Below are 57,671 nucleotides of genomic sequence, written 5' to 3'. Positions count from 1 at the left end.
CATTGCAGGTGATCCCCGACATCGACCATCGCACGGGTGAGATGGATGGTCTCTTGCATATCCAGAGGCAGTACCGCCGTTGCGGTCAGGAAGGCCGAAAGTGCGACATCGGTATAGCGACCATCGACCACATCACGGACGATCGCCTGCAACTCCGTCGTTTGCAGTCGGTGGCCGTGAATTCGCGCACGCACGGCCGACAACGATTCGAGCAGCGGAGGATGCCGAACCTGCACAAGATCGCCCTCATGAATGTCCAGGGCATCCCAGGCGGCCTCGGACAGAGCGATCTGTCCGGTTTTGAGCAGATCGCTGTCGATTTGGTACAGTAGCGCTTGCACAGTGCGGTCGCCGGCAATGAGCAGTACCTGTGACCGCGGTGCCAGCCCTTCGGCACGGCAGACATGGCAATCGGTACGCATCAAGACGACGGGTTGATGCTGGGCATGCAGTCGCATGCGCAATGCTTGCAAGGCGGGTGTCTGGGGGGTGATGCGGGCACTCACAGGGCGAATTCCTGGTTTTGCATGGACACCGATGCGTGCCAATTGAGTTCGCGCTGGATACGTTCGCGCAGCGCCTCGGAGGCATCGGATTCACCGTGAACAATGAACACTCTTTCCGGTGCCTTGGTAAAGCTGCGCAGCCATCGCATCAGCTCATCGCTGTCGGCATGAGCCGACAACATCGCAAGCTCGGCGACCTCCGCCTTGATCGGCATCCAGCGCCCATGAATTTTGACTTCGCGAGCGCCCTCAAGCAGTTTGCGTCCGCGCGTACCTGCGGCCTGAAATCCAGAGAACAGCAGCGTGTTCTGATGACTGCCGCCAAACGCTTCTATGTGATGCAGCACGCGGCCACCGGTGGCCATGCCGCTGGCGGAAATAATCACCTTGGGGTAGCGATTCGCCGATAGCGCCTTGGACTCTTTAACGTCGCGCATGTATGTGACTTCTGAGAATGCCGCCTCGAAATCGTGTTGTGCGAGCTTGTGGTCGTCGGCATGGCGGTGCAGCAGCGCAGTTGCGCTGGTGGCCATCGGACTGTCCAGATAGACGGGCACGGTGCGGAGCCGACCGCGCTGTCGCAACAGCCACAAGTCGTAGATCAACGACTGCGCTCGTCCAACGGCAAAAGCGGGAATCACTACGGTGCCTCCGCGGCGAGTCGTGCGCTCGATGATGTCGCCCAGCGCTTCGACGGCATCGGAACGGTCATGACGACGATTGCCATAGGTGGACTCGATGATGATGTAGTCCGCTGCCGTGACGGGTTCAGGATCAGGCATGACCACATCGTCATAGCGCCCCAGGTCGCCGGAGAACACCAAACGCTTGCCGCCAATGTCGATCTGAACCGTCGCCGCCCCAAGAATGTGACCAGCGCTGCGCAGCAGTAGACGGGCATTGCCCGGCAATTCCGTCTCTTGATGCAGCGGCACCGGTTTGAACTGCAGGAGCGCACGTTCTGCATCCCGAACCCGATACAGCGGAAGGGCTGGCTTGTGTTTGGAAAATCCTTTTCGATTGGCGAACTCGGCGTCCTTCTCTTGCAACCAGGCACTGTCGAGCAGGATGAGTTCGGCGACATCTCGCGTGGCTGAGGTCGAGAAAATCTTCCCGCGGAACCCGTCCAGCACCAATCGGGGCAGATACCCACAATGATCCAGGTGCGCATGCGTCAGTACGACCGCATCGATGTCCTTGGGTTCAACGGCCAGGCGCTGCCAATTAAGTTCGCGCAGGTTTTTCAATCCCTGGAACAGTCCGCAGTCGATCAGAATGCGGGTATTGCCATGGGTGATAAGGTGCTTGGAGCCGGTGACGGTGCCGGCACCACCCAGGCTGGTCAATGAGAGCATGTATTTGTCTCCTCTCTTGTTGGTGGGTTGTGAAATCAGGAACCGGCGCGGTCGCCGCGGACCGCGTCAGAACCACTTGAAATTCGCGCGTCGGTCGCGGCCGCAGCAACCTGCGAACTGTTCCAGCCGGTCACTTGCGCAGCCGCATAGATGGCGTCCGCCCAGGTGCAGCGGTTGGCGATCAGCATTCCAGCCACATCGAGTGTGCCGCCGCGGTTGATGTAGCCCAAAGCCCGCGTCTTCGAGGGGCCGCTGTCAATGCGGCGCAGCACGCCCAGCATCGGCTCAGGGCGGGTATGGCTCATCAACACGCGCGGCAGGTGAGGCGGGAAGAGTGCTTGCAGGGCTTCGTCACCGACCACGAAGGTGGCCTCAAGGTCATCTCGCGGAATGCGCAGGCGGCCGGGTTCGATCACTACAGTGACGCACGACGCAAGTCCATGGCGCTCCAGGCGGGCGTGGGCTTTGAACGCTTCCTCCAACTGGTAGGCGCCAATCACCACGAACTGCAGTTGTGCTGTAGCCGGATCGCCGGCTACATGGGCTGCTCCGTGCTCAACCAGCGATTGAGCGGCGGCGGCGTTGAAGTGATTCGGCGTGTCGCGCTTGGAGACCACCACACAGGCCACTTGGCCCCGGCTGGCGTAGACCGCTCGCAGCGCGGCGGACGCCGTGTTGGCATCCACCGGGAACAACACGCGTGCGGTGTCCGACATCTCCCCCAGCAATGCTTCGCCAATGGTCGGGTCCTGGTGTGACTGCTCGTTCTTGCTGTTCTCCCAGGTGTGGGATGTGACGATCAGCGGGACGGAGATCCAGCCTGGCGGCTGGCCCAGCTCCTTCTGCCGACGCGCGAAGATGATCTCCTGGCGCATCAATCCAAGCATCTTGACCGCGAATGCCTCGTAGCTGACGATCAGGTTCAGCCCCCCTTTGTTGGCGAGGGCGGCGGCCGCAACGGCTTCTTCATTGAGTGCGGTGACCACCGAGCCATCCGTCGATTCCGGGACGCCGGGTTCGGGCACGTTGACGCGGTGCTTGAGCAGCGCTAGCGTGGTCCCCATCTTGTTGCTGGCCAGTTCATCGGGATTGCCGATCCGGATGCGCAACTGTGGATTTGCCTGCACTAGCTCCACGAACCAACGGTCCAGTGCGGACATGGCGCTGCCCGATACCTCAGTTGGCGCCCAGGCCGGCATCGGCAGATGAGGGCTCGCTGGATGGCGTAGGGCCATGGGGTGCTCGCTTTCGCGCGAGCGCTGGCTCTGGCCGTGATTCGCAAGGACGGTGAGCGCGTTTTCCAGTTCGCTCTCGGGCACGAACAGCGCCGCAGCCCCTGCGTTGAAGGCCTCGCGTGCCTGCGCATCCTCGCGCGGATTGCCGTTCAGCGGCAGGTTGTGGGCGGCATTGGTCGCCGCGCCCGGGAAGCCAAAACCTTTCTCCGTCTCGGCGATCACGTAGGGCAGCTTGACCGGATAGCGCCGATCCGAGCGTGCGGCGAAGGCGCTCAGCGTGTCTTCGGCTTCAACAATGGCCCATGCGATCGCCATCGGATCACGTCCATCAACGATGACCGGATCGAAGCCGTTGTGGCGCAGGTCCTCGGCCAGCCAGGTAGCGCCACCTTCCTGCACGATCTGGGTGCGCTGCTCGATGCGCCGTCCGTTGAGAATCATGACCGGGATGGCGAAGCCGCAGTCCTCGGCGCGCCACCAGCGCGGCGCCCAGTCCGAGCCACGTTGTTCCTCGAAAGCGCCATCACTGAGGAATGCCACCAGGCTTTCTCCCGGCAACGGCGTGTGCACATACTGCAGCCCGGCGAACCCCAGATAGCCGCCTTCGGAGATCGCGCCGGCCGTGTTCGGCCCGGCATGGCTACCCAGCGGTACCGCGGGCCGACCCTGCTTATCGATGGCATAGGAGTAGAAGTCCGCGATCAGGAGCGACAGGCCCGCCTCGCTGCGGTCGTAGCGTCCACGCTGGGCGGCGGATACATCGCCGGTCAGTGCGTTCACCGCCTCGATCGCGGCCACGCAGTGCCCCTGCCCCATGAGCCAGCCGCGTGTCGTCCCGGTCAGCGCGTTGGCCAACAGATAACCCACGAAGGCTGGCACCATGTTGAGCGAGCCGCCGGTGTGGCCTTCGGGCGTTTGTTTGAAATCATCGGAGCCCAGTGGGCAGCCGCTTCGGTCGATGCGCCGGGCATAGGTCATATGCGCCACTACGCTCATGGCCGTGCAGGCCACCCGGTCGGCTGCAGCCAGCAGCGCATGGGCCGAGGCTTCGTCTGCTATACGCCTTTGCGCGACCAGACGTTGCACTAGGGCCTGCATACGTTCGATGGTTTCAGACCTGTGCGCGATGGGCCCGTAACCAGCACGCCAATCGGTTGCGAGGTTAGCTTGAGAGGACATTTCAGGTCTCCTTGAAAATAGTTGGATCGATAAAAAGATCAGCCTCGCGGATCGGTTTTCCCGCTAGAGAGAGCGTCGGCAATCAGCGAAGCGAGACCAATCCGGTTGCTCGGATGCGGTACTGCGTCGGTGGACGTAATTCGGGCAAACAACGGTGTCAATTGGGCCCAGGCATCCTCGGCGAACAGGGCATGCACCACTACGCACTCCGGCTTGCGCATTCCTTGCTCGGCGAGCTTGCGCGCCGCGACGGCGAGCGTGCGGCCTGATGATGCGATGTCGTCCACAAGCACCGGCGTTCTGCCGCGCCAGATCGACAGGTCGGGAACATCGATGTCCACGCTGCGATCGCCATGGCGTGTCTTGCGAAGCACAGCGTGCGGTACGCCGATGCGGGACGCGATGGCGCCGGCCCACTGCTCGCTTTCCTCGTCGGGGCCCACGATCAAAGGTTCTTCGACATGATTCGCGATCCAGTCGGCCAGCAGTGGTGCGGCATGCAAGGTGATGGTGGGGATCGTGTAGACCGCTGATAGTGTCGGATAGCGGTGCAGATGCGGATCCACCGTGAGCAGCTTGTCGAAGGTCGATGAGACCAGACGTGCGAAGGACCGCGACGTCACGCTTTCTCCGTCATGGAATCGCTTGTCCTGGCGCATGTAGGCCAGATACGGTGCGATCAGGTTCACCTCTTGCGCGCCAAGTTCGCGCGCCGCGTCAGCGGCAAAAGCCAGAAGCAGGAACTGCGGATCAGGATGGGCCAGCGTGCAAATCACATCCACGATCCGATCGGCAGGTTCGCCATGCAACCGGACATAGCTCTCGCCATCGGGGAATCGGCGCGTTTCGATGCGGCCGGCTTCGCTGCCGCATGCCTGCGCGATGCCGCGGGCCAGATCTTCATTGCCGGGTAGGGCCAGGGTGAGTCGTTGCATCCATTTATCTCCTTATTTGTTGTCCTTGGTCTCTTATCGAGCGCGGGTGCCTTATCGTAGCTCGCTGTGTTCACCTTGCCAACTGGCTAATGACGACGGCATTGGCAGTACTGCGTCGACGTGGTAGCTCCACAAGCAACCAGGCTCTTGTCATGAACAGCAACAGAGTGGCTTGCATGGCGTTCAAGGAATCGATCTGCATCAGAATCGCCGTCCTACGGTGATCGTTCCGTAGACCGGGATTTCCTTTTGTCCACGAAATTCGCGGGTGCGGTGGTAGCGGGCTATCGCGATGCGCCAGTTGCCCTGAGTCATCGCGATGCCATAGCCCACATCGGCCACGAATGGCCGTTTATCAACACTATGACTGGACTTGAACGTATTGCCGTCCAACGTGATGTCGTGCAAAACCCAGCGACCGTCGAGTGCCACGAACAGGTGCCCGTTCCAGTTGCTGCCAGCGGTCTTACGCACGGGCGAGGTGTTTTCTCCAGCCGGGCGCAGCGGTGCGGTGCCTAAGTCGTCCGGCAGGCGTAGGCCATAGCGCAGTTCTCCGCCGACATTCGCGTAGGTGGCGAAATTGCCCAAGCTGCCGCCCCAGTGGCGGGTCAGATCCCAACCCCAACCGCTGACGTTTTCTTGCCTGATGACTCGTGTTCGGCGTTCGTGGAGCAACTGCAGCACGGGTTCGTCGCGCAGTTGATGTCTCCAGCCATTGAATCTGTCCACTCCGACGGTGTCATGCCACCAGTTCTGGACTTGCCTGGCCTGGGAGGAGGGCCCCACCACCCCCACGCGGAGTTGCGAAGTGCGCAGCGTATCGCCCCGCCTCGCGTTATAGCCAAGGCTCAACATCAAGGCGCCCGCGAAAGGACGATCATCCTTGATGAGATCGCTGCGCGTTTTGTCGTTCGGGGTGTACATCATCTGCCCGAAGCCGATGGTCATGTTCTGTTCGTCGAAGCCTTGGGGTTGGAGCATCGTGAGAAAGCGATTCAGCCCACGGACGAGACGCGGTAGACAAGGGTCATCGCTATAGTCCACGAGGTTGGGGGAAACCCAACTGGCGAGAAACCCGTTGGAGTACCCTTGATCCTGTCCCATGCCGCCGAACATGTCGTTGTCGATCCGCAGATTGAGCGTTCCGGTCGAGCGCAGCGGATTGTCACGGTGGCAGGACTGTGCCTGCGCGCAGGCACTCAGCGACAGCAGCAGCAAGGTAGCTGCGACTCTGAGCCTCCATTCAGCGAGGTCAGTGGGCTGAACTTTCGTCACGCTGGCATGCCACCGTGCCCAGGGGTTGCAGTAGCAATGACAGAATGGGGCTGGCGTACCAGCATCACGGGAACCGGTGCGATCCGAGCGAGCTGCTCGGCATCGCTTCCCAGCAGCAGCCTGTCCACGCCCCGACGTCCGTGGGTGCCCAGCACCACCAGCTCGCATCCGGTAGCCAGTGCCTGCTGCGCGATAAGTACCGAGACGCGCTCGCCCTTGCTCTCCAGAAGGACGGTCTCTACCGTCAAGCCTTCCTGTCTCAGCCGCAGCGCCGCCTCGTCGAGCAGCTTCTGCCCGGCCGCCAGGAAGCCTGGCCTTACTTCTTCAAGGTAAATTCTCGGCCTCTCGAAGCCGTTGCTGTGCTTCATTTCCTCGATAATGTGCAGCAAGATGATGGTTGCACCGCTTAGGCGTGCCAGCACCGCGGCGTGGTGGAGGGCCAAATTGGCGGTAGAACTTCCGTCGAGCGGAACCAGCAGTCTTGAGTACATGAATGTCTCCAGTTATCAAAGTAGGTGGGGTGTCGAATAGATATTGCGCATAGCGTGTCGCAATAGCGGACGCGGTATGCGCGTATTCAGCTGCGTACATATTTCCCCGGGGCGTCGCAAATAGTGGGATATCCACGGGATTCGGCCCCCATGAGCGGAGGCGCAACACCTTCACCAGAGCGCTCTCGAAGCCATGCTGACCATGCCGGCCACCACGAATCTAGATGCGTCTGTGCAGTGGCTTGCCACTCGTCCGGCGCCATGTACCCCTCATTCACGGCGCGCGTATGGATTTGATACTGGCGCTTGCCTCGGCCAGGCTCGCTCACGATGCCGCCGTTGTGCCCTCCGGTGGTCAATACAAAAGTCAGTTCGGCTGAAGACAGGAGATGCAGCTTGTAAACGGAGCGCCACGGCGCAATATGATCGGAGGCAGTGCCGACGCAAAACATCGGTACGGTGATGTTTCCCACTGAAACCGGACGACCCAGGACGGGATAGCGCCCTGCGCTGAGATCATTATTCAGGTAAAGGCGTCGGAGATATTGCGAATGCATCTTCGCCGGCAGGCGAGTCCCATCGGCATTCCAAGCCATCAGGTCGGTCATTGGCCGACGATCGCCCAACACGTACTCGTCGATCATGCGAGACCATACAAGATCGTAGGCGCGCAGTAGCTGGAAAGCGCCACTCATCTGGCTTGAACTCAAGTAGCCTGTTTGAGCCATACTGGCCTCCAATAGCGCCACCTGGCTCTGGTTGATGAGAAGGCCAAGCTCGCCTGGCTCGCTGAAGTCCGTCTGCGCAGCCAGCAGGCTTACGGACGCCAGCCGCGTATCGCCATCGCGCGCCATGGCCGAGGCCCCAATAGACAGCAATGTCCCGCCCAGGCAATAGCCAGCCGCGTGGATTCCCTGCTCGGGGACGATGGATGTCACGGCGTCCAGCGCCGCACGCAAGCCGAACTCAAGATACTCATCCATGCCCAAGTCTCGATCACTAGCATCCGGATTTTTCCAGGAGATGCAAAAAACCGTATGGCCTTGTGCAACGAGATACCGTATCAGCGAGTTATGGGGAGATAGATCGAGTACGTAGTACTTCATGATCCAGGCAGGAATGATCAGTATTGGCTCAGGATGGACTTTCGCGGTAGTGGGCGTGTATTGAATCAACTCGATTAATTGATTCCTCAGTACGACTTTTCCTTCCGTCACCGCCACGTCGCGCCCAACGACGAAGTTCTCGGTTCCCGCAGGAGGCTCACCGGATAGTTGTCGGCGCAGGTCATCGAGAAAGTTGGACATGCCACGCGCCAGGTTGGCGCCTTGTTCTTCTATCGTTTTTTTCAGGACAACGGGGTTAAAAAGCGCAGAATTGGTCGGCGATACCATTTCCAGCCATTGCTTTGCGCCAAACGCCAATAGGCGTTCGTGTTGTGGATCAACACCCCATACACCTTGCGTGGCTTGCTCCCACCATTTGGATTGAATAAGAAAGGAACTGCGGAAAAGGTTGTAGGGCCATTGATCCCATGCCGGATCGTTGAAACGACGGTCATTGGTAGGTGACGGTTCAGGAGATGCAACTTCCTGGTCCGGACTGACCAAGCTCTTTTTCAGCAGAGACATCCATTGCTCAGACAAGGAGCCTGCAAAAGCCAAAAGCTCCGATTGCTTTCCGGGGCTGTTCGCTAAATGGCTTGCCCAATCAGTCCAAGCCAACAGCGACGATTCAGGTGAAATTGAGGACCAAGCCTGGGCCCAAGCCATATGCGCTTGCATATCCAGTGCCGGAACGATTGTCGATGAAGTATTACCTTTCTTATTTTTTGTCAAAACGCATTACCTCAATTGCTATTCAAATAGATGGAGCGCCCTCGTTTGAACACGGGGGTAGTTGTGCTCGCTTGTGTTCATGCACACCGGCACTCATGTCATCAGCGCTTTAGCGATGACACCGTGCCAGCGTGCTAGAGATGTCTCCGCCTGCCGGTGCATTCCGTTAATTCTTTCGTCTTAACCGGCCATCAGGCTGATCACCAGCGCGTTCGCAATGTCGATGACGAACCCGCACACCAGGGGCACCACAATGAACGCCTCGCGCGCAGCGCCATGCTCCCGAGTGACCGCCGTCATGTTGGCGATGGCGGTGGCGGTAGATCCCAGCGCGATTCCGCCGAAACCGGCGCACATCACTGCGGCTTGGTAATCCCTGCCCATTGCCCGAAAAACGATCAGAAGCACGAATGCGATGACCAGGATGATCTGCACCAGCATTGCCACGGTGATGAAGGCAAGTACAGGCTGCAGCTCCCAGAGTCTGAGGCCCATCAGCGCCATGGTCAGAAACAGGCCCAATGACATGTCGGAGATCAAAGCGATGCCCGGCTGCATGCTCGGCCAGTTCCATAGACGCCCGCGCCCATTCGGCCTCATCCAGTCGCCGATCATGCGCAGCAGGATTCCCGCCAGCAGGCAGCCAACAAATGCAGGCAGCGTGACGGGAGTGCGCGCAACGACGGCATTGATTCCGGAGCCCAACATCAAGGCGAAGTTGAGCCAGAGCAATGCCAGCAGTACACCGTAGTAATCCAAGCGAGACTGCTGCTCATCGCTATGCAGCGTGCCAATCTCCAGTGTGCTGTCCCCGGAGGCTCGAAGTTGATATCTGCGCATGAGTAGGCTTGCGATCGGGCCACCGATGGTGCACGCCGCAATCAAGCCGATCATGTTCGCCGCCAACCCCAGTTCCTGCGCCTGAGCAATGCCGAGGGTTTGAACGAAGTAATCGGACCAGGCCAAGGTAGTGCCCACCCCGCCGGTCAGGGAAATGGACCCGACCATGAGTCCGGCGCGCGGATCCAGGCCGAATGCGCGTGCCGTCTCCATCCCAACGAGGTTCTGCAGCACCATGAAGCCGATGGCCAATCCCGACAGGATCAGCAAAGGCCGTCCACCATGGCGCAGCGTGCGAGCGTCGGTACTTAGGCCAATGGCGGCAAAAAAGTACAGCAGAAGCGCGTCTCGTGCTTCCAGATCGAAACTGACCGTGACCCCTATCCCGTAGTACAGGACGAAGACAACCAAGGCGCAGGCCAAGCCGCCCACCAAGGATTCCGGAATGCTGTAACGACGCAGAGTGCCCGAACGCGCCACCAAGCCCTTGCCCACAAACAACAGCAGAATGGCGAGCGTGAAGCCATGGAAGGCATCGATCTTCATCGCACCTTCTCCCTGTCCAGGCAGGACAGCGCATGGCTGGCGGCGATCCACTCTTCATTGGTGGGTTCGATCGCCACGATGACCTGGCTGTGGTCGCTGGAAATCGTCGCCGCGTGGCTGGCATTGGCGTCGGTATCCAGGGCAATGTTCAGAAAACCCAGTGCCGCACCGATGCGCTCGCGAATGAACGCATTGTGTTCACCGACACCTGCCGTGAACACCAGCATGTCCAGACCGCCCAGAACAGCAACCAAGGCACCGATCTCGCGCACGATGCGACGCACGTAGAGGTCCAGCGCCAAGCGCGCTCGCTCACCCGTTTCACCTTCATCGTTCTCGTGCCCGACAATGACGCGCGGCTCGGCCGAGATGCCCGAAACGCCGAGCAGACCGGACTCGTGATAGAGGACACGCCCCACTTGTTCCAGTGAAAGCTTTTCGATCTCCATCAGGTAGAGCACGGCGCCTGGATCGAGCGCGCCGGTGCGGGTACCCATCATCAGGCCGTCAAGTGCGGAGAAACCCATGGTGGTGGCGACGCTCTGGAGCCCCTGCATGGCGCACAGGCTGGCGCCACTGCCCAGGTGGGCAACGATGGTGCGCCTGCGCGCCGCGTCGCCATGGCGTTCGGGCAAAGCCTCAGCCATGTACTCATACGACAGGCCGTGGAATCCGTACCGACGCAGGCCGCGTTGCCAGGCGTCGTAGGGCAGCGGCAATACCTGTTCGACCTGAGGCAGGGTGTGGTGGAAGGCTGTGTCGAAGCAGGCCATCTGCGGCAACTCGGGCTGCTCCCGCAGCAGGATCTCCACGGCTTCGAGCGCGAATGGCTGGTGCAGCGGGGCCAGAGGAATGTAGCCCTTGAGGTCGGCCAGGACATTTGCGTCCAGGCGCACGGGCATGGAGTATTTGCTGCCGCCGTGGACGATACGGTGGGCGACAGTACCTACGTGGCGGCCGTCGAGCCGCTGACTGACGCGATCGCGGATGAGGCGCAGTGCGGCGCGATACGGATGTGCCGTGTCCAGTTCGATCGGGAACGGCGCAACTCCGGTCTCTCCGAAATCCGGGTTGGCGCCGCCGATTCCCTGCACCTTGCCATTCCACAATGCCTGACGCGGCAGTGGCGCGGCCGAGGAATCGAACACCGCAAACTTGATGCTGGATGAACCGCAGTTCAGCACAAGGATCAGTCCGTGTTCGCGGCGCCCGGAGCGGGCCATGGTGACGTCCATCAGGTCGTCCTCTCTGCGCGCCGTCCGCGCGACTTCGCCGAGGTGTGCGGGGGTGTCTGCTGTCTCATCGTCTTCAGACTCAGCGCGCCGTGTAGCCGCCATCGGCGATGAGCTGGGTGCCCACAAGGAAGCTGCTTCCTTCCGACAGCAAAAACGCCACGGCATGGGCGATTTCGTCCGATGTACCCAGACGACCGATCGGATGCAGGTCAACGGCCTTCTGGAGGGCCGATTCATCCAGGAAATCCAGGATGGGCGTACGCACGTAACCGGGATGAATCGAATTGATCCGGATTCCCTTGGACGCATAGGCCAGTCCTGCCGAGCGGGTCAGCCCGGTCACGCCATGTTTGGCTGCGACGTACGCAGGGTTCGCTGCGTCGCCCACCACCCCCAGGATGGAGGAGACGTTGACGATGGCGCCGCCTCCCGAGCGCAGGATGGCGGGAATCTGATGGCGCAGGCCATAGAACACGCCGTTCAGGTTGACATCGATCACCCGGCGCCAGGCGGCAGGGTCCAGTTCTCCCGCCGGGCTCTGGTCGCCACCGATACCGGCGTTGTTGACGGCAAAATGAAGGTCGCCGAACGTATCGACCGCGCAGGCCACGGCAGCCTGGACCTCATCGATGCATGCCACGTCGGCCACGTTGGCCACGGCGTGGCCGCCCTCGGCGTTGATGAGGCTGGTGACGCGCTGCGCATTGTCGGCGCTGACATCGGAGACGACGACATTCAGGCCGTTGCTTGCAAGCAGCCGGGCAATGGCCTCGCCAATGCCAGACCCTGCACCGGTGACCAGGGCTACGCGGCCAGAGAATGAGTACTGCATGGTGTTTCCTCCAAAGGGGTGGATTAAAAAGAGGGGGTTAATAAGTTGCCGATAAGTCGGCTCAAGGGGGTGACAGCCGATAGTGGTGGGCCAGCATCAGTGCGATCGCGCATGAGGCGATGCGTGTATCACGCGAGTCGGCGCGGCTGGTCAGAATGACTGGCACCTTGGCTCCAAGAACGATCCCGGCGCTGGCTGCGCCGCCCATGAAGATCAACTGCTTGGCAAGCATGTTGCCGCTCTCCAGGTCAGGCACGACAAGGATGTCGGCCTGCCCGGCGACCTCGGAGACGATCCCCTTGGTGCGCGCAGCGGCGATGGAGACGGCGTTGTCGAAGGCCAACGGCCCGTCGAGCAGGCCGCCAGTGATCTGGCCGCGATCGGCCATCTTGCACAGCGCCGCCGCGTCGAGCGTGGCCGTCATCGTCGGGCTGACCGTCTCGACTGCGGCCAGGATTGCGACCTTGGGTTCGCGCACGCCGATCACCTGCGCCAGCTCGATGGCGTTGCGGATGATGTCTGCCTTCTGTTCCAGAGTCGGGGCGATATTGATCGCTGCATCGGTGACGATGAACGGGCGCGGATAGGCCGGTGTCTGCAACAGGAAGCAATGGCTGACCCGGCGCTTGGTTCGCAACCCCGCTGCTGCCGAAACCAGCGCGGACATCAGCTCGTCGGTGTGCAGGCTCCCTTTCATCAGGGCTTCGACTTCACCTGCGGCTGCCAAGGCGACGGCTTGCTGCGCAGCGGCGTGGCTGTGCGGGACGTCCACAATGGCGACGTCGGCCAGATCCAGCCCGGCCTCGGTGGCGACTGCTTCGAGCCGCCCTCGTGGCCCGACCAGCACCGGCTCGATCAACCCCGCGTGGCGCGCTTCAAGCGCAGCGGACAGGCTGGGGACATCGCACGGATGGACGACGGCTACCCGAATCGGTTGCAAGTGCGCGACATGCGCCAGCAGGTGCTGCAGGCCTGTGCGGCCCTGCGCATCCGGATGGATTTCCGGCAACGCCGTGCGCGTTCTTTCAATGCGCTCAGTGGGCGCTACGACCTCTACCTGGCCTTGGAAAATCGCCACCCCCTCCTGGCTGGTGCAGGTGCAGTCCAGCGTGACGTGATGGGTGGCCGTGTCCTTGCTGCTCACCTGCATCTGCACGGTCAGCCTGTCGCCGGGCCGAACGGCTCCGAGCAAGCGCAGGTTCTGGCTGACATATTGGGTTCCAGGCCCCGGCAGGCGTGTTCCCAGCACAGCCGAGATCAGGACGTTTGCACAAATGGCCTCCGTGGTGTCCCGCGAGGGCGAAGACACCGAAGATTCCGGATCCACATCGCCCGATTGCAGCGCGAACATGTGGATGTCTTGCGGCGAAAACGTGCGTTCGAGGCTGGCGCTGTCGCCGATGGCGATCTCGTCGAAGGTGCGGTTGCGCAGAACCTGCAATGCGTCGGCGGCGCCATCGACCGGTGCGGAGGACGTCGTCATTTGCCTTTCCCTCGCCGTGTTTGACTTGTCCGCGGGGCGGCTGGCGTCTTGGACACAGTTTTCTGCGCAGCAGTTTTCTTCTGAGGCGCCTTAGGCTTTGGAGAGGATGTCTTGGAGGTCGTGTTTATGGCCGGAGCGGAGGTGTCACTGGCGGAGCTCGGCATGGCTGGCGCCGCATTCGCATCCTCGACCGCAGCGGATGTGCCACTGGCAGAGCGTGGCATGGCGGTTGTCGACTTCGCGTCCACGACCGTAGCGGAGGTATCAGTGGCGGGACTTGTCACGGCGGGCGCCGAAGCCGCCTGCGCTTGGCGCTCGGCCTGCTCGAACAAGGTAGAAACCTGTTCCAGCCTGGCTTGTTCTTGTGCGGGCAGCGTGGCCAGTTCCTGCCAGTTCTCCGCCTTAAGCAGGCTTTCGATTTCCGCGCCGGACTCGGCAATGCCGTCTTTGCCTGCGCGCGTGGCGTTCTCCAACCATTGCTGGCTGTTTTCCTGCATCAAACGCTGGAGGCGCAGCTGCAGTTCTAGGTTCGCCTTGAACAGGTTGAGAGGGATGGTTTCATTGCTCATGGTCAAACTCCTTACTGGGTTGAGTGCCCACTCGGGCGGTCAAACGATCAGGCCATCTGGCCGATCGTTTTGCGAAAGCGTGCCAACGACAGGAAAAACAGCACCGTGCCGATCAGGGCCAGCGCCAGGAACGGCTGCCATACCGTCTCCAGGCCCGCGTCCCGGTAAAGGATGGCCTGGCTCAGTTCCACGAAATGGGTGGTGGGTGCGATCAGCATGATGTTCTGCACGATCTCGGGCATGCTTTCGCGGGGCGTGTCGCCGCCGGATAGCATCTGGAGCGGCATGATGGTCAGCATCATCAGCATGCCGAACTGCGGCATGTTGCGCGCCAGCGTGGCGATGAATATGCCCATGGAGGTGGTGGCGAACAGGCTGAGGGCCGCGCCGGCGAAGAACAACACAATGGAGCCCTCGATGGGCACGCCCAGGATGCCGCGCACCATGAGGTTGAGGGACAGGAAGGAGGCGATCAGCACGACCAGGGCCATCGACCAGACCTTGGAGAGCATGATCTGCGCGGGTGTAACCGGCATCACCAGCAGGTGCTCGATGGTGCCGTGCTCGCGCTCCCGGATCAGCGCTGCGCCGGTCAGGATGATGGACAACAGCGTGATGTGGTTGATGATCTGCACCACCGAGCCGAACCAGGCCTTGTCCAGTGCCGGGTTGAAGCGTGCGCGCAATGCCAGATCCACGGGTGGCGCGTCGGTGCCGCGGTAACGCTTGACGAACTCATTGACTTCGCCGGTGAAGATCTGCTGGATATAGCCACTGCCGGTGAAGGCCTGGCTCATGCGGGTGGCGTCGACATTGAGCTGCACGGCGGGTGATCGCCCCGCCAGCACGTCGCGCTGGAAGTTGGGCGGAATGACCAGAGCGAAGGTGTACAGCCCCGCGTCCATGCCCGGGTCCACGTCCCCATAGTCGATCATGGCCGGTGGCGTGAACTGCGGGGGGTAGAAGGCCGAGGCAACCCGCTGGGACAGCGCCGAATTATCCTCGTCGACGATGGCGATGGGCGCGTTGTGCAGCGTCTCCGGCATGGACGTGGCCTTGGTGTAGACCGACGCGGTGAACACATAGACGATGAGCACAAGCATCATCGGATCGCGCCAAAGACTCCACAGCTCCTTGACACCAAGGTCGTAGATGTTGGCCAGGTTTCTTCTGCGCATCTCAACGCTCCTGCTTCTTGAGTAGCAAAACAGCCACGCCGAGAATGACCGGAACCGAAATGAGCATCGACCACAGCGGCCCCGTCAGGTCGGCCAGGCCGAGTGATTTGTTGAACACGCCACGGCTGATGGAGATCATGTGCGTGGCGGGGTAGATCTCGCCGATGAACTTGCTGGAGCCTTCAAGCGAGGACACGGGATCCCTCAGGCCGGCGAACTGGGTGGCCGGAATGATGGTGCCGATCATGGCAAAGAACATGGCGGCGATCTGGCTGCGCGTGACGGCCGAGGCCAGCAGCCCCATGCCTGTCGCGGCGAAGGAGAAGATCAGCGCGGCCAGCGACAGGGTGAAGAAGCTGCCCGTGACCGGCACACCGAAGACGGTGACCGCGAGCAGGCTCATCAGCAGGAAGTTCACCATGGCCAGACCGACATAGGGCAGTTGCTTGCCAAGCAGGAACTCGATGCGCGTGACCGGCGTCACGTAGAGATTGGTGATCGAGCCCGTCTCCTTCTCGCGCACCACCGCCAGCGCGGTCAGCATCGCAGGCAGCATGAGCAGCAACAGCGGAATCACCGCCGGCACCATGGCCGGCAGGCTCTTGACATCGGGGTTGTAGCGAAAGCGCGTCTCGACGCTGGCATTGCCGGCTGCGCTGGCGCCGCCACGCTCGCTGGCCTGTGCCAGCAGCCAGTGCTGGTGCATGCCCTGAACGTAGCCCTGGACGGTTTCCGCGCGTTGCGGCATGGCGCCGTCGATCCAGGCACCTATCTGCACGTTCTGGCCTCGCAACACATCGCGAGAGAAGCCAGGGGGGATCTCAATGGCCAGCGACAGTTCGCCGTTGCGCATGCGTCGATCAAGGTCCTCGTAGTCGATGATCGGCGCGTGCTCGGTGAAGTAGCGCGATCCGGCCAAGTTCAGCGTGTAGTTCTGGCTAAGCGTGGTCTGGTCGCGATCGAGCACCGCATAGCTCAGGTCCTCGACGTCCATGGTGATGCCGAAGCCGATCACGAACATCAGCAGCAGCGAACCGCCCAGCGCCAGCGTGGCGCGTACCGGGTCCCGCTGCAATTCCAGCGTCTCGCGCCACAGATAGCTGAACATTCGCTGCAGACTGAAACCGCCAGAGCCGTGCCCGCCGTGTTCAGCGGGTACCGCGGATGGCTGCTCCTCGTGATTGTCGGCCTCAGGCTGGCTGGGCGGGGCGGCTGTGCCTCCCTCGGCTTCGAGGAGGTAGCCGATGAAGGCCTCTTCAAGGGTTTTGGCGCCGCGTTTCTCGACCAGCCTGGCGGGCACGTCGCTGTCGAGCACCTTGCCGGCATGCATCATCGACATGCGGTCGCAGCGTTCGGCCTCGTTCATAAAGTGAGTGGAAATGAAGACCGTCACCCGGTCGCGCCGCGACAATTCAATAAGCAGCCGCCAGAACGCATCACGCGCCACCGGGTCGACGCCCGAAGTCGGTTCGTCCAGAATCAGCAGTTCTGGCTTGTGCACCATGGCGACCGCCAGCGACAGGCGTTGGCGTATGCCCAGAGGCAGACTGGCCGGCAGGCTGTCGATGACGTCCACCAGCCCGAAGCGCTCCACCATCTCATCGACGCGAGCAGGAATGTCCTCCGGGGACACACTGAAGAGCTTGGCGTGCAACTCCAGGTTCTGGCGTACCGTGATTTCGCTGTAGAGCGAGAACGCTTGGGACATGTAGCCGACGCGGCGGCGGGTGTCCAGATCATGCGGGTTCACTTCATGGCCGAACAGCCAGGCCCGACCCTCGCTCGCCGGCAACAGGCCGGTAAGCATCTTCATCGTCGTGGACTTGCCGCACCCGTTGGAGCCGAGGAAGCCGAAGATCTCACCGCGCCGGATGCGGAAGGAGACACTGTCGACGGCAACGAAGTCGCCAAAGCGCATGGTCAGCCCCTCGGCCTCGATGGCGATATCGTCTGCGCCGCTCTCCGGCAAAGGGGGAATGACTACCGCTTGGTGTCCGCGCTTTTTCTCTTCCGGGAGCAGGCGGATGAATGCCTCTTCCAGGTTCGGGCTGCTTGTTTTTTCCAGCAATTCCTTCGGCGTGCCGGTGGCGAGGACCTTGCCGTCGTCGATGGCGGCGAGCCAGTCGAAGCGCTGTGCCTCATCCATGTAGGCGGTAGCCACGATCACGCTCATGCCGGGGCGATCGGCGCGGATGCGCTCGATCAGATCCCAGAACTGCGCGCGCGCCAGCGGATCCACGCCGGTCGTTGGCTCATCGAGAATCAGGAAATCCGGGTCGTGAATCAGCGCGCAGCACAGGCCGAGTTTCTGCTTCATGCCCCCGGATAGCTTGCCTGCCGGGCGCTCAAGGAATTTGAACAGGCCAGTGGCCTGAGTGAGCTCATCGATACGCTGGCGGCGTTCCGCAGAGCCATGACCGAACAGGCGCGCGAAGAACTGCAGATTCTCCTCGACCGAGAGCGTCGGGTACAGGTTCTTGCCCAGTCCCTGCGGCATGTAGGCGATGCGCGGGCAAACCTGCTTGCGATGGGCTTTGCTGGCCATATCGCCACCCAGCACCTCGACCGTGCCCTCCTGGATGATACGTACGCCAGCCAGCAATGAGAGCAGACTCGACTTGCCTACGCCGTCGGGGCCAATCAGGCCGACCATCCGCCCGGCGGGAATGTCCAGGTCAATGCCATCCAGGGCCATGACGTTGCCGTAACGCAAGCGCACCTGTCTGACGCTTGCAACGGTCATGGGTTGCGCACTGTGGCTCATACTTACTCCGGCACGCGAAGGGACAAGTTCTCGGGCCACTCGGCATTGGCGTCGAGCTTGACCCAGGCCACGCCGGGCAGCCCGGTCTTGACCTGATCCAGGTGTTCACGCAGCAGATCCTGGGAAATCTGCCCGCGCACGCGGAACATCAGTTTCTGCCGCTCGCTCGCGGTTTCTACCGTCTTGGGAGTAAATTGCGCCACACTGGCGACGAAGGAAACGCTCGCTGGAATAACAAACTCCGGCGCGGCATCCAGAATGATGCGTACCTCGGTGCCCAGCGCGACGCGGCCGGCCACGGTCTCGGGCAGGAAGAAGGTGATGTACACGTCCGACAGGTCGATCAGGTTCAGGACACGTCCGCCGGCTCCGAGCACCTCGCCGGGTTGCGCCACGCGCACCTGAACCCGTCCGTCGCGCGGGGCACGCAGTTCGCTGTCGCGGATGTCCGCTTCGATGCGATTGATGCTGGCCGTGGCAGCGGACACGCTGGACCTTGCGCCGACCAACTGCGCTTTGGCGGCCTCGACCGCGGCGCGGGCAGCGGCGGTCTGTGCTTTGCTGGCCGCGAGCGTCGCCTGTGCGCCCCGCACGCGCGCCCGGTCATCGTCCAATTCTTGTATCGAGGCGGCGCCTTCTTGGGACAATGTCTGCGAACGTTTCAGCCGCCGTTGCGCGGCATCGAGCTCCGACTCGCGCTGACCGACGAGTGCCTGCGCCGCAACCACGTCGGCTTCACGCAGCGCCACCTGGGCCTGTGCTGCGGTCACAGAATGCTCGGCCTGTTCACGCATGGCGAAGGCTTCGTCGCGCTGCGCCTCAAGCGTTTCCAGTTGCATCCTGGCCAGTGGCTGGCCCGCTGCGACGAAATCGCCTTCACGTACGAGGATGTCTTCGATACGTCCGGGAAGCTTGGTGGCGATGTCGATCTCGGTGGCTTCGATGCGGCCATTGCCGTTAACGAAGCCTTCGCCGGGCCCACTGTCGGCAAGCTCTGTCCAGCCCCACCAGGCCAGCGCGATAACAACCGCTGCAGCGGCAACAATCAGAAGTTTTTTCTTGAGAGAGAATGAAGCAGTCATAGGTTTCGCGTGCCTTAACGGGTTGATGGGGTGGAAGTGGGCGCCGAGGTCGCACCCTGCGCCTGACCGGTTGCGGCGAGGGTTCCGCCGCCGAGTGCGGCATACAGCGCCACCTGGCTGGACAGCAGCGCACGGCGCGCCTGTACCAGCTGTTGTCCGGCATCCAGCAGATCGCGTTGGGCGTCCAGCACCTCCAGGAAAGCGGCCGAACCGTTGTCGTAGCGCAACTGGGCCAGCCGGGCGCGTTCGCTTTGTGCTTCCAGATTGGCCCGCTGGATCGTCAATTGCTCAGCCAGCCAGTACTTGGCGCTCAGTGCATCAGCCACCTCGCGGAAGGCCGTTTGAATGGTTTTCTCGTATCCGGCGACGGCGATGTCGCGGCGCACCTCGCTCAGTTCCAAGTTTGCGCGCCGCCGCCCGCCATCGAAGATGGGCAGCGACAAGGTAGGCATGAAGGTCCAGGCGCGGCTGCCGGAATCGAACAGGCCGTCAAGATCGGAACTGGCCGTGCCGAAGCTGCCGGTCAGCGCAATGCGCGGCAAGAACGCCGCACGGGCCGCGCCGATGTTGGCATCGCCGGCACGCAATTGGTGTTCGGCGGAAATGATGTCCGGGCGACTGACCAGCAGCTCCGAGGGCAGGCCGGCCCGGAGTTCGGCCAGCACCGTTGTTTCATCGAAGGGTGCCTTGGTGGGCAGCGGGCCAGGATCGGCACCTACCAGCAGTGCCAGCGCGTGCAGTTGCGTGGCGCGTGCTTGCTCAAGCTGGGTTAGCAGCGCCTGAGCCTGGTTCAGCAAAGTTTGGACTTGAGTGAGGTCCAGCTTCGAGGTCGAGCCGACTTCAACGCGGCGCCGGAAAATGCGATAGGACTCCTCGCGGGTCGCGACGGTTTGACGGGCGATAGCCACGCGTTCGTCTATCTCGCGCAAGCCAAGATAACCGTCGGCCACCTGGGCGATTAGCGCCAGGTGGACGGCCTGGCGGGCCGCGTCGGAAGCCAGCCAGCTTTGCAGGGCGGCGTCTTCCAGGTTGCGGACCCGGCCCCACAGATCCAGCTCCCAGGTGCTCAAACCCACCTCGGCCCGATATTCGCCGCCCACCTGCGACCGGCCCGACATGTTCAGATCGCCAGGGACGCGGGCGCGTCCACCCTGGGCACCCACGCCCACGGCAGGAAATCGATCCGAGCGCTGAATGCGGAATGCGGCGCTGGCTTCCTCGACACGCAGCGCGGCCAGGCGCAGATCGCGGTTGTTCTCCAGCGCGGTCTCGATGAGGCGTTGCAGCAAAGGGTCCGTGAAGTAGGCCTGCCAGGCAAGTTCTCCCGCGTGGGCACCCTCGGTGCTCGATTCAAGATGACCAGGCCAAACCTCGGGTACCGGCAGCGGCGGGGTATCAGGAGCAGGAGCGAGCGACATGCAGCCGGCTAATACGACGGCGCTCAACGCCAGCGAGAAAGTGCGCAGCCTGAACTCAGGAAATAAGGGAAGAGCTGGGGGCATAGTCACATTCCGTAGGGGGGGGCTAGCTGAATGGAGCCTGGCTGTATAGGAGTAGCCACCCACGTACAGCGTTGCGTCGGCACGTCAATCATCAACAAACGCTGTAATCGAGCGCGACCTTGATGGTCGTTTACGTCACGTATGGCCTTTCTCGAAAGAGTTATCAATCTCACGCCACTTCCTTATTAAGGTCTGCACCGATGCCTCTAGCGGCCGATCGCTGGAGGCTCTTACTGCTTCATTTTTCAGGGTTTCGGGTTCGTATACATCCCTGCAAATCGTACATGCTTCAAAACAAACGACCGGGTGGTTGTTTTTTATTTTACACGGTACAATCCCATAAACGCAACTAGCAGTTCGCCAGGCGCTACATACCCGTAAGTTGGAATTGATTAGCCTGGGCTGATCAGGCTTTCATGGTGGAACCGGTGACCAGCCCATGGCACAATCCAACAGATTTCTGAACAGGGAACTTTTGAATGCCAACCAAGAAAAATAATGACGTACCAGAAAAGCGCCGCTACCTATCCTCTGCGGCCAGGAAAGGGGAAATACTGGACGCGGCCCTGATCGAGTTTGCGGATCGGACATACAACGCCGTGTCGATGGAGCGTCTGGCGGAATGTGCGGGATTGTCCAAGGCAGGCATCTACGCCCACTTCAACAGTAAGGAAGAAATTTTTCACGCCATGCTCGAACGTACGACAAAGCAGATTTGCGATTTCCAGGGCTGGCTCCCGGATGAAGTTCTGACGTTGCCAGAACTGGTAGAAGTCTACCTAGATCGCCTGTATGCGACTTTTAGCTCCCCTGCCACGATGTCGATCTACCGGTTGCTTCTGGCCGAAAGTTCCAGAACGCCAGACTTGGTAAGGAGTTGGCATGAGGAGGTTGCGTGCGGATTACGGGAGCGGGCACAGCTTATTATCCAACGTTACATAGAGCTTGGAGTCATTCGCCCAAGCGTCTTGACCGAGCACTTTTTCCCACTCGCACTCGCTCCCGCACTGCTGTGGCTGAACTCCTTAATGATATCCAGTGGCACCCCTTCCATATCGCTCACGCAAACACGGGATGCGCATCGGCAACTGCTGTTTGAGCTTTTGCAACCTAGATGAGCAGGGAAAGGCAAAAGACCAGATGCCCCCTTATGCGATTGGTGACCGGCTTTGCGGTGCTGATGCTGACTGCGTGGGGGTTACTGGCTCTATGGCATCAGATGCTGCAGCCGGCTTTCCGCATGATCACCCTTGTGCTCTGGGCGGCAGCCGGGTTATCGATGGTGGTGGCGTCGACGGGCCTGCCCAGCCGGAAGTCACGCAATCTCACGGCAATGGCGTTCGCAAGTGCCGTAGCTCTCCTGGCGGTGTGGTGGAACACTCTTAAGCCCTCGCACCACCGTCTATGGGCTGACGATGTCACCCAATTGCTGGAGGCCAGGGTCGACGGCGACTATGTTCAACTGAAAAATGTACGCAACTTCGAATGGCGCAGTGAAACCGACTACACGCCTCGTTGGGAGAGCCGCACGTACGATCTGGCCCGCCTGCGTAGCGCCGACTTGCTACTTTCTTACTGGATGGGGCCGCATATCGCTCACGCACTGGTGTCGTTCGGCTTCGATGATGGTGAGCAGGTAGTGTTCTCACTGGAAATACGCAAGGAGCGCCACGAGTCCTTCTCCGCAGTCGGTGGATTCTTCCGTCAGTTCGAGCAGATCCTGGTAGCCGCCGATGAGGGTGACATTGTGCGTACACGCAGCAATGCGCGAGGCGAGCAGGTGTATCTCTATCGGTTGCAGATGAGTCAGGTGAAAGTCCGCGCATTGTTTCTGGAGTATGTGGATGTGGCCAATGAACTGCGGCGGTCTCCCCGCTTTTACAACACCTTGACCAGTAACTGCACGACCATCGTGTTCGAGCTAGCTCGGCTCATATCGCCAGCGTTGCCGGTAGACTATCGCTTGATGCTGTCGGGATACTTTGCGGAATACGTCTACGACCTGCACGGATTGGTACCTGATTATAGCTACGCAGAACTGCAGGCACTGGGGTACATCAACGAACGCGCCCTTGCTTCCGACACATCGGCGGCCAATTTCTCGACTTCAATTCGGCAGGGTGTGCCTGGCGTGCCGGCCAACGAGGTGTATCCATGAGGTTCCTGCGGCCCTGCTTCCTTGTGGCATGGATGGCCATAGCCCCGCTGTTGCTGGGAGGCTGTTCGATTCTGAGCGAATTCGGCCCAGTGGTGCAAATTCATACGCTGACGGCCGAGGAGGCCATCGAACTCAAGCGCAGCGACATCCTGACACGCGGCAAGCTCAGCGATGCGACGACCCAGACCATCAGGGTGGCGGCCCTAGATGCGCAAGCTTGTGCAAAACCAGTCTCAGCGAATTGCGTTGAAGCCCTAGTCGAGGTGAAGGGGGTGGCCACGGATCGACGCTTGGCTGCGCTGTCCGAACTGTGGCTGGCGCAGGCGCAAGCCATGAAGCCCGGATCCGAGCAGCAAGCCGCCTGGTTTGAAACCATCCGTTACGCCTATGCCTACCTCTTTCTCGGCGACCATACCCCAGGAGAGCGAGCCTTCGAGGATCGCCAGACACAAGTACGGGACTGGTATAACTATGCTGTCGAACGTGCCGCCACCGCGATGTTTGAATTTGGGCAACAAACGGCTACGCAGTTGCCACCGCAGCCCCAACGAAACATCGCAGGTTGGGAATTGCACGTGGATATGCGCAGCGCGCGTTTGCCGGGCAGTACGGCGGTGCCAGCCGAACTTTTGCCAGCCTCGTCGTTGTCTTTCCGCGGACTGCGCAGCCTCTACCGCCGCGACGGTTTTGGAGCCGAGTTGGTGGCAGTCATGCCGGACGAACCCTTGACTACTGCCGCCACTCGGGATGGCCGTCCAGCTGTCAAACGCAATCAGCAGCCTCTACCCTGGAGCGAGATGCCCGCGCCGTCCATGACGGTTCTGTTGCACCCGGATGGAGACGACCTGGACAGCGTGTTGCAAACCCGTACGGTCCGTTTGACGGTGCATGACCCCTATGTGGAGTCGGCCATCATGATGCGCGGTCAGCGCGTACCCCTGGCGGCTAATTTCACCGCCGGTTACGGCGTATGGTTGGCTCGTGCCAAATTCAAACGGCAGTCGCTCCGCAGCCTGCTTGGACGTGAAGGTGGCATTGACCGCCCTCACGTCTACCTGATGCAGCCCTATGATCCGAACAGACGTGTCATCGTCATGCTCCACGGACTGGCCAGCAGCCCGGAAGCCTGGGTGGAACTCGCCAACGAAATCCTGGGAGATGAGTTGCTGCGCCAGCACTACCAGCTCTGGCAGGTCTACTACCCGACCAATATGCCGATCGCATTGAACCACGCAATGATTCGCAGAACGCTAAAGGATACGCTGGCGCATTTCGATCCTTCCGGCCAGTCACCTGCCTCGTCCGACCTCGTACTGGTAGGGCATAGCATGGGCGGTGTCATTGCGCGTTTGATGGTATCGTCAACCGACCAGTCGCTGGTGCAGCTGGCCAGAGACCGCGGACGGCTAACACTGAAGCAGATAGAACGCATAGCTCCGATGTTGAGTTTCGAGCCCTTCCCGCATGTCAGCCGTGCCATCTTCATCGCAGCACCGCACCGGGGCACATCAGTCGCGGGTGGGTGCCTCGGGCGCTGGATGGCGGGATTCATTCACTTTCCCGTTACGGTGCTCGAAGAACTTGCCCACACACTGGTGCCCAATGCGGCGGCCAGTAGCCACCAAAGCCTGGGGTATATCCCCAATAGCGTCGACAACCTCGACGAGAACGATCCTTTCTTGCGCGCGGCTGCGGGCTTTCCCATCTCTACCCAGGTGCGTTATCACTCGATCGTGGCCCAAGCTAATCCCGATGTGGCCCTCGTTGATTCCGATGATGGTCTCGTGCCTTACCGCAGCGCTCATCTTCCCGGGGCGCAGTCCGAAAAAGTCATCATTTCAGGTCATAGCGTGCAGCAAAACGCGGCCGCGATACTGGAGATTCAACGCATTCTGGGAGAGGACATGGCTCTGCGGGAAGAGCGCTAGCGCGCCACGCAGTGATGGACAGCTGCCATCCGCTGAAGAGCCCCGCCTGACTATTTGCCCGGGCGACGCGTCCGCAGGTTCGGAACCATCCTCACGAGAACGCCGTCCTTCCTGACATAGTGGTGATAGAGCGCGGCTGCGGCGTGGATGAGAATCAGCGCCCATATGACGAAGGCGCCTGCAGTCTGGTGGAACCAGTCGATGGGCGCTTCCCATTGTTCCCAGGTCAGCCCGAGGCGCTCGGTCACCAGCCAGGCATAGAGCGCGGTGTCGTCGAACTTCGGGATATCGATCCAGCCCAGCGGCGCGCGCAGGCCCAGGTAGCCGGTGATCGGCATGACGATCATGAAGAAATAGAGCACCCAGTGCATCGCCGTGGCGGCAAGGTGTTCGACCCGCTGCCCGTGCGGAAACCCGGGCGGCGGCGCGACCCTGCGCCAGATCAGCCGCAGGATCACGATCAGTCCGATCGCCACGCCGGTGATGGTGTGGATGCGCATGGCCACGAGGTTGGTCGGTTCGCCGCGCTCGGTGAACCAGATGCGGTAGTAGACAGCGATGTACGTGGCAAGAAACAGCGCCACCGTCGTCCAGTGGAACAGGATCGCCAGCGTGTTGTAGCGCAGGATGGCGGCTTTGGGATCGGCAGGACTCATGGGGCTTTTCCCTTCTTCGGCGTCGCCACCGTGGTTGCCAGCGACGTGTTCTTCATCAGCCATTCGCAAGCGCCTCGGCCACGGCGTCCGCGAGCGGCGTGGTCGGACGGCCGATCAGGCGGGAAAGCTCGCGTCCGTCATCGAACAATGCGCCGGTCGAGGCATCCACGTCGAACTGGGCGATGGCCTCGGCATAGGCATCCGAGATGCCCGCTTCTCGGAGCAGGGCGGCATACTCGGCGGGCGGCAGGTTCCTGTACGGAATCTCTCTGCCAACCTGCCTGGACAGCTCGGCCGCCAACTCGGACAGCGTGTAGGGCGCATCGCCGGCAAGCTCGTACATCTTGCCGTCATGACCTTCGCCGGCGAGCACGGCCACGGCGGCGTCGGCAAAATCGGCACGGGTCGCCGCCGAAATCCTTCCATCGCCCGCGCTCCCCGCGAAGAATCCTGCCTGGAGGGCGGCAGGGATCGACGCGGTGTGGTTCTCCGAATAGGGTTCTACCCCGTTTCTACGGACGGTTTAAAAACGGTTGAAAACGTCATATCGCTTCTTGCGACTCGTCTTCTCATGCGAGGATTATGGAATCGTTCAATATAGTCAAATAAATCCGCTTTGGCTGAATCCAATGTCGGGTAACGCATCCGGTTTGTACGTTCCCGTTTGAGCACCCCGAAAAATCCCTCACACGCGGCATTATCGCCACAATGACCAACTGCACTCATGGAGCATTCCAATCCATGTTGGCTTAATAGTCGCTGGTAATCGCCGCTTCGAAACTGACTGCCACGATCGGAGTGCAAAACAACAGGCCCATCGCCCTGGCGTTGCCAAACAGCCATCTCCACCGCACGAAGCACCATCTGACGGTCCTGCCGGTGATGCATTGACCAGCCAATGACGAGCTTGCTGAACAGGTCAATGACAACACACAAATACAGCTTACCTTCGCCGGTTTTGACCTCAGTAATATCCGTGACCCACTTGGTATCGGGCTCGAGTGCGGTAAAGTTTCGTTCCAACACATTCCGAACATCTGGCGGGGGTAATAACGGTGGCTTTTTCTGACCACGTTTCTTCTTTCTTGGCCAGCCCTGAAGTCCGGCTGCCGCCATTAAACGGGCAATACGATTTTTACTGGCTGTCTGACCTTCAATCGTCAGATCTTCATGCATACGCGGCACACCAATGATGCCGCCGCTATCCTGGTGGATCTCACGAATACGCGTCAGCAATCGCCTATTATCAACTGCTCGGGCGCTCGGTGAGCGTGCTTCCCAATCGTAATAACCACTTGGGGAGACCTTTAGACAACGGCACATCATACGTACAGGAAATTCGCTGCGACAACGTTGGATCGCCTGATATTTCAGGACGACTCCCTGGCAAAGAACGTTGCCGCTTCGCGTAAAAAATCCCGTTCCTTCTTCACCCGGGCCAGTTCGCGTTTGAGGCGGGCAACTTCTTCATCTCGAGGACTGCCAGTACCACTGAAGGCCTTCTGGCCAGCAGAATCAGCCTCACGCCGCCAACGAGTCAGCAGACTGGGGGCAATACCCAGTTCATGTGCAATCTGGGCACAGCTAACACCGGACTGCCGGGTTTGTTCAACAGCACCATGTTTGAACTCAGTACTGTACTTTCTTCTCTTCGACATAAACACTCCTTTTGCCCATTATCAGGCTTCTTTGAAGTGTCCGCAAAATCGGGGTAGAACCCACTGAAGCTACGATTGATAAGCCTGGCGCCACGCTCCATAGCTTCTTTTTGGTCAAGTGTAATTGGCACACCTTCAATAACAGGCAATGATTCAACCAGACCGTCACCAGCACCTTTGTCTACTGCGGACTCTGCTTGATCTTCTGTATCTTGAGTATGCTCAGACATAACTAACCTATTAATTTTCCCTAATTCACAATATAAACAAGATTATTTGACCCCGCTAATACGGATGCTAGCGTATATCTGGGGTCAAAACAATGCGGACTGACCCCACATTTACGAATCGCATCATTAACGAAGGCCCAAGCAGAGCTAATTGACCCCAGCTTTACGACCACTAGGGGCTATTGAGCATTCTGACAACTGAATTGACGCCAGATTTACGTCAAATCCTGCAAAACGATCAATTCTCAACCTTATTTGACCCCAAAAATACGCCTAAGAACGTATAAAAGGGGTTAAACAAGGTCTAATGACGCCACAATTACGTCACGAATCGTAAATCTAGGGTTAAACGCAGCCAATTGACACCATCAATACGTTACATAACGTAAAGTCGGGGTTAATTATTGCTGACCAACACACAATGGCCATCATAGTGAGAAGAGAAATAAAGTAAATAAATAACCGGATATTGGTCGCTGCCGGTTATATCAAGTGCGCCATACACCTGCATTGTTTATGCGATATGTTCATGTATTTATGGAAAAAAACGAGTCTAAAGAGAGGAGACCAGTCGTGATTAATTTTGATTCCTTCCAGTTAAAGGCCATAAAGTTCGAGTTCGTAAAGTAGGGGACAAATAGAGATACTTATCCACGTAATATAGGGGTCAGATAATATGAACCATAACGTAATAGTGGGGTTAAACCGTCAGAATGGCGTAATATTGGGGTTATTAGATCGCGTAAGCTACTGATATACCTATAGAGATGTTACCTGCTAATAATCTTATATATTCTTCATTGTATGTAATACTTAAGATTATTATGACTATTCTTCTTATCAAAGAACCTTTAAAACAATACTATTGATACGCAAGCTACTGTTTTAAAATGAAATATCGCATAGTATCTATACTAAAGATGCTCCACCGCAACAACTGAACGTAAAGGTGGGGTTAAAAAGGAAGACATATCCACGTAATTCTGGGGACAGAAGAGTGCAACTAGACGTAAAACCGGGGTCGAATGGCATTTTATGCGTATTTTTGGGGTCAGACAATTACCCAACATGCTGATTTATTTGGTTATTTCGATACTGGTAATAGTCTTATATAACCTTAGCATATGTAGCCTTAAGTAAGAATATTAGAGAAAACTGAGTAACATTATTTTCCTAATCATTGATACATGATAAATACTTCTAAACCAGTTTACAGAATAGTGTTCAAAAATATGAACACTCTTAACTCTACTACTCGATAACCGGCAGGGACCAATATCCGGTTATTCATGGTTTTCGTTGTCCTGAATCTCTATTGTTTCAGTCCTTACAATAGGAGATATATATGCGACAAGCTATAGCACAGGATATACGAACTGACGTAGGGCGAGAGCTTGGGTTTGATATGTACCGTTTTAATATACCCATTTCTGAAATGATGACCTATGTAAGCGTAGAGGAGGGGTATAAAATTGCCCAAACGCAGAATGTTAGCAAGGTGCACAAGCAATCCATGTATACCAGAAAGCTGCTTTACATTCGTATGCGCGCATATCGTAAAGAAATTGTCGTTTCAATAACCGAGAAAGACATAGAAGCCGCACTTAATGACTGCAATGGAAAGTGTCCCGTCACTGGTATCTCGCTGACATCATCAACTTTAACTGACTCTGATTGGTCTGTGGATAGGCTGGACAATGATCGCGGTTATGAGCCGAACAACATTGTTGTGATGAGCAGTGCTGCCAACAAAATCAAAGATGATATTCCACTAATTGAGCTAATTAAGTACGGTCTTATGGGTGTTTGTGACGAATACTACAGAGGACGTTTCGAAACTCAAGATGCTGAGTTTTGGCAGAGAATGCTACAGGCCTACGCCCGAAAAATGCCAAATTATATGTTGTCGAGTGCAATGGTTGAGATCTGCACCGAAGAAGAATATCTGATGGCCATGTTTACGGCATTGAACTACATGATGTTTGAAACGCTGATTGTGAGTTCAATCAATCAGGTCGAAAAAGTCTGGCGATCACATTTATTTCTGTCCAAATACATTAAAAACGGGGCAATCAGAAAAGGTGATGAGCTGAAGCGTTTACGCAAAGCCGCTTTATCAGCTGTTAAGACTGTAGGTGATCTGGGTGGAAACTTTAACCCGGAGTACTTAATGTCGGAGTTCACTTCTTCAGAGCGTGCGTCAGATGTGTTTATGTATCTGCTTGGGAGTTGGATGGAAGAGATTGAGACCAGCCCGGAGCGTCGCAGAGATATGTTATTGACACTGATTGAAAGAGTGGGATGATTGATTTGAACATGAAAGTGAAGCCACCTACAGACTGAGTAGGTGGCTTTTTTGTTTAAACTTGTTTGAGCATTACTGCATGGCATTTTAGATTAGTGAGAATGCCTTCTACGCCAATCTCTGGTCTGTTTTTCATCAGTTGAGCCAGAAACAGACTACGAATTTCATAAACGTCACTGGCCGAGATAGGCACGGCTATTTGATGATGGTCTTTGGCAGACATATTCACAAAGTAGTTTTTGCCCTGATTTTCAATCATCAATCGCTTGGTATTGTCTGCACCGTAGTTGGTAAGCTCAACTTTTGGTAATAAACCAAACATCACAGCGGCAACACTGGGTAAATCACTACGGGTGATCTGAATGCGTAATTTTTGATTCCAATTGTACTGGCGAGTGGCCACGGACATCGCACCATCAACGGCAATAGTGGCATCGCCGCCACGGGTTTCATCATAGGCAAAATAGAGTGCTGAATGTCTGCCATAGACATGATGGCCTACAAAATTACGTTTTTCCGTATCGACTTGGTGCTGACCACCAGCAGGTTCTTGGTGTTCTGCTGCAGGTGCATTGGGATGCGCCACTGTTCGGGCCGGTGCTGGCTGATTGACTGTAGATTGCTGGACGGGTTTTGACTGAGCCACTGGCCGTTGCTGTCTTGGTGGCGGTGAATCCATATTATTTTGTGCGGGGGCGGCATCGAGCATCGGTTGACCCTGCGGCTTGTCAGCAACAAAGACTAAATCAGGCTGCTCTTTGTAGTGGCCGATGATACTCAGCACATCATCACGCGCCTTGGCGTTATTGGTACAAAACTCCAACGCTTTCGCAAATAAAGGGACTTTACTCACGACCGCCAGGCCTTTTTGAGACAGACGTAGGCGAATCCCGGCGGTGGCCAGTGTTTGGTTAGCAGATTCAAGGGTAAGCGATGTCATAAAAACCTCCGTTTGATGTGTTTATGACAGCTATATTATAACACATTCACATTCACATTCACGCAACCCCATAACCAGCCTGACGCTTTGCGCCATGAAAGCCCACATCTTTCGAGCGGTGAAAATCTTTCTATTTTGATTTTCTTTCCTTTTTATTTACTCTTAATTTCAATCCATTTATGGCTACGCCGGGGCCGACAAGGCAGTTGGAATATTCCCTTGCACGGCTTCGCCGTTAATGAGACGAGCGCGATACGATCACATCGGCAGGTCAATTTGGAAAGGCGCGTGGTACGAGTGAGGGTGTTAGGCTTGCTTAAATATGACTGTGTTATATTATGCCTATTAATAATAGTGAAATAGGGAAGCTGATGGAACATTCCACTGAGTTGATGAAGCTTATCGAACGCTTTGAGGAAGTGTATTTGCCACTTCGCGATCAACAGTTTGCCGTCGCAGAGTTTGTCCGGGGCGATACGTCCTATCCGTTCTGGGCACATTTGAATGCCGACAGAGAAACGGTGGCACTGTATATCGAAGCGTTGGAGTACTTGGATGACGATGCACAAGCTGGTAGCACAAGCTCTATGCCTGCTGTCTTGGGTGTACCGTATGAAATGCTGGCGGAGGTGCGATCCATAAATGATCTGCGTGATGAGTTGGCCAGATTTCTTCGCAGTACCGACAAGGAATCAACGCTTGAGGGTATGCCTTTGAGCAAGTACTTGCTGGAGAAGGTCGGTTTACGTCGGCTGAATCGTAAAATGGCCGGTCGAACCTTTCGCGTACTTGAAAAACGCCCCGAATCTATCAGTTTTACCTGGTCACAATCAAGAACTATTCTGAAACTCTCCCGTGAACAGGCAATCGAGTCGGCTGCACGAAAAATCAATAAAACGCCGGACAAAAAGCAACGTAAATTGCTTGAGGCTGAGCAATCAAAGCTGATGTTACTGCCAGAAGGTGAAATTCTGGCGCGTGTGAACACGCCTGCGCCTCAACCCAAGGTCAATATCCTCATTGAAGGTGAGCGTATTCCGGTCACAACAGCCCATTTACCGCTGTTTTACCCTGCAAATGAAGGCGATCCATTGCCGGTAATCGTGCCACTCCCTAAAGAATGGCAGCAGAGAGTCCGTGTTAGACGCTCAGATGCGTTATTAGAAGCAGCGCCATATTGTCCGCTTTTGAATATTCATCGTTATTTGCCAGAAGAAAAAATACGGAAAAAGAAAAAATGAATAATCCTTCACACGTTTTTACTTGTCGAGTGCCAAAGCGATATTAGTCAACGTGAAAGTGAATGAGTCTATGTAATACAGGCCTCAGTTATAAACGTAAATAAAAAGATTTCTTGTATAAATATATTCTTTTGGAAAAAGTAGGGGGGGGAATACACCACAATCAGGTCCGAATAGTAATAAGGGGGCTGTTGCGAGCATTCTAGAATGGTTAAAAAGCCTGGGGTTGCAGTTATGAGCAAAGACAATATGATGGAAATCGATGGTTACAAGGCTGTAATCAAGTTTGATCCTGAAATAGAGATGTTTCGCGGAGAGTTTATTGGCTTCACTGGCTGCGCAGACTTTTATGCTAACAATATTCAAGCATTAAAGAATGAAGCTGAGAAATCGCTTCAGATTTACCTTGATGCCTGCAACTACCGTGGAATCAATCCTACTAAACAGTTTACAGGACGATTCAATGTTCGTATTTCACCATTGCTACAGGAGCGTCTTACTCTTACTGCAGAGTCAAAAGGGATTAGCCTCAACAGGCTGGTTGAAGAAGTTCTTAATTTAAATGTATGAGCCTAAAAGCAAACTACTCTGAAACCCACATCAGGTCGAGAAGATAACAACGAATATCCTTGGGGTTCTACCCTGATTTTGTTGCAGGCCTCACGGATACACTCTGTCAGAGATTATTTGAATACTTGAGTTAAACCAAATGAACTAAAATTTAGCCAAACAAACCGTTTAAGGCTTGGTATCCCCTCTTTAAAATGAGATGATAGGAAGTATAACTAAGCTGTAGTAAATGCCCCCCATTGTCAGATATTTATAACAGAGCCAAAAAGTCATTACAGGGAGGTAACGCATGCTCGAACAAAACATCATCAAGTTAGCAAAAGCACGCCTTGAGACGCTTAAAACCTTTGCGGAAGATGATATCGATTTTTTTGACGTTTATGTGCTTTATAGTGAATTAAAAGGGTTGGTTGATCTCCGCTTTTTGGAACCAAGTTATCTTTCTGACGATACAGTTAACGTGCTTATACTAATTGATAACCTGGCTAGCCTAACCATGCGAAGTGTCCATCCGGAAACCGTTGAAGTCTTAACGGAACAAGGCGCGAGACTTGATGAGTACATGGCGATGAGTGAGCGTGAGCTAGCGGATCTGATATTTAAGCAGGGTGGCAGATTCAATAACCCAGATGCTGTTTCTGTGGCTTTGCACCGAAAAATAGTGGATGACATTATTAATGAACGCGTGGCTTATGAGCGTATAAGTCAGCGTGAAAGCCAAGAAGAATCATGATTGCTCATTTGTTAAGGTGTTTGGTTTCAAATGCGAGTAATTACTTCGTTTCAACATTTAAATGTTTTCCATTACCCAGTTCAAACGGCTTTAACAAAGTCGAGTATTTACATCCATTTGAAACAAACACCTAGCAGATATATCTAATAACTAATTTTACGTAATGTGTGTTCTAAGCCTTGAAAAAAACTTATCTCAGCATCAACAGAAATGCGTTCAAAATTGCAGCCATATACGCGTTCGTCTCTATTCTCTGGATTCTGTTATCTGACAGACTTCTCAACAGTTTACCGTTTGACAAACAAACTCTTCATTGGCTAAACATCATTAAAGGCTGGGGCTTTGTTATTTTAACGGCACTGCTTCTGTACGCACTCACCCGAAAGTTTTTTATCGATTCTAGTAAGGCGATGCAACAACAAATCGCCATTGAAGAAAGATGGCATTTCGCACTTGATAGAGCCGGTGACGGATTATGGGATTGGCGACTCAATGAAAAAATCTACGATTATGCCGGTAATTGGTCGAGCCTATTAGAACAATGCGGTGGCATCAATAACAAACTTGAAACCTGGTTGAATATTGTCCATACCGATGATGTAACAGGACTTCAAAAAGCTATCAATGATCACATTGATGGATTAACAGATAAATTTGAATGTGAACATCGTGTTAGTTGCCCTGGACACAAAACCAAATGGCTTTTGGCTAAAGGACTAGCTACCGAGAGGGATTCTAAAGGTGTGGCCATGCGGTTTAGCGGTGTTGTAATAGATATTACCAAGCAAAAAGAAACCGAGCACGAACTAAGGATTGCAGCAACCGCTTTTGACTCAAATGAAGCGAAAATGATAACCAGCACTGATAAAAAAATAGTCAGAGTTAATCGCGCTTTCTCTACTATCACAGGTTACTCTCAAAACGAGGTGATTGGTCAGGACCCATCTATTCTGAAATCTGGCCGTCAATCTGCCGACTTTTACCGAGAAATGTGGCGCAATATCCACGAAAAAGGCTACTGGCAAGGCGAAATATGGAATAAAAGAAAGAATGGTCAAGAGTTTCCAGAATGGCTGCGTATCAACGTAGTTAAAGATGAGAGAGGGAATGTCACAAACTACATTGCGTCGTTCAATGATGTAAGTGATTTAAAACAGGCGCGTCGGCAAATCGATCATTTATCTCATTATGACGCATTGACTCACCTCCCTAACAAGTCATCAATGATGTCTATGCTTAAGGAATTAATCGACTCTGCAAATCATTCGAGCAAGTTCGCGGCACTAATATTTGTGGATTTAAAGAATTTTAAAACGCTTAACTCAGCAATGGGCCATAACATTGGTGATGTCATACTCGAAGAATTCAGCTCTAGACTAGCGATGACATCCCAGCATATTTCTGTTGCCAGATATGGTGGAGACGTTTTTGCCATTCTGGCAAATAACATCGGCAACGATACTGATGATGCGGCATACAACGCTCATCATCTGGCTGAATTGCTGGTAACAAGATCTGCTGAACCTATTTTAGTAAATGATTTTCAGTATAGGCCCGAGATTCGTGTTGGCATTACCGTTTTTCAGCCGCGTGTAACAACATCGAATGAAATCTTGAAACAAGTTGAAATGGCTATTTACGAATCTAAAACTCTTGATACAGCTCAGATCGCTTTTTTCAATGAGGATATGCAGTCAAGGGTAGAAAATCGATTCAAACTTGAAGCCAGGTTAAGAGAAGCTATTCCAGATCAACTTTTCCTGACTTATCAAATGCAGATTAATGAGAAAAATACGCCTACTGGAGCAGAGGTACTAATCAGATGGCAAGATCCAGATGAAGGCATTATCTCTCCTGCCGATTTTATTCCCATTGCCGAAAAAACCGGACTGATTAACCAAATAGGCGACTGGGTAATAAAGATTGCCTGCCGACGATTAGCCATATGGTCATCTAAGCCTGACTTTGAGAATCTGACACTATCGGTGAATGTAAGTCTCAAACAATTCATGCAGCATAATTTTATTGAAAAAATCCAGGGTGAAATTACAGAATCATGCATCCAGCCGAACCGCCTGAAGTTGGAATTGACTGAATCGATACTTGTGGAAGACTACAATATCATCATCGACAAAATGGCAAAAATTAAGGCACTCGGTGTCATGATTTCTCTTGATGATTTTGGCACGGGGTTTTCATCATTGTCCTATCTAAAGAGGCTGCCAATCGATGAATTAAAAATTGATCAATCTTTTGTAAGCGATTTGATAACTAGTAACGAGAGTGAAGCAATCGTTGTGAGTATTATTCGTCTCGGCCAAAGTCTTAACATGAGCGTTATAGCTGAGGGGGTTGAAACCGAGGCACAGAAACAAAAACTCATGGAAATGAATTGTAAAAAATTTCAAGGCTATCTTTTTGCAAAGCCCTTACAAGCAGAGGACATTGAATCATTAATTACAAAGTGGAAATAATGAGGTGGTCTAGTTGAGTAATCTACCTGCGGATAATCAAGGTAAGTTTTTTGAAGCTGCAGTTGAACAAGCTTTCAATGCTGTTTTAATTACGCAATCTCAAAACGACCATGGAGATCATCCTATTATCTACGCAAACTGGGCATTCTGTAAGTTAACGGGTTATTCCCTAGAAGAGTTGATTGGTAAAGATCCACGAATATTGCAAGGTCCCGGAACCAGTAAAGTCGTTATTGATGATTTGAGAGCATGTCTGAAAACAGGTAGAAATTTTCAGGGATCCACTATTAACTACCGAAAGGATGGTGAGCCTTATTATGTTGAATGGACGATTAGTCCAATATTAGGTAGTAGCGGAAAGGTCGAATGCTACCTTTCCATACAGCAAGACATTTCTAATCAGAAACTAGCTGATAAATATAATGAGTTGCTGACCTCAGCATTCAACGTTACAGACGATGCCGTATTTATTACCGATAATAAAGCCAAAATTGAGTTTGTTAATGAGGCTTTTTTGCGCCTAACAGGTTATTCAAAAGATGAGATGATCGGGCAAAGACCATCCATACTCAAATCTGGAGAACATGCCAAAGACTTCTACAAAAAGCTTTGGCATACGATATTGTCGGGCAAAACATTCCGAGCGACTTTTATCAACAAAAATAAAAATGGTGAGCTCTATCACCAGGAACAAACGATCACTCCAATTCTGGACGATAATGGTGATGTGAATAATTATGTCAGTATCAGTAAAGATATGACGAAATGGGTCGAGGAAGAAATGGCTTTTCGTGAAGAAACACGAAAAGACTCACTGACTGGTGCTCTTACCCGAGGGCAAGGCGAAAGAGAACTTGAACACCTTTTTGTTTCAAATGGCGATAACGGCCCTATCTCACTGGCAATTATCGATATTGATTATTTCAAGAGAGTCAACGATACATGGGGCCACGACACTGGTGATGAAATAATTCAACTAGTCGCTACAGCCATGATAAATTCCGTGCGCTCAACTGACTTTGTCGTGAGATGGGGTGGGGAGGAATTCGTAATCGTCATGAACCAATGCAGCCTAGCAAGTGCAAGCATAATGATAGAGCGATGCTGCAACACTATTTCAAAAATTTCTCATCCTAAAGTTGGCAAAATTACTGTTTCTGTTGGCTTAGCACAAAAAGTTACTAAAGAAATGCCTCATGAGCTTATTAAAAGAGCAGATATTGCTCTTTATCAAGCTAAAGCTGAGGGACGCAATAGAATTGTAAAGAGTGGTTAGCTCATTAATTCTAAACAATCATGCTCAAAGGCATGGATATTGCTAAAAATTTTATAACAAACAACAAAGAATTCTGTTCATGAAGAAAAATCTGCCTATACATAATGAAGAAGTCCTCTTTGATGAGGAATTGATTTCCACGACAGATCTTAAAGGCATTATAACCAGCTTTAACAACGCTTTCCAAAACGTCAGTGGCTTTGAATCAGAAGAACTACTACATAAAAATCATAATGTTATTCGTCATCCAGATATGCCTTCGGCAGCATTTGCAGACATGTGGAGTAATCTCAAGTCTGGCAAACATTGGATGGGAATGGTCAAAAATCGTACTAAAAAAGGAGCTTATTACTGGGTCGATGCCTATGTGACTCCTATATTTGAAAACAATACTCTCATCGGCTATGAGTCTGTCAGAGCAAAACCCGACACCAAAACGATTCAACGAGCTCAACAAGTCTACGATGCACTAAATGCTGGGAAAAAGCCAAAACTGGGCAACTGGTTTCAGCGTTTGACGTTAAAAGGCCGAGTCACTTTGACCTCTTTATCGGCATTAGTTATCACAGCTGCTATAAGCTTTTTTGGTATGGCGTTTATACCACCGACGATCGCAGCAATGACTGGTTTGTTCGCCGGTGCTTTATGTTTTTTTGCTTTGAGGCCATTTGTTTTCAAGCGTTTGGATTCAGCACTGGCAGAAGCAAAATCACAAATCGACAATCCATTGATGGCAATGATATACACCGGTAATGATGATGAAATTGGTCAACTGAGCCTGCATTCAAAGATTCTTAACGCAAAATTACGAACTGTTTTATGCATGATGAGTGATACATCGCAAAAAGTTGAGAGTGAAGCATCGCAAACATTTAATGCTCAGTCGGAAATCACTAAATCAATGCTCTCCCAAGCAGATCAAACGGATCAGGTTGCAACAGCAATGACCGAGATGTCAGCCAGCATCTATGAAGTAGCGCAAAGTGCTAGCAATGCAGCAACAAAAGCCTCTGAAGTAGATGAGTTAGCAAAAAACACCTCAACACTGTCACTTACAGCTAAAGATGGTTTAGCCGCTATGGATGAGGCATTTGACGAGATTGTTGGAATGATCAATCAGTTAAACATTAGCACAAAGGCCATTACGCCGGTTATTGGTGTAATTTCTAATGTCGCTGAGCAGACGAATTTACTTGCGCTCAATGCGGCAATTGAAGCGGCAAGAGCGGGGGATCATGGTCGCGGCTTTGCTGTTGTTGCGGCTGAAGTCAGAAGCCTTGCCAGTAGAACACAAGAATCTACTAATGAAATTGCAGGTCTCATAGAGAAACTTAACAGTGCAATGACCAGCACAATTTCAAGTACGGACAGGCTTAAAGTAACCGCTAGTGAAAGCAGTCAAAGTGTTGAACAATCTATTGACTCAGTGACAGCGATTACGGGGAAAATTCGAGAGTTGAACGATTTAGCAACCATGATTGCCACAGCAGTTGAAGAACAAAGTGCTGTTAGTGAAAATATGAATGAAAATATTGTCAAAATTAATTCTGATGCAGAAGCCGTTGCAAACAGCTCTTCAGCATCCAGTAATAATGCCAAGAATCTTGCTCAGGAATCTTATAATTTAAGCAATATGATCCGCAGATTTCGTTCATAGATAATTTCATCTCATTGCGTGGGAAACCCTGCTCTTAAAGGCTGGGGGTTGACTGAGGGTCAAAATATTAATCAACTGCGCCTCATATCCTGGAAGAGCTACTTTATCGCTTTTCTTTTTCACCGGGTTTATGGGGGAAAAGGCCATAGTCAAAAGTATTTGTTTCAAACCTGAATAACTGTGCGCCTTGTTCAAAAATCTCAAGCTCTACCAATATTTTTTTTGCTCTGAACATACCTTCAGCTACCTTTTCAGCATTGTTTCTCACTCTATAGACATATCCTTTCACGTTAAATACCTTTTCAATACTGTGATTGGTCGCCTTCTCATTATCTAAGCGAATTGTTACGGAGCAACTGCCCAAACATGAGATCTGATCATTATCAATGGTAAATTCAATATTCCAACCATTTCGTGGGTGAAAGCGCGTTATCACTGATAGGGTCGCTTTTCTATTAAAGCTGACGTCAACTTGGTTGTCACTTAAAATCACGGCTTCATAAATAGGCTCATCCGTCATGGGGTCGTCAGTACTCTTATACTCCCATGTTGCCGCGTGCAAATGAGGGGTTACCAGTAAAAGACTTGCCAAGACGACCTTAGGGAGAAAATTTCTGTCACGCATGTGTAATGATACTCTTAGTGATATTGATGCTATTTTAAGGATGGGCATTCTAACAAGCTCAGACAAGCGTTTCGATATAATTTAGACTGAATTAGATTTAGACAAACAAGACAAAGAGAATGAGTGGTTAATGTCAGCTGAATACGACTCCAACACGGACGACCTGATGCCTTTTGTAAAGCTCGTTTGTCTGGATCTTCATCGCCTTGGATTAGGCGATTCGCTTATTTCAGGATATCTGGTGATGCAATTAGTATCACTCGCTCAGTCTTCGGAGCAGGGAGTTGATTTTCTGTCCGTGTTAAATGCCATTGAGAGCATAGAGAATGTGCCTTCAGAAGCAAGGCGTCGCGTTTCAGCTTTCCGCCAACAGCAGTCATTGGATGGGCTATTTAAGGCCCACTTTCATGATACAGCGTCCATAGTTCAAAACCTTCAACGAGGCCTGGCCAATCAAAGTGATGAAAAAAGAATATCTATATTTGAAAAATATGGCATTACAGAAGGTCAATCACCATCACCAGAGCAAATCTCAGCACTTACACACGAATTAGTATCGGGGACGTTGGAAGAACGAGCCGAGAATGAAAAAGAAAACACCGACGGATGGATAGTAATGGACAAGGTAGATGGTCGGTACCGGTATCTTTGTCTAGCTTCACATGAACTGGCACGCCAACAACCAGAGCAGCTCTTAGAGGAAATTGAAAAGGGTAGAGAGTCCATGCCCGATTTTCAGAAAATGTATATCTGGGCAATAAAGCAGTCCAAGCTACAGAAAATAGAGTAAGTAAAGACTAAACAACAACAAAAATAACGTATTAATTACATTACAACAGGAAAACAGTATGACAAGCACCCAACAACGCGCCGCCCTCCAAAGACAAATCTGGCAAATTGCCAATGATGTTCGCGGCTCAGTGGATGGCTGGGACTTCAAGCAATATGTGCTCGGTACGTTGTTTTATCGCTTTATCAGCGAAAACTTTGCCAGCTACATTGAGGGTGGCGATGACAGCGTGCATTATGCCTTGCTGGGTGATGAGGTCATTACTGGTGACATCAAAGACGATGCCATCAAGACCAAAGGCTATTTCATCTATCCAAGCCAGTTGTTTGCCAATATCGCCAAAGGTGCCAATACAAACGAAAGCTTGAATACTGATTTGGCCAATATCTTTGCTGCGATTGAATCCTCTGCCAATGGTTATCCGTCCGAGCCGGACATTAAAGGCCTGTTTGCTGATTTTGATACCACCAGTAACCGTCTGGGTAATACTGTTAAAGATAAAAACACCCGTCTTGCAGCAGTCCTCAAGGGTGTCGCGGCATTAGATTTTGGTGACTTTGAAGGCAGTCAGATTGATTTGTTTGGTGATGCGTATGAGTTCTTGATCTCAAACTATGCAGCCAATGCCGGTAAATCTGGTGGTGAGTTTTTCACCCCGCAGCATGTTTCCAGGTTGATTGCACAGCTCGCCATGCATAAGCAAACCAGTGTCAATAAGATTTATGACCCAGCTGCGGGTTCTGGTTCACTGCTTTTACAAGCCAAAAAGCATTTTGATGCCCACATCATTGAAGAAGGCTTTTTCGGTCAGGAAATCAACCACACCACTTATAACCTGGCGCGGATGAATATGTTTTTGCACAACATCAACTATGACAAGTTCAATATGATGCTGGGCAATACCCTGACTGATCCGCACTTTGGTGAAGATAAGCCGTTTGATGCCATCGTCTCCAATCCGCCTTATAGCGTGAAATGGATTGGCTCAGATGACCCCACGCTGATTAATGATGAACGCTTTGCCCCTGCTGGCGTATTAGCGCCTAAATCCAAAGCCGACTTTGCATTTGTATTACATGCACTGAGTTATCTTTCCAGCAGAGGTCGTGCAGCGATTGTCTGTTTCCCCGGCATTTTCTATCGTGGTGGTGCCGAGCAGAAAATCAGAAAGTATCTGGTGGATAACAACTATGTCGAAACGGTTATCTCACTGGCGCCAAATCTGTTTTATGGCACTACCATCGCCGTCACGATTCTGGTGCTCTCAAAACATAAGAGTGATACCACCACGCAGTTTATTGATGCCAGCGGTTTGTTTAAGAAAGAGACCAATAACAACACACTCACTGATGAGCACATTCAGAAAATCATGGACGTGTTCGACAGCAAGGAAAATGTTGACCATCTGGCCAAGTCAGTGCCATTTGAAGACATTGCTGCCAACGACTTCAACCTCTCAGTCAGCAGCTATGTTGAAGCATTAGATACCCGTGAAGTCATCGACATCACAACGCTTAATGCAGAGCTTAAAACCACCGTCAAAAAAATCGACCAGCTGCGAATGGATATTGATGCCATTGTGGCTGAGATTGAAGGTGGGGAGGCTTAAGGATGAGCAGCATGAGTTTTATGGAAAAACTCCTGGATGGGATTGAGGTTGAGTGGAAGCCTATCAGCGAGGTTACCTTGCGTACCAGCAATATCAGGTGGCGAGACGCCATACGAAGTTATCAATATATCGACCTAACCTCTGTAAGTATTGAAACAAAACAAATTACAGATACATCAGTGATCGCTCCTAATAATGCTCCAAGTCGTGCTCAAAAGCTTGTAAAAAAAGATGATGTAATCTTTGCAACCACTCGCCCTACTCAAATGCGCTATTGTTTGATCGGAGATGAATATAATGGTGAGGTTGCCAGCACGGGATATTGTGTTTTACGTGTAAAAAAGGAAGAAGTTTTACCAAAATGGATTTTGCATTTGATTTCGTCAGGTGAATTTAAAAACTATCTTGAAGAGAATCAAAGCGGGTCGGCATACCCAGCAATATCGGATGCGAAGGTAAAAGAATTCCAAATCCCGATACCCTGCCCAGAAAACCCCAAAAAATCGCTAGAAATCCAAGCCGAAATCGTTCGCATACTGGACACCTTCACCGAGCTGACCGCCGAGCTGACCGCCGAGCTTAGCATGCGAAAAAAACAATATAACTACTATCGGGATAAGTTGTTGACGTTTGAGGAGGGTGAGGTTGAGTGGAGGGCGTTGGGGGATGTGACGAAAATTCAGCGAGGAGCATCACCTAGGCCAATATCTAAGTATATAACTGAAGAGCAAGATGGCGTGCCATGGATCAAGATAGGTGACACTATCCCAGGCTCAAAGTATGTCAATGGCACTGCACAACGGGTCACACTTGAGGGTGCGAAAAAGTCACGGATTTTGAATAAAGGTGATTTTATTATGTCCAACTCAATGAGTTTTGGAAGACCCTACATTCTTGGTATAAAGGGAGCCATTCATGATGGATGGGCTTCAATTAGCGATTTCGGGCAAAAGCTTAATTCTGATTACCTATACCATTACCTATCATCAAACAAAGTGCAAAATTATTGGACAAGTAAAATCAATAGTGGGTCGGTAAGTAACTTGAATGCAGACATCATTAAGACATTGCCAATACCTATTCCTACCCTTTCCAGACAAAAGCGAATCGCATCCATCCTAGATAAGTTCGACGCCCTCACCAACTCCATCACCGAAGGCCTGCCCCGCGAAATCGAGTTGCGGCAAAAGCAGTACGAGTATTACCGTGATTTATTGTTAAGCTTTCAAAAACCAGACGAGCAGGCCGCTTGATATGTTGATGTCGCAAGGTAAAGTGACCCGATTACACTTTGCTTACCAAGCGATTGAGGATCTTAGCCGTACAGAAAACTGGTTGCTAACTGCAACTTCTAAGGATTGCTTACCAGTTCAAATCGTTAGTCGATTTAATCACATTCAAGGAAAAGGAGTTTCCGTTGACCAGCAATATTGAGATTTACCAAACCGATGACGGGAAGCTTGAGCTGAACGTTGCGCTTGAGAACGAAACGGTTTGGCTTTCACAGGCGCAAATGGCTGAATTGTTTGGTACAAAACGGCCAGCGATTACAAAGCATTTAAGCAACATCTACAAAGCCGCTGAATTGGCTGAAAAAGACACATGTTCCATTTTGGAACATATGGCAGATCACGGGCAAAAATACAAAACCAAGCTCTACAATCTCGATGCCATTATTTCCGTGGGTTATCGTGTGAACTCAGCGCGTGCAACGCAATTCCGGCAATGGGCTACACGCACGTTAAAGCAACATCTTGTTGAAGGTTACACGCTTAACCAGCGCCGATTGCAAGAACGGGGCGTTGAGTTTGAACAAGCGATTGCTCTGCTTTCTCGTACCCTTGCAAACCAACAGTTAGTGAGTGATGAGGGCGAAGCTGTGCTGGCTGTCATTAACGATTATGCGCGCAGTTGGAGCCTGTTGCAGGGTTACGATGAACAAAGTCTGCAAGCACTATCCAACAAACAAGGCGATATGCATGCGCTGATGCTGGATGACGCATTGGCCGCTATTGGTCAGCTCAAGAGAACGCTAATTGCTAAGGGCGAAGCCACTGAACTCTTCGGCCAGCTCCGAGGAGAAGGCCTAGCTTCAGCGCTGGCTACCATCGAGCAAGGTTTTGGTGACAATCTGTTTTACCCTAATGTCGCGAGTCGTGCTGCTCATTTGCTTTACTTTGTGATTAAGAATCACCCTTTGGCCGACGGTAATAAACGCAGCGGTTCTTTTTTGTTTTTGTGGTATTTGCGAATTAACCAGCATCTGCTAGCCAAGCCAGTTGAAGAATTGATTAATGACAACACGCTGGTAGCACTGGCCTTGCTAGTGGCGGAAAGCCAACCGGTTCAGAAAGAGCTGATGATTAGGCTGATTGAGCATTTTATTCTGCTAAAAACGGATAACTGAGGAAGACATGAGCGAATATAAAACCATCGCCGAGTCAAAGAATTTCATCGTACTCGAAAAATACACCAGGGAATGGGATGCGGTTGAAAGCTACCAAAGCGAAGGTGACTTAGAGCGTGAGCTGATTCAGGATTTGGTCAATCAAGGCTATGAATACCTGCCAAAGCTGACCAATCCTGAGACCATGCTGGCCAATGTTCGCGAGCAAATACAAACGCTCAATAACGTCACCTTTTCAAGCGGTGAATGGTTGCGCTTTGTCGAAACCTTTCTTGATAAACCCAGTGACGGTATCACCGACAAAACCCGCAAAATTCATGATGACTACATCCACGACTTCACGTTTGATGATGGTCGTATTCAAAATATCTACCTGCTCGACAAAAAGAATGTGGCGCGAAATAAAGTGCAGGTTATCAAGCAATTCGAGCAAGTTGGCAGTCACGCCAACCGATACGATGTCACTATTCTGGTCAATGGCCTGCCACTGGTACAGATTGAACTGAAAAAACGCGGTGTGGCGATACGTGAAGCCTTTAATCAGGTGCATCGTTATAGCAAAGAGAGCTTTAACAGTGATAATTCACTGTATAAGTACCTGCAGCTGTTTGTGATTTCCAATGGCACCGACACCCGCTATTTCGCCAACACCACCCAGCGCAACAAAAACAGCTTCGATTTCACCATGAATTGGGCAAAATCTGATAACAGCCTGATTAAGGACCTCAAAGACTTCACCGCCACTTTCTTCCAGAAAAACGTGCTGCTAAAGGTGCTGTTGCATTATTCAGTATTTGATACCAGCGATACGCTGCTTGTCATGCGTCCGTATCAAATCGCGGCCACTGAGCGGATCTTGTGGAAGATAAACAGCTCGTTTGAAGCCAAAAAATGGAGTGAGCCTGAAAGTGGCGGTTTTATCTGGCATACCACGGGCTCTGGCAAAACCCTGACCAGCTTCAAAGCAGCGCGTCTGGCTAAAGAACTTCCCTTTATCGACAAGGTGTTTTTTGTTGTAGATCGCAAAGACCTTGATTATCAAACCATGAAGGAGTACCAGCGCTTTTCACCTGATAGCGTCAATGGCTCTGACAGCACTGCAGGTTTAAAGCGAAACTTAGACAAAGATGACAACAAAATCATCGTCACCACCATTCAGAAACTGAACAATCTGATGAAAAGCGAGGGCGACCTGCCCGTATATAACAAACAGGTAGTGTTTATATTCGATGAATGTCATCGCAGTCAGTTCGGAGAAGCCCAGAAAAATCTAAAAAAGAAATTCAAAAAGTATTATCAGTTTGGTTTTACTGGTACGCCTATCTTCCCTGAGAACGCATCCGGTTCTGAAACGACCGCCAGTGTCTTTGGCAAGGAATTACATTCTTACGTCATCACTGATGCTATCCGAGATGAAAAAGTGCTCAAATTCAAGGTGGACTACAACGATGTCCGAGTGAAGTTTAAGGCCATTGAAACTGAGCAGGATGAACAAAAACTCAATGCTGCAGAAAACAGGGAAGCCTTGCAACACCCTGAGCGAATTCGTGAAATTTCTGAATATATTCTGAAAAACTATCGCCAGAAAACTCATCGACTGCAACCTGGTGCCAAGGGCTTTAATGCCATGTTTGCGGTGAGCAGTGTTGAAGCTGCCAAGCTCTACTATGAGTCCCTGAATAATCTTCAGAAAGACAGTGAGAAACCACTGAAAATCGCCACTATCTTCTCGTTTGCAGCCAACGAGGAGCAGAATATGGTGGGCGCCATACCTGATGAGAGCTTTGATGTCTCAGCTATGAACAGCAGCGCCAAAGAGTTTTTAAACGCGGCAATAGCTGACTATAACGCTTATTTCAAAACCAGCTTCAGCGTAGACAGCAATGGCTTTCAAAACTATTACCGTGACTTGGCCAAACGGGTTAAGGATAAAGAAATCGACCTGTTGATTGTCGTGGGCATGTTCCTAACTGGCTTTGATGCGCCGACACTTAATACCTTGTTTGTTGATAAAAACCTGCGCTATCACGGCCTGATGCAAGCCTTCTCGCGCACTAACCGCATTTATGATGCGACCAAGACCTTTGGCAATATCGTCACATTCCGCGATTTGGAAAAAGCCACCGTGGATGCCATTACGTTATTTGGTAATAGCAACACCAAAAACGTAGTACTGGAGAAAAGCTACACAGAATACATGGAAGGGTTTACCGACGCCGTCACCGGTGAGGCCCGACGCGGCTTTATGGATGTGGTGCATGACTTGGAGCAGAAGTTTCCAGACCCAGCCAACATTGAAAAAGAGGCCGACAAAAAAGAATTTGCCAAACTCTTTGGTGAATATCTGCGCGTTGAAAACATCCTGCAAAACTATGATGAGTTTGCCAGCCTGAAAGCGTTGCAAGATGTAGACATAAGCGATCCACAAGCGGTCGTAGCATTTAAGGCTGAGCATTACCTTAATGATGAGGATTTTGCCGCGCTGCAGACCATCAGAATGCCGGCTGAGCGTAAAGTCCAGGATTACCGATCAACCTACAACGATATACGAGACTGGCTGCGCCGTGAGAAGGCAGGGGAAGAGCAATCCAAGTCTAAGATTGACTGGGATGACGTGGTGTTTGAGATCGACCTGCTTAAATCTCAGGAAATTAATCTCGACTATATTCTGGAACTCATCTTCGAGCACAACAAGAAAACCACAAGCAAAGCTGAACTGGTTGAAGAAGTGCGACGGGTGATAAGAGCCAGTCTTGGTAATCGCGCTAAAGAGAGCCTTGTGGTCGATTTTATCAATCAGACCAACCTCGATGAGCTGGGTGATAAGTCTGGCGTAATTGAAGCCTTCTTTGCTTTTGCCCAAGCAGAGCAGCAGCGGGAGGCTGATGAGCTTATAAACCAGGAGAGCCTGAACATAGAAGCAGCCAAGCGCTACATCACCACATCACTCAAACGCGAGTACGCCAGCGATAATGGAACTGAGCTGAATACCATTCTCCCAAAAATGAGTCCGCTGAATCCGCAGTACCTCACCAAGAAGCAAAGTGTATTTCAGAAGATCGCCGCGTTTGTTGAAAAGTTTAAAGGCGTAGGTGGCAAAGTTTAGCTAAGAAGCTAATGAAATCATAATTAAGATTTATAGATGGCGGGGGATTGGTTCATGGATGGAACTATGGTTTTTTCATCTTTTTTGTCAGGCATATTGCTCATTTATTCTGGTAAGCAATATGGTGGAGTAGACAACAATAATTTCACAATACAAAAATCGAGGGACTGTCTTTAACCTCCATGCCGCTTGATATTCAAACCAATCGATGCCGCTACCATCCGACAAATTGATTCAAAAACTACGGGCATTACTAAGTTAAAGTTGGACTAGATGTTGGATGCAGATCAGCTAGTTCATGAACGAGACTATGCGGATGTACTTTGCGAATCCTAAAGCCGTCCTGCCCGTTCTGAGAAATGGTGAAGTGGTTTTACTGCCCTGGGGAAGAAGGCTTAATCAGGAGGGAGTGCTACCCGCTACCGGCTGGGCAAAACTGGAATCGATCTATGGCGGCATTTGGGAGAAATATCACCCCATTCCCGTAAAAATACCGGCGTTAAGCTTTATGGAGAAAGACTTTGAAGGTCATGGGCATTGGTATGACTTGCAAAAAGGGCAGTTTATACAGGGGTTGGTGGCAAGAGCAATGAACAGCAATGAACGACGAGTGTATGTCGTGACGCTAGAGCCAGAATTAGAAGATAATCAAATTCATGCCCGGTGGCCAAGAGTTGTTCAAGCAGGTGAGCCAAGTCGCAGACGCGAATAATATCTACTGCTTGACAACTGAAAAACACTCCTCCAGAATGAAACCATTCTCGTCTGTAATTATTTGCAGACTGAATCGCTAGCAGAACGAACTTTCTGCTCTCAATTAGATATGTCTACGGATGTATCAATACTCCTCAAAGTATTTCACAAAAGAGTCTGTCTTCTACGGAGGACAGACATTTGAAATGTAGTTCCCAATAGTTTTTTAAGAAAGTTTAGGCCTTATCGCAAAGCCTTCCTGCGGGATGATTTTGCCATAAGGTTTTTTCAAGCAATTTTCATGTTGCTTGTGAAGTGAACGTCGGCACTAACCGACACTCAATCGTTGTGATCTAAACTGCTCACAACACTACCCTCGGGGTCAGATGAATATCGGCCCTGGGCGGATAATGTCATTTGGCCCCTTTTTTGTTTTAAAGGAGCGTCAAATGAGCAATCACGAAGATTTTCCCGCTTTAGGTAAAGATGCTTGGACATTCGATATTCCGAGTGCTGAGCCGTGTCGTCTATTTTTGACAGAGCAAAACAATACGCCAACTCAAGTTTGGTTTATGGCAAGCGATGGCAAGACTAATGACGATTTGGCGCTGTTTGCGAAGGTGCTAACACTCGACCTTCAGCAAGAGATGCCAGACAAAGTACAGGAAAAACTGAACATGCTGGCGGGTGTTGCCGGCATCGGTTTCAGAATGGCTTTTCCACCTACGGGTGAAAAGCAGATGATGAAAGGCCAAGTAAGCGCCATTGCAAAACTACTTCTGTATAGAGGTGATTTTATGATGACGGATACTCCCGAACTGCGTCAGCAGCATAAGGGAGATATCTGGAGTGTGGATGTCTTAAATCCGTACACGCAAACGGTTTTCACCATCAAGATCTCAGAGCCAATGGTTGAAGGTCGTAAACGTCCTGTCAGTATCTGGCTGGAAGGTCATAACCCTGAAATATTGGATGGGCTATGTGCTTTGCTCTCAGCAGATATGGTGAAGGATTTATCACGACTTGCCATCAAGCTGAAGGCATTGCTCGAACCCCAAACCTCTATGACAGGCATGACTGAGTATCGACTCGACAATTTGAGCGCGTATATCGCTTACGTGTTGTTGAGCCGTTATGAAACTCACTTCTACATGGACAAACGCATTAATGTTATGCCGTATGTAAATGTAGTGTCGTTAAATAGCAATAAGTCATCCAATGAACGTAGTTTTTCACATGTATTGGAGGTTGGCTGAGAGTCCTAAAGAGTTGCCCTTGCGGCGACTCTTTTTTTAGATGCATTGTTAATCAGTGCGACTAAGAAAAGGGTTTCTGCGCTGAATACTTGTTATTCAGGCTGAAACGTTAAGCAGTAGCGTTAATTACTGCTCTCATGGGTGTTTGACCAAGGTTGAACACTGTAATTCAAGTCCTGCCCTCAATGGGAGTGTAGGAAACCCTTTTTAGGAGAAGTTTATGTCAGTCAATAAAGTGATTTTAGTTGGTCGTCTGGGTGTTGATCCGGAGTCTCGTGCATTTCCAACAGGTGGCAGTATCTGCAATCTGCGAATTGCAACCTCTGAGTCCTGGAGAGACAAACAAACAGGCGAACGACAGGAAAGAACGGAATGGCATCGGGTAATTCTGCGTAATAAGTTAGGTGAAATTGCACAGCAGTACCTGAAGAAAGGCGCACAGGTCTATATCGAAGGGCGTATTCAGACGCGTAAATGGCAAGATAAAGGTGGTAATGATGTTTATACCACTGAAATTGTCGCATCTGAAATGACCATGTTGGACAGCAAATCGAATGCAGGCTCATCTGCAGGAGATATGCCACCACCAGCTGGTGGCCATAACGATATGGATTACAATCCGGGTGATTACGGTAGCGGTGAAGACTACTACGGTTAAGGAGGCACATCATGGCTGCAACTAACTCAAAAGTAGTTCATATCCAAAATCAAAACGGTGAAACGAATCAGTATGTGAAAGTCTCTGCCCGTGTACCTGAGTTTTTAAAGGTATATGGTCCAGATAAAGGCTATCGCGTATTGGCTCATTCCACTGATTACCTGGACTTTGCACAGGGCCGAAAGGAGCTGTGCATTGCACTGGCAGCACAAGGGAAGCTTCCTGAACAGCATATTAAGGAGCTGATGGAAGAGCGTAAAGTTGTCTTCAAGTCGCAATTAGTGGACAAAGATGGCAACGTGGTCGCGGAGAGTTCTGCAATCAAACCAATTTGGAATCTTAAAGATTACGAATCCGGTGAGACGGCAGCTTTTCAACGATTACTCGCTCGTTTGGGATTTGGTGGCGATGTCTTTGATTCAGATGAAGACAATGACATGAATTCCCAAGGCCTTGCCTTTGATACTGTAAGTGATGCGCCTAGTCAAAGTCAGACAGTGGTAATGCAACCTGTGGTAGTGGAAACACCTCGCAGCGAGTCAAAACCTGCTGAATCTGCCGAGACTAAGACCGTCAGTTCTACGGAGCAGTCGGAACCGGCCACGCCTGTCCAACAACGACAGACAAATGACACAAGCACCAGTCGCGGTGTAAAAGCAGACCCGACCAAGGTCCAGCCCGCACAACGACGCCAGCTTGAATCATTGGCCAGAGTGAAGGGTGTAGATTGCCCTGTTGTGAATACTGTTGAAGAGTTTCGCAATGCACTGTTACATCTGAAAGGTTTACCTTTACTCACTTGAAAAAACTAAACCCCTACTGAATTTATCAGTAGGGGTTTTTTCATTTAATAATCCCATAAATTGAACATTTACTTTATACAGCGAACACTTGAAAAAAGTAACAAGACTGATTTTAAGTTTAGTTAGGTGTTTACCTTAAGTGTGAGTCCTAGTAAATATGTAGATAAATCTGGATAATCACGAATTATAAGGTGTTGCTTCTCCATAGGATCAAGGACTGATGAATGTTCAAATATAAGAATCTTGCAATCATAGCTCTCTACTTACTTGCTACCCCGGCACTCTCAGAGGACTATCAATCAAATAGTCTCTTTAAACACGACTATAAGTGTGTCGCTGATGAAAAAGGCGGATTTAATCATAGTGCTACTGGCCATGAACTCGGTAAATTCATAGTTGATGAAGAGTTTTTCTTGGTACACATTTCAAATATTCCTGAAAAAGTCATACCAGATATGCTGAAAGTAGCCACTGCGCATAAAATAAATCAAAAGAAAGGTCTATCAAGTCAAGAAGTGGAAGTTCTCAGGAGAAACGAACTAGAAAAGGATTTTTTGAATAAGCAAGTAATTAGCACTTTGACAATAGAAGAAGGCTCCTATTTTTTTCGTGAACCCAGCGAAGACCCCAATGATGCTATTACATATTTAAGGGGAGATCATTGCGATGCAGTGAAAAACAATAACTATGCTTCTATCAATTGCCATATAGGCGATTACGCGAAAACATTTCAATTTAATCTTGCTACTGGTAGATTCACATATTCATATGCAGGCACTTGGAATGATGAAGTAGAAGACGGATATTATGGTGACTCATCATCATTTGCTTTTGGAACGTGCGAAATATACTACCGATAATCAAAAAATAGTTGCCATTACTACTTTGGCCTAGATATCAGAAATCTTAGTGTAAAAATCATTACACAATTGAAAAAGCCCCCCCTACTGATTAATATCAGTAGGGGGGGGCTTTTTACAGCAATATCAGTCTGAAGCAGACATCCAATAGTCAATTAGACCAACATCACGATAGTACTGGTACAGCTTCCAACTCAACTTGATTACGATGAACCAGCGTTTATTTCGTACTAGTTTTTTATTGTTATTATCCATTGATACCTCATTTAAAATCAGCCACAAATGGGCTGTTCAAATGTATTTATCGTTTTGGATCTTTAAGCGTTCTTAACCAGCTTTGCGCTGTTGTGAATCGGCCTCCAAGCTGTGTTCTTTCCTATCGGTCATATTTCATTCACATTTTCTGTGGATAAGTCTGTCAGTAACCACATAAGGACGTTGGCCAGTCGAAAAGAAAGTCCGCTGGTTAAATAATGAGCAACGTGATCCAAGGCGTTGACACCCATCTGTTAAATTGGTATTTTCGTATCCAAATATCGCTTCCTGCGATTCTTGGCTCCCGCCAGGCTCAATAAGATACGTCCACTGGCCGTACTCTCAGCTCGAAAGAGCAAATCCGATTGAAGTTAAATTTTTCACGCAGAAATCTTTTGTGTGTCTGCACGTCTGTACGTTTTTTTCGTGCCTCCAGACCAAAGGTTTCTGATCGACATTTATTTGTCGATTGAAAGCGGCTTGCTGACCGTTTAATCAGCACTCAATCACCCTTCAGGGCACACAAACTGCCCTGTAGGGATAGCTTTGTCTGTGCCATTCCGAAGGATTTTCAATTCAAGGAGGCACAAATGAAGTTTAAGACGCTGAGACGTGATGAAGTCCTGCAAGAGATCATCAAACAAGCGGGTGCTAATGCAGAATTTAAAGTATCCCGTGTAGATCAGAAGGACGACCATGTTACTCGCGCCATGTGGGCGGGTGACAAGTTAGTAATCATTCTCGAAAAGGCACGCAAAGTCGTGGGCTATAACCTTTTCAGCAGATCCCAACAAAAACGAGCTAAAAAATATTCGCATGCTTTCCTCGAAGAGAAGCGGATTTTGTGGCAAAGGAGTGAGCAATGATTCTCAGTCCTAGCCGAGTTCAGAAGGGTCAGACTTGCATGAAGCAGGTCTGGTACCACTACAAGTTGGGTATAAGACCAAAAGTTACTTCAGCAAACCTTGCTTTCGGTAAAGCGGTGGATGACACCGTGATGGATTACTTAAAGGCAGTCACGCTGGGGAATCGGATTTCTTCTATTGAAGATGTCTTTCTAAGACATTGGAAAAAGCAGTCATCAATTTCACTTGAGTATTCGTCTACACAGTCGGAGCAAAAGCTGAAAGACATGGGTGCTGCGATGGCTGGGAAGTTTCCAGCTGCGTGGGAGGAGTCTGAGCTGATGGTTTTTATCATGCCAGATGGTCAACCTGCATTGCAGGTTGACCTCGCAGTTCAGTTAGCACCGAAAGTTAAATTGCGGGGTTATCTGGATTTAATCGCTATGGATCAGCTTGGCAGAGTCATCATTATCGACATCAAAACAACCGGTGTTGCCTATGATGATTTGTATGTTCGCCAATCCGATCAGTTAACGGCGTATCAGCTGCTCGTAGATAGTCATGCGCAGACGTTAGGGATAGAACAGACCGACCAGGTTGGTTTCATGTGCTTGCACAAGAAAAAAGACCCGGTTATCCATTCACCCCAAATCGTTGACCGCAGATCGTCAGATCGAGTCTCGGAATACATTCAGACCTGTCAGTGGTTTGTTAACGACTACAACAATGGGCGGTTTAACCGCAGCCCGCTTGGAGCCTTTAACAGTCCTTGTTCAATGTGTGACTTTAACCGGTTATGCAGTGAGGGATGCACTGAAGATTTGGAGATTCCAGATAGAGCGAAAGTTGCTCTGCAGTTAGCAGCGTAGGAGGACGAGAAATGATGCAATTAGCATTGGATCTCGATCTCCTTCCCCTCAACAAAGAATCTTGGGATATTACCGAGGAGCTTATTGAGGGGCTGCACGAAGAGTTCTACATCCGAAGCATTGAGCAAATGCGTGATTCTGTTCGCGGAGGCGAGCAGTGGCAGGAGTTAATGGCTTGGTTGGACGAACCCATCGTTGATGATAATCGCCCCTTTAGCTTTGCAACCTGTTGCAAGGTGATAGGGATCGAAGATCCGGAAGCGAATCGCGACTCAATTAAAAAATATCTGGCTATGTGAATAGTTAGAAATCGTTTCACCCCTTGGGGTGGTTTTATACCACCACCCCTTCGGGGGTGGTGTTATTTCATTTTGGAGATAGCACATGAAAACAATGCAATACGATATCGGTTTAACATTTGGCATCGAGGCAGCAAAGGGACAATTTATTACTGGGTACGAACCGGGTTCACAGTATGTTCCAGTCGCTGAAGCTAATTATCGTTTTGACAAAGGTGTTTTACGAGATCTGATGGTCTGGTGGAACATGAACCTGGCAGGCGTCAATAAAGACGGCATGTATTTGTTCGGACCCACGGGTGCGGGTAAATCGGCTGCTTTAGTGAACTTTTGTGCATTACTGAATATACCGATGTATGAAAAAACGATATATGAAGGCATGGAGTTTGACGTTCTGATGGGCCGTACTGAAATCGTCGGTGGAGACACTGTATTTATGTATGGTGTTGTGCCACTGGCGATGGGTGCAGAAAATGAACCTGGAATACTGGTGCTCAATGAGATTGACCGAGCAGATGATGCAGTCTTAACTGGACTGTACGAAGTATTAGCAGGGCGTCCTTTGGTTCTGGATGCAGCTGGTCATCATGTCGTAAAACCTGACGATGCATTTTGTTTTGCAGCAACAGGTAATACGAACATGGCCGGTGCTAGTGATGATTACAGTAATGCCAATAAGCAAGACCTGGCATTTGTTGATCGTTTCTGGAAAGTATCCGTGGGCTACCCGGAAAAAGAAGTGGAAGTAGGCATTCTGAAATCAGTGGAACCGGATTTATCCGACGAGCTGTGCGAAAAGATGGTTGATGTTGCAAATGACATTCGCAATCTGCACACCGAAGGGGAAAACCGGATACCGTTGACCATGAGTACACGGACGCTTTTACGCTGGGGACATATGACCAAAGCTTATCACGGGTTTGGCCGTGCAATAGAAGATTCACCTATTGCATACGCGTTGAACCGGGCACTACTTAATGTAGCTGACCGACCAACCCGAGCGGCCATTATCGAAGTTGCTGAATTGCACATCGGTGATGCCTGGACAAGTGGTTCTGCTCAAGCAACGACTGGAAATGGAGGTAAATCATTCAATGACTGATTTGTATGATCTCTACCGAAACGACAGTCCAGCTGGTCAAGGGACAAAAGACTGGGCCATTAAAGCCTCAGCAGGAAACGAACTTACCGTTATGTTTGGTAAGACCGGCTCCAAGCTTCGTACCAGGGTGCTTAAATTAGACCTTGGCACGGATGCGAGGAGCGAGCTGATTCAGCGTTCAAGCCAAAAGCTGAGTGAAGGTTACTCACTGATTGGTAAGGCGCGTATCGACGACAAAGGCAATGTCACGTTAGCTCAGGATATCGAGCAAGCAACGTGGAGTTTGTCTGAGTTGGACGAGGTGGAAGTGGAAACCGCATTGAAATCACTGGTTGATGACATTGTGGAATACAGCTTCGACACTGGCTTTAATATATTGCCGATATCGGCTGAATATGACGCAAACCTGAAAGGAGCCATCATTTCGTGTGATGGCTTGCTTCCAACGGGAGGCTGGCAAATCGCAAGAGATGCTGGATTAAGCTTCCTATCAGGGGGGAAAGTCATGGGGGGTGGCAAGATCGATTACTCACTACAGCTTTTGCTGCTGGTGGGTTTATCGAAAAAGCTTCCCGATGGCAGCGTTACAGCCGTAGCGTCTAAAGGGCAAAATGATCGGGATCTGATGCCAAGCAAGCGAGGCCTACCGGCTGACTTTGTTGAAGGATTGGAATTACCGAGAAGCTATGTTCGTGAAGTCGCACAGGCAATTGGCATAATCGCCAAACCAGTTCAGATTTTATCTCAGGAGGCTGTCAGTACGCCGGCAGCTATTTGTTTTTAACTTTCAATTGAGCCGTTCCCCTAGGGGAGCGGCTTTTTTGTTTGTAACGATAACCGGCTTGGACCAATATCCGGTTATTGATTCAAATCAGTGAGATAGACCTATAGAGTGCATAGTGAATTAATCCAATTGAGGCATTCTTATGAGTCCTATCCGAATTCGTTTTGACCACGAAACAGCATATACCCGTGACTGGCTGACGGATAATGAAGCCGAAGCACAGCGAATACTAGCCACCTATAAGGCCAGAGAGGTCAGCCCAAGATGTGAATGTACTGACAAGATGCCGCCTATGTATATCGCACATCGAACTCGCTATTACCTTGCTCGCAATCCGGGTACCGGAACACTACATTCACCTGAATGCCCATCGTTTGAGATGGAAAAAGAAGATAGTGGCAGAATCACATACGAAAGTGATGTCATTAAGCCGAAAAATGATGGCACGTTGTCATTAAAGATCCTTGCACCACTGGCACATAAGATTGTCGATAGATCACCTAAAGAAGCCAGAGATATCGACGCAATGGTGCCACCAAGACCGAAATCACCCACGGCTAAACGAGAAGCCATGTCTTTGACAGGCCTGCTTGCTTTGATGTGGGAGGAGGCAGAACTGAACCGTTGGCATCCAGGCTTTAATAATCGGCGTATTTGGGCAGTGGCCAGAACCCGTCTCTTGGATGTCGCACAAAGACTCAATACCAAGCGTATTAACGTTGCAGATGTCTTGTATATACCTGAACATTTTAACGAATCTCAAAAAGACGCCATTGATGCTCGAAGAAAAGAGGCATTTAAACGCATCATGACCAAAACCAGTACCGTCACTAAGTACATGATGGTGGTCGGGGGGATTCGTAAAATCTCAGCACAAGAGAAGTCAGTGGCGATTACACTCCGTCATCAAAGTGAGTCGGTGAAATATTGGGGATCTCAGCACGTACTCAAAAAACTCAACAATGGTCCTGTTGTAGAGATACTAAGTGATGTAAACGATCCGCGCCTGGTCTACACATTGATGATCGTGAGTCGTGATATTGATGAGGTTCTGCATATTCAGGATATCGGCTTTCTGATAACCGACATCCATATGATACCGACGTATTTTGAACAAGACCGGTTGTTGACAGAAAAACTCGTCATGGAAGGGCATAAGTTCATTAAGACCATGCGCTACGATGGTTCTAAAGAATCTGTATTTCCAGACTATCTGCTGGTGGATAACCCCAATGCAATACTGCCAATGGCCATCTTCCGAACGTTTGCTTCAGAAACGGTCATTGAGCAACGTCATCAATCAAAAGAGCGATGGAAAGAGAAGTATGGCAAGTACTGGATCTGGGATATGGAAAAGCAAGGTGAAAGTATTCCAGTCTTGCCAGCACCACCAGCAACCCGCACTGACAAAATCTAAGCCAAAAATCAGGGTTACACATGGAAAAAACATCGCTGTTTATCGCTCTATCAGTGCTCGCTTTGGGTAGCAGTTATTGTTATTACCGTCTGCAGAAAATGACACCGCAAGGCAGTAGGTTTCGCAAACTGAAGAAACCTGTCTGGTGGCTTGCAGCATTCAATATATTGCTACTGGCCATCTCCCATGTAGCGGGCTACCCGAAAGCTCTTCAAATACTCTTTTACATTGGCCTAACCGCTGGATTTGTATGCATTCTCGCCACCGCAAAGCATCCCAAACCCAGAAAAGTTATAGAAAAGGTCGTTGAGGTGGCGGCTACGGTGGCTTTTATGTTGCTTATCTGGTTCGCAAAGGCGATGGTTTCATCACGCAGTAGCTATGGAGGTGGCAACAATGACAATCCTTATTCGTTTGAAAAGCAAGATGAAGACGATTGGATGATGAATCGCATTGATAATTATGGCAAATGGCGTGACAATTGACATCCTCCCCGGCCTAAAGGCCGGAGATTCCTACGGCGCTCATCCCGGCATCGCGCCGCAATGAGTTGCTTCGGTGGGTTCCTGCTGCTGGCGACATTACTGCGTCGCTCACTTCACAGGCGCAACGGGCGTGTCCC

General features: G+C 51.7%; 50 protein-coding genes (1 of these 50 running past the window's edge). 28 read left to right on the top strand and 22 right to left on the bottom strand.

What is annotated here, in order from left to right:
• From Q7V21_RS14245 to Q7V21_RS14165, 17 genes are all read right to left on the bottom strand, one after another.
• Positions 1-506: the beginning of a thymidine phosphorylase family protein gene (locus tag Q7V21_RS14245; RefSeq protein WP_304917924.1), read on the bottom strand. The gene continues 1,012 nt to the left of window position 1, outside the view; the window shows 506 of its 1,518 coding nt (coding positions 1-506); the start codon lies at positions 504-506; its stop codon lies off the left edge, out of view.
• Positions 503-1,861 (bottom strand): MBL fold metallo-hydrolase, encoded by a 1,359-nt coding sequence (locus Q7V21_RS14240; protein ID WP_304917923.1) that lies wholly within the window; start codon positions 1,859-1,861, stop codon positions 503-505. Before Q7V21_RS14240 ends, Q7V21_RS14245 begins: the two co-directional genes overlap by 4 nt.
• Before the next feature lie 35 nt (positions 1,862-1,896).
• Positions 1,897-4,275, bottom strand: coding sequence for a xylulose 5-phosphate 3-epimerase (locus Q7V21_RS14235; protein ID WP_304917922.1), 2,379 nt, complete (start codon positions 4,273-4,275; stop codon positions 1,897-1,899).
• 38 nt (positions 4,276-4,313) lie between these two features.
• On the bottom strand, positions 4,314-5,210 hold the full coding sequence (locus Q7V21_RS14230; RefSeq protein WP_003050021.1) for a ribose-phosphate pyrophosphokinase: 897 nt from the start codon (positions 5,208-5,210) through the stop codon (positions 4,314-4,316).
• Between the two features lie 70 nt (positions 5,211-5,280).
• Positions 5,281-5,412, bottom strand: coding sequence for a hypothetical protein (locus Q7V21_RS14225; RefSeq protein ID WP_003050026.1), 132 nt, complete (start codon positions 5,410-5,412; stop codon positions 5,281-5,283).
• On the bottom strand, positions 5,412-6,428 hold the full coding sequence (locus Q7V21_RS14220) for a lipid A deacylase LpxR family protein (protein ID WP_003296535.1): 1,017 nt from the start codon (positions 6,426-6,428) through the stop codon (positions 5,412-5,414). Before Q7V21_RS14220 ends, Q7V21_RS14225 begins: the two co-directional genes overlap by 1 nt.
• Before the next feature lie 53 nt (positions 6,429-6,481).
• Complete coding sequence (locus Q7V21_RS14215) at positions 6,482-6,976, bottom strand: universal stress protein (protein WP_304917921.1); 495 nt, start codon at positions 6,974-6,976, stop codon at positions 6,482-6,484.
• Between the two features lie 86 nt (positions 6,977-7,062).
• Positions 7,063-8,814 carry an alpha/beta hydrolase gene (locus tag Q7V21_RS14210; protein ID WP_304917920.1) on the bottom strand — a complete coding sequence of 584 codons (1,752 nt, stop codon included), beginning with the start codon at positions 8,812-8,814 and terminating at the stop codon, positions 7,063-7,065.
• 180 nt (positions 8,815-8,994) lie between these two features.
• Positions 8,995-10,200 carry a sodium/glutamate symporter gene (gene gltS / locus Q7V21_RS14205; protein WP_304917919.1) on the bottom strand — a complete coding sequence of 402 codons (1,206 nt, stop codon included), beginning with the start codon at positions 10,198-10,200 and terminating at the stop codon, positions 8,995-8,997.
• Entirely contained in the window at positions 10,197-11,435 is a 1,239-nt protein-coding gene (locus tag Q7V21_RS14200; protein WP_304917918.1) for an acetate/propionate family kinase, read from the bottom strand. Before Q7V21_RS14200 ends, gltS begins: the two co-directional genes overlap by 4 nt.
• 79 nt (positions 11,436-11,514) lie before the next feature.
• The gene (locus Q7V21_RS14195) at positions 11,515-12,267 is read right to left on the bottom strand and encodes an SDR family NAD(P)-dependent oxidoreductase (protein WP_054667835.1); all 753 of its coding nucleotides are present in this window, start codon (positions 12,265-12,267) and stop codon (positions 11,515-11,517) included.
• 61 nt (positions 12,268-12,328) lie between these two features.
• Complete coding sequence (locus Q7V21_RS14190) at positions 12,329-13,750, bottom strand: bifunctional enoyl-CoA hydratase/phosphate acetyltransferase (protein ID WP_304917917.1); 1,422 nt, start codon at positions 13,748-13,750, stop codon at positions 12,329-12,331.
• Positions 13,747-14,319 (bottom strand): hypothetical protein, encoded by a 573-nt coding sequence (locus tag Q7V21_RS14185; RefSeq protein ID WP_304917916.1) that lies wholly within the window; start codon positions 14,317-14,319, stop codon positions 13,747-13,749. The genes Q7V21_RS14190 and Q7V21_RS14185 overlap by 4 nt, the downstream gene beginning before the upstream one ends.
• Before the next feature lie 47 nt (positions 14,320-14,366).
• Positions 14,367-15,497: an ABC transporter permease gene (locus tag Q7V21_RS14180; RefSeq protein ID WP_088137969.1), complete on the bottom strand. Its 1,131-nt coding sequence runs from the start codon at positions 15,495-15,497 to the stop codon at positions 14,367-14,369.
• A 1-nt stretch (position 15,498) separates the two neighbouring features.
• Entirely contained in the window at positions 15,499-18,261 is a 2,763-nt protein-coding gene (gene rbbA / locus Q7V21_RS14175; protein WP_304917915.1) for a ribosome-associated ATPase/putative transporter RbbA, read from the bottom strand.
• 2 nt (positions 18,262-18,263) lie between these two features.
• Positions 18,264-19,343, bottom strand: coding sequence for an HlyD family secretion protein (locus tag Q7V21_RS14170; RefSeq protein ID WP_304917914.1), 1,080 nt, complete (start codon positions 19,341-19,343; stop codon positions 18,264-18,266).
• Positions 19,344-19,357: 14 nt separating this feature from the next.
• Positions 19,358-20,845 (bottom strand): efflux transporter outer membrane subunit, encoded by a 1,488-nt coding sequence (locus Q7V21_RS14165; RefSeq protein WP_304917913.1) that lies wholly within the window; start codon positions 20,843-20,845, stop codon positions 19,358-19,360.
• Positions 20,846-21,324: 479 nt separating this feature from the next.
• Between Q7V21_RS14165 and Q7V21_RS14160 the strand changes: the two genes are divergently transcribed.
• From Q7V21_RS14160 to Q7V21_RS14145, 4 genes are read left to right on the top strand one after another with little or no spacing between them, the layout of a single operon-like run.
• A complete protein-coding gene (locus tag Q7V21_RS14160; RefSeq protein ID WP_304917912.1) occupies positions 21,325-21,963 on the top strand; it encodes a TetR/AcrR family transcriptional regulator in 639 nt (212 codons plus the stop codon).
• A 22-nt stretch (positions 21,964-21,985) separates the two neighbouring features.
• Positions 21,986-22,231 carry a hypothetical protein gene (locus Q7V21_RS14155; protein WP_014705592.1) on the top strand — a complete coding sequence of 82 codons (246 nt, stop codon included), beginning with the start codon at positions 21,986-21,988 and terminating at the stop codon, positions 22,229-22,231.
• Entirely contained in the window at positions 22,179-23,003 is an 825-nt protein-coding gene (locus Q7V21_RS14150; protein WP_304917911.1) for a DUF4105 domain-containing protein, read from the top strand. Before Q7V21_RS14155 ends, Q7V21_RS14150 begins: the two co-directional genes overlap by 53 nt.
• Before the next feature lie 32 nt (positions 23,004-23,035).
• Entirely contained in the window at positions 23,036-24,931 is a 1,896-nt protein-coding gene (locus Q7V21_RS14145) for a triacylglycerol lipase (RefSeq protein WP_304917910.1), read from the top strand.
• A gap of 50 nt (positions 24,932-24,981) precedes the next feature.
• Here Q7V21_RS14145 and Q7V21_RS14140 read toward each other — a convergent pair whose 3' ends face one another.
• From Q7V21_RS14140 to Q7V21_RS14130, 3 genes are all read right to left on the bottom strand, one after another.
• The gene (locus tag Q7V21_RS14140) at positions 24,982-25,650 is read right to left on the bottom strand and encodes a cytochrome b (RefSeq protein ID WP_304917909.1); all 669 of its coding nucleotides are present in this window, start codon (positions 25,648-25,650) and stop codon (positions 24,982-24,984) included.
• A complete protein-coding gene (locus tag Q7V21_RS14135) occupies positions 25,643-25,966 on the bottom strand; it encodes a hypothetical protein (RefSeq protein ID WP_304917908.1) in 324 nt (107 codons plus the stop codon). The genes Q7V21_RS14140 and Q7V21_RS14135 overlap by 8 nt, the downstream gene beginning before the upstream one ends.
• A gap of 122 nt (positions 25,967-26,088) precedes the next feature.
• Positions 26,089-27,245, bottom strand: a protein-coding gene (locus Q7V21_RS14130) for an IS3 family transposase (protein WP_304917907.1) whose coding sequence is annotated in 2 segments (ribosomal slippage) — positions 26,089-27,005 and positions 27,005-27,245 — 1,158 coding nt in all. Because the reading frame shifts where the segments join, the coding sequence is not laid out codon by codon here.
• 1,575 nt (positions 27,246-28,820) lie between these two features.
• On the opposite strand from Q7V21_RS14130, the gene Q7V21_RS14125 reads away from it, so the two are divergent.
• Positions 28,821-29,780, top strand: a complete 960-nt coding sequence (locus Q7V21_RS14125; RefSeq protein WP_304917906.1) for a hypothetical protein — start codon at positions 28,821-28,823, stop codon at positions 29,778-29,780.
• Positions 29,781-29,835: 55 nt separating this feature from the next.
• Here the strand turns inward: Q7V21_RS14125 and Q7V21_RS14120 are convergent, their stop codons facing one another.
• Positions 29,836-30,720 (bottom strand): hypothetical protein, encoded by an 885-nt coding sequence (locus Q7V21_RS14120; RefSeq protein WP_304917905.1) that lies wholly within the window; start codon positions 30,718-30,720, stop codon positions 29,836-29,838.
• A 371-nt stretch (positions 30,721-31,091) separates the two neighbouring features.
• Between Q7V21_RS14120 and Q7V21_RS14115 the strand changes: the two genes are divergently transcribed.
• From Q7V21_RS14115 to Q7V21_RS14090, 6 genes are all read left to right on the top strand, one after another.
• A complete protein-coding gene (locus Q7V21_RS14115) occupies positions 31,092-31,961 on the top strand; it encodes a DNA replication terminus site-binding protein (protein WP_304917904.1) in 870 nt (289 codons plus the stop codon).
• 207 nt (positions 31,962-32,168) lie between these two features.
• On the top strand, positions 32,169-32,531 hold the full coding sequence (locus Q7V21_RS14110; RefSeq protein ID WP_304917903.1) for a type II toxin-antitoxin system HicB family antitoxin: 363 nt from the start codon (positions 32,169-32,171) through the stop codon (positions 32,529-32,531).
• Positions 32,532-32,820: 289 nt separating this feature from the next.
• Positions 32,821-33,264, top strand: coding sequence for a hypothetical protein (locus tag Q7V21_RS14105; protein ID WP_304917902.1), 444 nt, complete (start codon positions 32,821-32,823; stop codon positions 33,262-33,264).
• A gap of 179 nt (positions 33,265-33,443) precedes the next feature.
• A complete protein-coding gene (locus Q7V21_RS14100; protein WP_304917901.1) occupies positions 33,444-35,738 on the top strand; it encodes a bifunctional diguanylate cyclase/phosphodiesterase in 2,295 nt (764 codons plus the stop codon).
• A 13-nt stretch (positions 35,739-35,751) separates the two neighbouring features.
• Entirely contained in the window at positions 35,752-37,014 is a 1,263-nt protein-coding gene (locus tag Q7V21_RS14095; protein WP_304917900.1) for a PAS domain-containing protein, read from the top strand.
• Between the two features lie 79 nt (positions 37,015-37,093).
• Positions 37,094-38,671, top strand: a complete 1,578-nt coding sequence (locus Q7V21_RS14090; RefSeq protein ID WP_304917899.1) for a methyl-accepting chemotaxis protein — start codon at positions 37,094-37,096, stop codon at positions 38,669-38,671.
• Between the two features lie 103 nt (positions 38,672-38,774).
• Here the strand turns inward: Q7V21_RS14090 and Q7V21_RS14085 are convergent, their stop codons facing one another.
• Positions 38,775-39,296 (bottom strand): hypothetical protein, encoded by a 522-nt coding sequence (locus tag Q7V21_RS14085; protein ID WP_304917898.1) that lies wholly within the window; start codon positions 39,294-39,296, stop codon positions 38,775-38,777.
• 130 nt (positions 39,297-39,426) lie between these two features.
• Here Q7V21_RS14085 and Q7V21_RS14080 point away from each other — a divergent pair, with 130 nt between their 5' ends.
• From Q7V21_RS14080 to Q7V21_RS14000, 17 genes are all read left to right on the top strand, one after another.
• On the top strand, positions 39,427-40,086 hold the full coding sequence (locus tag Q7V21_RS14080) for a hypothetical protein (protein ID WP_304917897.1): 660 nt from the start codon (positions 39,427-39,429) through the stop codon (positions 40,084-40,086).
• A gap of 58 nt (positions 40,087-40,144) precedes the next feature.
• Entirely contained in the window at positions 40,145-41,695 is a 1,551-nt protein-coding gene (locus Q7V21_RS14075; RefSeq protein ID WP_304917896.1) for a type I restriction-modification system subunit M, read from the top strand.
• 11 nt (positions 41,696-41,706) lie between these two features.
• Positions 41,707-42,948, top strand: coding sequence for a restriction endonuclease subunit S (locus tag Q7V21_RS14070; protein ID WP_304917895.1), 1,242 nt, complete (start codon positions 41,707-41,709; stop codon positions 42,946-42,948).
• A 164-nt stretch (positions 42,949-43,112) separates the two neighbouring features.
• Positions 43,113-44,102, top strand: coding sequence for a virulence protein RhuM/Fic/DOC family protein (rhuM, locus tag Q7V21_RS14065; RefSeq protein WP_304917894.1), 990 nt, complete (start codon positions 43,113-43,115; stop codon positions 44,100-44,102).
• Positions 44,103-44,109: 7 nt separating this feature from the next.
• Positions 44,110-47,208, top strand: coding sequence for a type I restriction endonuclease subunit R (locus Q7V21_RS14060; protein WP_304917893.1), 3,099 nt, complete (start codon positions 44,110-44,112; stop codon positions 47,206-47,208).
• Positions 47,209-47,506: 298 nt separating this feature from the next.
• Positions 47,507-47,920 carry a hypothetical protein gene (locus tag Q7V21_RS14055; RefSeq protein ID WP_226069776.1) on the top strand — a complete coding sequence of 138 codons (414 nt, stop codon included), beginning with the start codon at positions 47,507-47,509 and terminating at the stop codon, positions 47,918-47,920.
• Between the two features lie 430 nt (positions 47,921-48,350).
• Positions 48,351-49,157: a hypothetical protein gene (locus tag Q7V21_RS14050; RefSeq protein ID WP_304917892.1), complete on the top strand. Its 807-nt coding sequence runs from the start codon at positions 48,351-48,353 to the stop codon at positions 49,155-49,157.
• Between the two features lie 220 nt (positions 49,158-49,377).
• Positions 49,378-49,815, top strand: coding sequence for a single-stranded DNA-binding protein (locus tag Q7V21_RS14045; RefSeq protein ID WP_264177802.1), 438 nt, complete (start codon positions 49,378-49,380; stop codon positions 49,813-49,815).
• Between the two features lie 11 nt (positions 49,816-49,826).
• On the top strand, positions 49,827-50,618 hold the full coding sequence (locus tag Q7V21_RS14040) for a hypothetical protein (RefSeq protein WP_304917891.1): 792 nt from the start codon (positions 49,827-49,829) through the stop codon (positions 50,616-50,618).
• A 224-nt stretch (positions 50,619-50,842) separates the two neighbouring features.
• On the top strand, positions 50,843-51,478 hold the full coding sequence (locus Q7V21_RS14035) for a hypothetical protein (RefSeq protein ID WP_304917890.1): 636 nt from the start codon (positions 50,843-50,845) through the stop codon (positions 51,476-51,478).
• Between the two features lie 845 nt (positions 51,479-52,323).
• The gene (locus Q7V21_RS14030; RefSeq protein ID WP_226069779.1) at positions 52,324-52,599 is read left to right on the top strand and encodes a hypothetical protein; all 276 of its coding nucleotides are present in this window, start codon (positions 52,324-52,326) and stop codon (positions 52,597-52,599) included.
• Positions 52,596-53,447, top strand: a complete 852-nt coding sequence (locus tag Q7V21_RS14025; protein ID WP_304917889.1) for a PD-(D/E)XK nuclease family protein — start codon at positions 52,596-52,598, stop codon at positions 53,445-53,447. The genes Q7V21_RS14030 and Q7V21_RS14025 overlap by 4 nt, the downstream gene beginning before the upstream one ends.
• 11 nt (positions 53,448-53,458) lie before the next feature.
• Positions 53,459-53,746, top strand: coding sequence for a hypothetical protein (locus Q7V21_RS14020; protein ID WP_304917888.1), 288 nt, complete (start codon positions 53,459-53,461; stop codon positions 53,744-53,746).
• Between the two features lie 85 nt (positions 53,747-53,831).
• Positions 53,832-54,848, top strand: a complete 1,017-nt coding sequence (locus Q7V21_RS14015; protein WP_304917887.1) for an AAA family ATPase — start codon at positions 53,832-53,834, stop codon at positions 54,846-54,848.
• Positions 54,841-55,632 carry a hypothetical protein gene (locus Q7V21_RS14010; protein WP_304917886.1) on the top strand — a complete coding sequence of 264 codons (792 nt, stop codon included), beginning with the start codon at positions 54,841-54,843 and terminating at the stop codon, positions 55,630-55,632. Before Q7V21_RS14015 ends, Q7V21_RS14010 begins: the two co-directional genes overlap by 8 nt.
• 142 nt (positions 55,633-55,774) lie before the next feature.
• The gene (locus Q7V21_RS14005; RefSeq protein WP_304917885.1) at positions 55,775-57,049 is read left to right on the top strand and encodes a DUF1173 family protein; all 1,275 of its coding nucleotides are present in this window, start codon (positions 55,775-55,777) and stop codon (positions 57,047-57,049) included.
• Positions 57,050-57,069: 20 nt separating this feature from the next.
• Complete coding sequence (locus Q7V21_RS14000; protein WP_304917884.1) at positions 57,070-57,534, top strand: hypothetical protein; 465 nt, start codon at positions 57,070-57,072, stop codon at positions 57,532-57,534.
• Positions 57,535-57,671 lie beyond the last annotated feature (137 nt).

Source organism: Methylophaga sp. (assembly GCF_030651745.1).
The sequence above is the reverse complement of the archived record's forward strand: the minus strand, read 5'-3'. Positions and strand labels throughout refer to the sequence as shown.

Bases quoted from the DNA above. Each gene is read 5' to 3' on its own strand.
- Q7V21_RS14240 (WP_304917923.1), bottom strand. From the start codon at position 1,861: ATGCTCTCATTGACCAGCCTGGGTGGTGCCGGCACCGTCACCGGCTCC.
- Q7V21_RS14235 (WP_304917922.1), bottom strand. From the start codon at position 4,275: ATGTCCTCTCAAGCTAACCTCGCAACCGATTGGCGTGCTGGTTACGGG.
- Q7V21_RS14230 (WP_003050021.1), bottom strand. From the start codon at position 5,210: ATGCAACGACTCACCCTGGCCCTACCCGGCAATGAAGATCTGGCCCGC.
- Q7V21_RS14225 (WP_003050026.1), bottom strand. From the start codon at position 5,412: ATGCAGATCGATTCCTTGAACGCCATGCAAGCCACTCTGTTGCTGTTC.
- Q7V21_RS14215 (WP_304917921.1), bottom strand. From the start codon at position 6,976: ATGTACTCAAGACTGCTGGTTCCGCTCGACGGAAGTTCTACCGCCAAT.
- gltS (WP_304917919.1), bottom strand. From the start codon at position 10,200: ATGAAGATCGATGCCTTCCATGGCTTCACGCTCGCCATTCTGCTGTTG.
- Q7V21_RS14200 (WP_304917918.1), bottom strand. From the start codon at position 11,435: ATGGACGTCACCATGGCCCGCTCCGGGCGCCGCGAACACGGACTGATC.
- Q7V21_RS14195 (WP_054667835.1), bottom strand. From the start codon at position 12,267: ATGCAGTACTCATTCTCTGGCCGCGTAGCCCTGGTCACCGGTGCAGGG.
- Q7V21_RS14190 (WP_304917917.1), bottom strand. From the start codon at position 13,750: ATGACGACGTCCTCCGCACCGGTCGATGGCGCCGCCGACGCATTGCAG.
- Q7V21_RS14185 (WP_304917916.1), bottom strand. From the start codon at position 14,319: ATGAGCAATGAAACCATCCCTCTCAACCTGTTCAAGGCGAACCTAGAA.
- Q7V21_RS14180 (WP_088137969.1), bottom strand. From the start codon at position 15,497: ATGCGCAGAAGAAACCTGGCCAACATCTACGACCTTGGTGTCAAGGAG.
- rbbA (WP_304917915.1), bottom strand. From the start codon at position 18,261: ATGAGCCACAGTGCGCAACCCATGACCGTTGCAAGCGTCAGACAGGTG.
- Q7V21_RS14170 (WP_304917914.1), bottom strand. From the start codon at position 19,343: ATGACTGCTTCATTCTCTCTCAAGAAAAAACTTCTGATTGTTGCCGCT.
- Q7V21_RS14165 (WP_304917913.1), bottom strand. From the start codon at position 20,845: ATGCCCCCAGCTCTTCCCTTATTTCCTGAGTTCAGGCTGCGCACTTTC.
- Q7V21_RS14160 (WP_304917912.1), top strand. From the start codon at position 21,325: ATGCCAACCAAGAAAAATAATGACGTACCAGAAAAGCGCCGCTACCTA.
- Q7V21_RS14155 (WP_014705592.1), top strand. From the start codon at position 21,986: ATGCCCCCTTATGCGATTGGTGACCGGCTTTGCGGTGCTGATGCTGAC.
- Q7V21_RS14150 (WP_304917911.1), top strand. From the start codon at position 22,179: ATGGCGTTCGCAAGTGCCGTAGCTCTCCTGGCGGTGTGGTGGAACACT.
- Q7V21_RS14145 (WP_304917910.1), top strand. From the start codon at position 23,036: ATGGCCATAGCCCCGCTGTTGCTGGGAGGCTGTTCGATTCTGAGCGAA.
- Q7V21_RS14140 (WP_304917909.1), bottom strand. From the start codon at position 25,650: ATGGCTGATGAAGAACACGTCGCTGGCAACCACGGTGGCGACGCCGAA.
- Q7V21_RS14125 (WP_304917906.1), top strand. From the start codon at position 28,821: ATGCGACAAGCTATAGCACAGGATATACGAACTGACGTAGGGCGAGAG.
- Q7V21_RS14120 (WP_304917905.1), bottom strand. From the start codon at position 30,720: ATGACATCGCTTACCCTTGAATCTGCTAACCAAACACTGGCCACCGCC.
- Q7V21_RS14115 (WP_304917904.1), top strand. From the start codon at position 31,092: ATGGAACATTCCACTGAGTTGATGAAGCTTATCGAACGCTTTGAGGAA.
- Q7V21_RS14110 (WP_304917903.1), top strand. From the start codon at position 32,169: ATGGTTAAAAAGCCTGGGGTTGCAGTTATGAGCAAAGACAATATGATG.
- Q7V21_RS14105 (WP_304917902.1), top strand. From the start codon at position 32,821: ATGCTCGAACAAAACATCATCAAGTTAGCAAAAGCACGCCTTGAGACG.
- Q7V21_RS14090 (WP_304917899.1), top strand. From the start codon at position 37,094: ATGAAGAAAAATCTGCCTATACATAATGAAGAAGTCCTCTTTGATGAG.
- Q7V21_RS14085 (WP_304917898.1), bottom strand. From the start codon at position 39,296: ATGCGTGACAGAAATTTTCTCCCTAAGGTCGTCTTGGCAAGTCTTTTA.
- Q7V21_RS14080 (WP_304917897.1), top strand. From the start codon at position 39,427: ATGTCAGCTGAATACGACTCCAACACGGACGACCTGATGCCTTTTGTA.
- Q7V21_RS14075 (WP_304917896.1), top strand. From the start codon at position 40,145: ATGACAAGCACCCAACAACGCGCCGCCCTCCAAAGACAAATCTGGCAA.
- Q7V21_RS14070 (WP_304917895.1), top strand. From the start codon at position 41,707: ATGAGTTTTATGGAAAAACTCCTGGATGGGATTGAGGTTGAGTGGAAG.
- Q7V21_RS14060 (WP_304917893.1), top strand. From the start codon at position 44,110: ATGAGCGAATATAAAACCATCGCCGAGTCAAAGAATTTCATCGTACTC.
- Q7V21_RS14055 (WP_226069776.1), top strand. From the start codon at position 47,507: ATGAACGAGACTATGCGGATGTACTTTGCGAATCCTAAAGCCGTCCTG.
- Q7V21_RS14050 (WP_304917892.1), top strand. From the start codon at position 48,351: ATGAGCAATCACGAAGATTTTCCCGCTTTAGGTAAAGATGCTTGGACA.
- Q7V21_RS14045 (WP_264177802.1), top strand. From the start codon at position 49,378: ATGTCAGTCAATAAAGTGATTTTAGTTGGTCGTCTGGGTGTTGATCCG.
- Q7V21_RS14040 (WP_304917891.1), top strand. From the start codon at position 49,827: ATGGCTGCAACTAACTCAAAAGTAGTTCATATCCAAAATCAAAACGGT.
- Q7V21_RS14035 (WP_304917890.1), top strand. From the start codon at position 50,843: ATGTTCAAATATAAGAATCTTGCAATCATAGCTCTCTACTTACTTGCT.
- Q7V21_RS14030 (WP_226069779.1), top strand. From the start codon at position 52,324: ATGAAGTTTAAGACGCTGAGACGTGATGAAGTCCTGCAAGAGATCATC.
- Q7V21_RS14025 (WP_304917889.1), top strand. From the start codon at position 52,596: ATGATTCTCAGTCCTAGCCGAGTTCAGAAGGGTCAGACTTGCATGAAG.
- Q7V21_RS14020 (WP_304917888.1), top strand. From the start codon at position 53,459: ATGATGCAATTAGCATTGGATCTCGATCTCCTTCCCCTCAACAAAGAA.
- Q7V21_RS14015 (WP_304917887.1), top strand. From the start codon at position 53,832: ATGAAAACAATGCAATACGATATCGGTTTAACATTTGGCATCGAGGCA.
- Q7V21_RS14010 (WP_304917886.1), top strand. From the start codon at position 54,841: ATGACTGATTTGTATGATCTCTACCGAAACGACAGTCCAGCTGGTCAA.
- Q7V21_RS14005 (WP_304917885.1), top strand. From the start codon at position 55,775: ATGAGTCCTATCCGAATTCGTTTTGACCACGAAACAGCATATACCCGT.
- Q7V21_RS14000 (WP_304917884.1), top strand. From the start codon at position 57,070: ATGGAAAAAACATCGCTGTTTATCGCTCTATCAGTGCTCGCTTTGGGT.